Genomic DNA, 57671 nt, shown 5'->3' with positions numbered 1-57671 from the left:
CGCGATGGTCGGGCAGCTTGTCGACCGAGACGCCCTGGACCTGCCCGTCGCGGGCGCGTGCTCCGATCGCCAGCCGCAGCGACGCCGCGTCGAGCTGGGTGCGGACCTGCGACAGCGCCGCCGCGACCGCCGTCCGGGGCGCTCCGGTGGTCAGCCCGGCCGCGGCCTCGTAGTTGCCGACCTGCCAGGCGATGAGGAAGTCGCGGACGGTCGGCATCGCCGACGGGTCGGTGCACGCCGACAGCCCGCCCATGAGCAGGGCGCCCCCGACGGCGCCCGCGGTCAGCCGGCGCAGCCGTGCTCGCCTGTTCCCCGACACCCTGTCATCGTCTCCTGAACCGGGCCGCCGCAGCCTTGGCCATCTCGCGGTCGGCCTCCCGCTTGGCGATCGCCTGGCGTTTGTCGTAGGACTTCTTACCACGGCCCAAGCCGATCTCGACCTTGGCTTTGCCGTCCTTGAAGTACAGGGCGAGCGGCACCAGCGTCCAGCCCGGCTCGGACGACTTGGCGATGATCTTCTGGATCTCCTTGCGGTGCAGCAGGAGCTTGCGGCGGCGGCGCGGCGCGTGGTTGGTCCAGGTCCCCTGCGTGTACTCGGGGATGTGGACGGCCTCCAGCCACACCTCGCCGTCCATGACGTGGGCGTACCCGTCGGAGAGGGTCGCGCGGCCCGCGCGCAGCGCCTTCACCTCGGTGCCCATGAGCACCAGGCCCGCCTCCCAGGTCTCGTCGATCTGGTAGTCGAAGCGGGCACGCTTGTTCTGGGCGATGAGCTTGCGCCCTGTCTCACGTGACACGGAAATTCAGCCTCGGTCCTTCTTCGGCAGCGTGACGAGCAGGCCGCGCAGCACGGTGCGGGCGCGCTGCTCGGCCTCGGTCGGCGGTCGGTCGGCGGAGACGGTCACGTCGGGTTCGATGCCCGTCCCGTCGAGGTTACGGCCGCTCGGGGTCCGGTAGCGACCGACGGTCAGCTCGATCGCCGAGCTGTCCGACAGGCGGTACGCCTCCTGGACCGACCCCTTTCCATAGGTACGCGATCCTACGATCACCGCGCGGTCCCGGTCGCGCAGGGCTCCGGCGACGATCTCGGCGGCGGACGCGGTGCCGGAGTCGACCAGGACCACGAGCGGGGTGCGCGCGTCGCCGGGTTCGGTCACCGTGAGCGGCCGGGGCGGACGGTCGCGCTGCTCGAAGGTGACGACGAGCCCGCCCGGCAGGAACGCCGACGCGGTCGCGACGGCCTCGGCGAGCAGCCCGCCGGGGTCGCCGCGCAGGTCCAGGACGATCCCGCCGCGCACGGCCGCCGGGTCGCCGGTGACGGCGGCGCGGACGTCGCGTCCCACGCCCCGGGTGAACGCCCCGACGCGGATCATCCGGACGTGGTCCGGCAGGTCGGTCACGGTGACGTCGCCGTCGCGCAGGGCCGTCCGGACGAGCCGGAAGTCCAGCCGCCGTCCTTCGCGCTCCACGGTCAACGCCACGGCTCCGCCGGGTGTTCCGCGCAGCGCGGCGGCGACGGCGGCGAGGTCCCCCGCGGGCGCGCCGCCGGCCGCGACGACGACGTCGCCCGCCCGGACCCCGGCGCGGGCGGCGGCCGAGCCGGGCTGGACGCTCGCGATCCGGACCCGCGCGCCGCCGGCGGCGCCGAGCCAGACGCCGACGCCGCTGTACCGGCCGTCCAGGCGGCCCGTGACGTCGTCGAACTGGCGGGCGGTGTAGTGCCGCGCCCAGCGGTCGTCCAGGGTGCGGAGCATGGCGGCGACGGCGGCGTCGGTCAGCTCGGCGCGGGTGACGCGGTCGGCGGAGCGCTCGGCGATCGACGCGGCGGCCTCGTCCAGCGGGGAGCGCGACGCCGCCTGGCCCGCCGCGCGGTCGCCGTCCCCGGCGGTGGCGAGCCCGGCGCCGTAGGCGCACACCAGGGCCGCCGCGACGGCGCCGGCGCGCAGCGCACGACCGGGGTACCGCGACATGACGGTCAGTCTAGTTCGCCCGGACGGGCCCGCCGTTCCGCCGCTAGATGCGGAGGTAGCGGCGCAGGGTGAGGAAGGACGCGACCGCGCACAGCAGGACGCCGAAGCAGATGGAGACGATGATCACCATGATCACCTGCATCCAGTCGAGCTGGGCGGTGAACGACATCTGTTTGGCCAGCCGGTCCAGCAGCAGCGTCTTGCTGAAGACCAGCAGGATCGCGGCGAACACGCCGCCGATCGCTCCCGCGATGGCGCCCTCCAGGATGAAGGGCATCTGGATATAGGTGTTCGACGCGCCGACGAGCCGCATGATGCCCGTCTCCCGGCGCCGGTTGAACGCCGACAGCCGGACGGTGTTGCCGACGAGCAGGACGGCCGCGACGACCTGGAACAGCGCGATGAGCAGCGCGGCCCACTGGAGCCCGTTGAGGATCTTGAAGAACTTCTTCAGGATCTCCTGCTCGTTGATCACCTGGTCCACGCCGCCCTTGCCGAGCAGGGCCTGGACGACGGCCTTGTACTCCTGCGGGTTCTTCAGCCGGATCCGGTAGGAGTCGGGGATGTCGCCCGCGCGGGTGCTGTTCACGAACGCCGGGTTGGACGCGAACCGGTCCTTGAACCGCGCCCACGCCTGGTCGCGGTTCTCGTACTCGACCTTCGACACCTGCGGCATCTTGGTCAGCTCGGTCTTGATCTCGTCCTTCTGCTGCTGGGTGGCGTCCTTCTTCCCGCAGGCGGGGTTGGAGGAGGTCTTCGCGCACAGGAAGACCGAGACCTCGATCTTGTCGTACCAGTAGTCCTTGGACGCGTTGACCTGCCCGCGGATGAGCAGGCCGGTGCCGAACAGAGCCATTGCGATGGCGACGGTGATGACGAGGGAGATGGTCATCGTGAGGTTCCGGCGGAGACCGATCCAGATCTCCTGGAGAACGAACTGTGCGCGCATTCCTCGCTGTCCTTGATCGCCTGTGCCCCGCGGGGAGCTGGGTTCCCGGGGCGGTGCTCACCGCGTCCGGATGGTGACTGTGCTTCGGCTCAGTACGCCTGGCCGTAGACGCCGCGCGACTGGTCGCGGACGACCCGGCCGTCCTCCAGCTCGACGACGCGCTTGCGGAAGGCGTCGACGATCGCGGCGTCGTGGGTGGCCATGACGACCGTGGTGCCGGTCCGGTTGATGCGGTCGAGCACCTTCATGATGCCGATCGAGGTCGCCGGGTCGATGTTCCCGGTGGGCTCGTCGGCCAGCAGGATCATCGGCCGGTTGACGAACGCGCGGGCGATGGCCACGCGCTGCTGCTCGCCGCCCGACAGCTCGTGCGGCATGCGGTGCTGCTTGCCCTCCAGGCCGACCAGGTCGACGACCTCGGGGACGACCTTGTTGATGAACCGGCGGGGCTTGCCGATGACCTCCAGCGCGAACGCGACGTTCTCGAAGACGTTCTTGTTCGGCAGGAGGCGGAAGTCCTGGAAGACGCAGCCGATGCGGCGGCGCAGGTGCGGGACCTTCCAGTTGCTGATCCGGCTGAGGTCCTTGCCGGCGACGTGGACGTGCCCCTGGGACGGCCGCTCCTCCTTCAGGACGAGGCGCAGGAAGGTCGACTTGCCCGAGCCCGACGGACCGACGAGGAACAGGAACTCGCCCTTCTCGATGGCGACGTTCACATGCGCGAGGGCGGGCCGGTTCTGGGTCTTGTAGACCTTGGTGACGTTGTCGAAGTGGATCACGGCTGCATCACGGCGGTTTCAGCACCATTCTTGCGAAGGACCCGCGGGGGCTCGTGCGGGAGGAGACGCGTCTTCGGTCGGTCGTCGCGCGGCGCTGACGCGCGCGCGCCCTGGTCGGCCCGGACCGCCGCTGCGGCGGGCGGGACGTCGGTTCGGCGGGCGGCCCGGGGCGGCCGCTCGGCCGCCGGGCGGTCCCGTCGAGGTGTCCGGGGCGGAATCATACCGCCGGCGCGGGAGCCGATAGGTCACCTCCGGTGCGATTGAGCTGCGGCTTCCGGGGCCGCGCCGGTCACGGACGGCCCGACTCTAGGGGACTTGAGGCCCCGCCGGCGGCGACCGGCGTCGAGACGAGCATCACCGGCAGGTCACCGGCAGGGCTCCGGCGCGTCTCGGTTCGGTAACCGGGACGCACGGAGCAGTGTACGGGCGGACGCCGACCGTCCCGGCCACTCGCACCCCCCGGCGCTCCCGCAGGACTTTACCGCCGACTCATGCGGAATGGCGCGAATCGGAGTCTAAAGTTCATGGGGACAGGAACTTCCCGTCGAGAGGGGCCGCCGGATGAGCTGCGATCACCTGATCTGCGCATACTGCTCGCACCCGGTGAGCGAAGGGCGCTGTCCGACGTGCCGCGCGGCGCGCTCGGAACTCCACGGGAACGGGCCGTCGGTGCCGCCGGTGCTCGTCCTCGCGGGCCTGCTGACGCTGCTGTTCGCGGCGCTGGTCCTCCAGCGCTGCGCGGCCTAGTCCTTCAGGGGCGGCGTGCTGGCCTTGACGGGCGCGCCGCTGACGGCGATGACGTCCGCCTTGGGCTGGTCGTGGCCCTTCTTCGCCTTGGCCGGGTCGGCCGCCGCGTACTGGTAGGCCTCGGTCTCGTCGATCTCGACGCCCTCGACCGTCCCGTCGAGCAGGTGGGCGATCTCGCCGGGGATGGGCGGCTTGACGGGCTTGGGGACGTCCAGGTTCTTCGTCTTGGTCATGCTGGTGCGCAGCAGCGAGTACAGGACGAGCCCGGCGCCGTGCTCCGTCCGCAGCGCGAAGTAGGGATAGGGCGTCGCGACGAACACGACCTGCCGGACGAAGCCCTTCCCCCGCGCCTTCTTGATCTCGCGCCGGGCCTGCCGGTAGTAGCCGGTCGTGACGTCCCCGGCCGTCATCACCTTGGCCGCCACGCTGTCGGGGCCCTCGGACGCCATCGTCGCCTGGATCCCGGGGACCTCGCGGGGGCGGATGAGGACCGACTCGTCCGTCGTGGCGAGCGGGACGGCGTACCCCTCGGCGTCGGTGACGACCTTCGGCGGCTTGGCCTTCGGGCGCAGCTCGGTGGCGAAGCTGAGCGTCCAGTCGAACCCGGCGCCGCGCCGCATGAACGCCATCAGCGCCGGCTTGGTGGACTTCGGCTGCCCGGCGACGGTGCGCGGCACGGACGCGATGAACCACTGGGGATAGACGTCCGGTTTGAGCTTGGGCACCCACAGCTTCGGGGCGCCGTAGGTGTAGCGGCGCACCGGGTCGCCGTCGAACGCGGCGCGGCGGAACTCGGCGGCGGTGAGGACGGCCTGGCCGTCCGACACCCAGGACAGGGCGAGCCGCTCGTCCCCGGCGGCGCGGGCGACGTCGTCGTTGGCGACGTAGGCGCGGAACGCGGTCGCCGCGACCTGCTGCGTCAGCGGCTCGGGCGTCGGCGTCGGGACCTTCGGCAGCGGCGACGGCGCCACCCGCGGGCGCTCCCCGCCGCCGCACGCGGACAGGCCGGACAGCGCGACGGGGACGGCGAGCAGCATCGCCGGCAGCTTCCGCGAAGTCCTGAACACGCCACGTCCCCCGGGCCGGGGCGGCGGCCCTCGCGCCGACCCGATCGGACATTCTGCCATCCCGGCCGGGCCGAGCGGCCGCTCGGGCAGTGGCGGGACGGCGATAAGCTCGGACGCGTGGCAGGCATCGACGTTAAAGATCAGCTCAAGGAGCTCGACTCGACCCTCACGGGCATCGAGCAGGTGCTCGACCTCGACGCCATGCGCCGTGACATCGCCGAGCTGCGCGAGCAGTCCGCCGACCCGGCGCTGTGGAACGACCAGGAGCACGCCCAGTCGGTCACGCGCCGGCTGTCGTACCTGGAGAGCGAGCTGAACCGCGTCGAGGGGCTGCGCCAGCGCCTGGAGGACGTCGCCACGCTCTATGAGATGGCCGACGAGATGGACGACGACGACACCCGCCGCGAGGCCGACGACGAGCTGTCGGGGCTGCACAAGTCCGTCCAGCAGCTCGAGGTGCGGACGCTGATGTCGGGCGAGCACGACGCCCGCGAGGCGCTCGTCACGATCAACGCGCAGGCCGGCGGCGTGGACGCGGCGGACTGGGCCGAGCAGCTCCAGCGGATGTACCTGCGCTGGGCCGAGCGGCACGGCTACCCGACGGAGGTCTACGACACGTCCTACGCCGAAGAGGCCGGGATCAAGTCGACGACGTTCGCCGTCAAGGCCCCCTACGCCTACGGGACGCTGCGCGGCGAGCACGGCACCCACCGGCTCGTCCGGATCTCCCCGTTCGACAGCCAGGCGCGGCGGCAGACGTCGTTCGCCGGGCTGGACGTCGTGCCGGTGGTGGAGCAGAGCGACCACGTCGACATCGACGAGTCGGAACTGCGCATCGACGTGTACCGCTCGTCCGGGCCCGGCGGCCAGGGCGTCAACACGACCGACTCGGCCGTCCGGATCACTCACCTGCCGTCCGGGATCGTCGTGTCCTGCCAGAACGAGCGCAGCCAGTTGCAGAACAAGGCGACGGCGATGGGCGTGCTGCAGGCCAAGCTGCTGGAGCGCAAGCGGCAGGAGGAGGCGGAGAAGATGTCCGCCCTGCGCGGCGAGGGCACGAGCAGCTGGGGCACGCAGATCCGCAACTACGTCCTGCACCCCTACCAGGTCGTGAAGGACCTGCGGACGGGCGTCGAGGTGGGCAACCCGACGTCGGTGCTGGACGGCGACCTGGACGAGTTCATCGAGGCGGAGATCCGCTGGCTCCGCCAGCGCGAGGCCGAGTAACCCTAGGGCGGGTTTCGGAATCGCTGTGTGACCGGGTCGTCACGCTGCGATGATGGGGCGAACCGGTTCCGCCTCACCCCCGGGGGCTCCATGTCCACGCGTCGGCACGTCCTGCGCAGCGCCGCCGCGCTGGCGCCGCTGCTGGCGGTCGCCTGCGCCGCCGGGCCGGGCTCCCCGACCGATCCGGCGCTGACCCGCGCGCAGGCCGAGCGGGTCATGGCGCGGTACGCCGCGATCGCGGGCCACGCGGTCGCGACGCTGGACGGCGCGGGCCTGTCCGTCGTGGAGACCGGGGCGCAGCTCACGATGGACCACGCCGCGATCCGGCTGGCCCGGACCACGCGGCGGATCGCCCCGCCGCCCGCGTCCGGCGGCGCCCGGTACTACATCCCCCGGATGAACGACCATCCGCGCTGGTTCGCGGTGGACGCGGACGGCGGCGCGGGGCGGCGGCACGCGCTGCTGTTCGTCCAGGACCGGCCGGACGGCCCGTGGCTGCTCGCCGCCGACCCCGCCCCCGGCGCCGACGTGCTCGGACGGGTCGCGCTGGACGCGCACGGCTACGCGACGGCGGTGCGTCCCGCCGCGACCGGCTACGGCGTCGCCCCGGCGCGGATGGGCGCGCTGCACGCCGACCTGCTCACGCGGGGGGCCGGGGCGCCCGGCGCGACCGGGCTCGCCGCCGGGCCGAGCACCACCCGCGCCTACGCCGACCTGCGGACCGGGGAGGCGGCGCTGCGGCGGCGCGGCGTCCGGCGCACGACGTCGTTCACGCCCGAGGGCCCGGCGTTCGGGCTGCGCACGTCCGACGGCGGCGCGCTGGTCTGGTACGCGATGCGGCAACGGGAGGCGTACCGGACGGCCAAGCCCGGACGGCTGGACGTCCCCGCCGACCTGGTCGGGCTGACCGGGCGCCGCCGGTTCCGCGCGCGGATGATCTCGGTCGCCCTGATCCAGTACCTCGCGGTCCTCCCCCAGACCGGGCCGGCGACCGTCGCGGGCGAGTCCCGCCGGGCCGTCGCGGCGGCGGGCATGTGACCCGCGTCCCTTGACCCCGCCGGACGCCGGTGCGGACGCTCTTCCTGACCGCTGCAGCGCACCTCACCGACGTCCGGCGGCCGACGCTCAGGCGTGGCCGGGGATCTGCAGGGCCTTGGCGTCGCGCTTGACGTTCAGCCACGTCGAGCCCGAGCAGATGCCGCAGTCCTTGCCGAAGAACAGCGAGCGGGCCTGCTCGTCGCCCATCAACTGGAAGCGGAACCAGGCCGTCGTGATGCCCCGGAAGCCGCCCGCGTCGCCGACCGTGGTGAAGTGCGTCGCGCCCGCCAGCTCGGCGTAGACGGCCGGGACCTGCGCGGAGTTGTCGTAGAACGCCTGGACGAGCGCGGGGGGCACGATCGTGTCGTTCTGCCCGGCGAGGTAGAGCGTCGGGCCGTGCAGGTAGCTCGACAGCGCGAGCGGGCCGGGCTGGATGGGGACGGTCGTCTTGATGCGCGGGTCCAGCGTCGCGTTGATGGCGCCCGCACCGCCCTGCGAGTGCCCCGCCGCGCCGATGTTGGCGAGGTCGATCCGGTTCTGGAACGGGCTGCCCGCCTTGGCGTTCTCCTTGGCGAGCAAATCGATCCCGGCGCGCATCTCCAGGCCGGTGTTGGAGAACGCGGTGTTCGCGGCGGCGACGACGAAGCCCTGGCTCGCCCAGTGCCGCAGCAGGCCGTCGTAGACCTGCGGCCACGCGAACGTCCCGTTCCCCCAGACGATCACGGGGTGCTTGTCGGCGCTCGCGGCGATGTCGGCCGGGTAGTACAGGGTCGTGTCGCCCTGCGTCTTCGACGTGACGCGGTACGGACCGGGCTTGTCCCAGCTCCCGCCCGGCGCCGCCGCCCGCGCGGGCGCGGTGGACGGGACGAGCAGGGCGAGCGCGGCGGCGAGCGCCGTCAGCAGCGGGAGCAGCCGTCTGCCGGCGATGGATTGCATGGGGTCTCCTCGGGGGGCGGGCCTTTGGGCGTTCGCACATCCTGGTGCAGCCGGCGGCGCCTGTCTGTCGGCTTTCGCGCCAATGTTTGACCCCGCATCTTGGGTAATGTCACGATCACGGGGTGCCGACTGCGCGAACGTCCCTGCGCGCCCGGATCGCCGCCCGGCTCCCCGAGCTGACCGACGCCGTCCTGGACCGCTGCGCCGCCGAGATCCCCTTCTACCGGCAGCTCCCGGCCGACCAGCTCGCCGGGGACGTCCGGGACTCGATCGCGCGGACCCTCGACCTCGTCCTGCGGACCCAGCGCGAGGACCGGGGGCCCGACGCCGCCGAACTCGCCGAGATCATCGACGTGTCGGGCCGCCGCGCCGCCGACGGCGTCCCGCTGGAGGCCGTCCTCGCCGCGTACCACGTCGCGGCCGAGACGTGCTGGCGGCTGCTCGCCGCCGAGGCCGGGCCGGAGGAGATGGACGACTTCTGCGCCATCGGCACCCACATGCTCCGCTACCTGCGCGACGTCGTCCCGGCCGTCGCGGGCGCGCACCTGCACGAACGGCAGCAGGCGCACAGCCAGGAACGCGAGGCGCGGCGGGCGCTGGTCGCGGCACTGCTGGCCGGTGAGCCGGCGGCGCCGCTCGCCGACGACGCCGGGGTCGTGCTCGCCCCCGCCTACGCCGTCCTCGTGGTGCGGCTCGCCCCCGACACCGACGACACGGCGGCGCGGCGCACCGCGCGGCGCCTGCAGTCGGCGCTCGGCGCGCACCGGCCGGACGCGCTGAGCGCGCTCACCGGCGAGGGCGGCGTGATCCTGTTCCCCGCCGCGTCCGGCGCGCTCGACACGGTGACCGCCGACCTGCCCGGCCTGGTCGCGCGGATCGGCGCGTCGCTGGCCCGGCCGGTGACCGGCGCCGTCGCCCGCGCGGCCGACGTCGCCGCCGTCCCGGCCGCGCACCGCGAGGCGGCCGAGATCGCCGACCTGGCGCAGCGGCTCGGCCTGCCGCCCGGCTGCCACGCGCTGGAGGACGTCCTGCTGGAGTACCAGCTCGCCCGTCCGGGCCGGGGCCTGGCCGGGCTCGCCGCCAAGCTGCGTCCGCTGGACGACCACCCGGTGCTGCTGGAGACCGTCCGGACGCTCGTCCGGCACGGGAACAACCGCACCCGCGCGGCCGCGCACCTGCACGTCCACCGCAACACGCTCGACTACCGCCTCGGCCGCGTCGCCGCGCTCACCGGCCTGGACGCCGGCGACCCGCGCGACCTGCGCGTCCTGCACGCCGCCGTGACCGCCCGCGCGCTCGCCGGGGCCTAGCGGAGCCGGGCGAGCGCCGCTTCGATCTCCGCCTCGAAACGGTTGTCCGGCGGGACGGTGCCCGCGAGCGCCACGCGGAGGGCGGCGCCCGTCGGATCCTCCCGGTCGTCCCCGCTCACCGAGGTCAGTCGCGCCGCGCGGAGGGCGGCGCCCGTCGGATCCTCCCGGTCGTTCCCGGCCACCGAGGTCAGTCGATGCTGCTGGTGGTGGCGAGGGTGCGGACGGCGCCGAGCGCGACCGAGAGGGTGGCGAGGTCGAAGCTGTCGCTCTCCCAGATCTCCAGGAGCGTCTGCTGGGCGCGGGCGATCGGGGCGCTGTTGCGCTCGCTCCACCGCGCGATGCTCTCGTCCGCCGACGTCCCCGGCTCGCTCAGGCCGAGGACGGCGCGGGTGAGCTGGGCGTGGGCCTGGTAGAGGTCGTCGCGGAGCGCGGCGCGGGCCATCGAACGCCACCGGTCGTCGCGGGGCAGCGCGATGATCGGCTCGCGGAGCCGGGCGAGCTGGAGCTTGTTGGCCAGCGTGAAGTAGACCTCGGCGACCTCGGTGACCGGACGGTCGATGTCCCGCGCGATCGACACCAGGTCGAACGTGCTGTAGGCCGGGACGAGCACCCCCGCGCGGTCGGCCAGGTCCGCCGGGACGCCCATCGCCAGGTAGGCGTCGCGGCGCTCCTCGTAGGCGGTGCTGTCCAGCCCGGTCAGCACCTTCGGGATGTGCGCGGCGAGCGTGACCGCGTCCTCCAGGAAGAAGTCGACGGTCGCGCGGATGTCGAACGGCGGGCGCCGGTGGTGCAGCAGCCAGCGCGAGCCGCGCTCGGTGAGCTTGCGGGCCTCCAGCAGCAGGGCGATCTGCGTGGACTCCTCGACCTGGTGCGACAGGCCGTCCACCGCCGACCAGAACCGCGGCATGTCGAACACCTCGCGGGCGACGAGGTAGGCGCGGGCGATGTCGGACGGCGACGCGCCCGTCTCCTCGTGGACGCGGAACGCGAACGTCGTCCCGGAGTTGTTGACCAGGTCGTTCACCACCGCCGTCGTGATGATCTCCCGGCGCAGCGGGTGCCGGTCCATCTCCGGCCGGAACCGCTCGCGCAGCGGCGTCGGGAAGTAGTCGACCAGCCAGGACTCCAGGTACGGGTCGTCGGGCAGGTCGGAGGCGATGAGGTCGTCGTCCAGCGAGAGCTTGGCGTAGGCGAGCAGCACCGAGAACTCGGGGCCGGTGAGGCCGCGGCCCGCCTGGCGGCGCTCGGCGAGGGCCTTGTCGTCGGGCAGGGACTCCAGCCGCCGCTTGAGCAGCCCGTCGCGCTCCAGCGCCCGCATCATCCGGGTGTGGACGTGCAGCATCGACCCGGCCTGGGCGCGCGCGGCGGCGAGGACGACGTTCTGCGCGCAGTTGTCGCGCAGAACCAGGTCGCCGACCTCGTCGGTCATCCCGTAGAGCAGGTCGTCGCGCTGCTTGCGCTCCAGTCGGCCGTCCCGGACGACCTGGTCCAGCAGGATCTTGATGTTGACCTCGTGGTCGGAGGTGTCCACCCCGGCCGAGTTGTCGATGAAGTCGGTGTTGACCAGGCCGCCCTTGCGGGCGAACTCGATCCGGCCGAGCTGGGTCAGGCCGAGGTTGCCGCCCTCGCCGACGACGCGGCAGCGCAGGTCCGCGCCGTCCACCCGGACGAGGTCGTTGGCCTTGTCCCCCACCTCGGCGTTGTTCTCCGTGGACGCCTTGACGTACGTCCCGATGCCGCCGTTCCACAGCAGGTCCACCGGGGCGAGCAGCGCGGCGCGGATCAGCTCGTAGGGGGTGAGCGCGTTGACGCCCTCGGGGATGCCGAGCGCCGCGCGGATCTCCGGGCTCAGCCGGATCGACTTGGCGGTGCGCGGGAACACCCCGCCGCCCTGCGAGATCAGCGACGTGTCGTAGTCGGCCCAGGTGCTGCGCGGCATCTCGAACAGCCGCCTGCGCTCGGCGAACGACCGCTCCGGGTCCGGGTCGGGGTCGAGGAAGACGTGCCGGTGGTCGAACGCGGCGACGAGCTTGATGTGCTCCGACAGCAGCATCCCGTTGCCGAACACGTCCCCGGACATGTCGCCGACGCCGACGACGGTGAAGTCGTCCTTCTCCACGTCCAGGTTGAGGACGCGGAAGTGGTACTTCACCGACTCCCACGCGCCGCGCGCGGTGATGCCCATCGCCTTGTGGTCGTAGCCGACCGACCCGCCGGACGCGAACGCGTCGCCCAGCCAGAAGCCGTATTCGGCGGCGAGGCCGTTGGCGATGTCGGAGAACGTCGCGGTGCCCTTGTCGGCGGCGACCACCAGGTAGGTGTCGTCGCCGTCGTGCCGGACGACCTTCTCCGGCGGGACGACCTTGCCGTCCACCAGGTTGTCGGTGACGTCCAGCAGGCCGGAGATGAAGTCTTTGTAGCAGTCGATCCCGGCCTTCATCCACGCCTCGCGGTCGGACGGGTCGGGGAGCTGCTTGCCGACGAACCCGCCCTTGGCGCCCGCCGGGACGATCACGGTGTTCTTCACCGCCTGCGCCTTGACCAGCCCGAGGATCTCGGTGCGGAAGTCCTCCCGGCGGTCGGACCAGCGCAGCCCGCCGCGCGCGACCGACCCGAACCGCAGGTGGACGCCCTCGACCTTCGGCGAGTACACGAAGATCTCGAACTTGGGGCGCGGCAGCGGCAGGTCCGGGATGCCCTCGGGGTCGAACTTCAGCGACAGGTACGGCTTGCCCTGGTAGTGGTTCGTCCGCAGCGTCGCCTGGATCATCGCGAGGTAGGCGCGCAGGATGCGGTCCTCGTCGAGGCTCTGGACGTCTTCGAGACGTCCCTCCAGCTCCTCGAAGATGCCGAGGCTGCGCTCGATCTCGCCGCCCGCGAGCTGCGGGTCCAGCCGGCTCTCCCACAGCCGGACGAGCAGCCGCGTGATGCCGGGGTTGTTGAGCAGCACCTGCTCGATGTAGCGCTTGGAGAACGACGTCCCGGTCTGCCGCAGGTACAGGGCGTAGGCGCGCAGGATCATCGTCTGCCGCCAGTCCAGGCCGACGCGCAGGACGAGCGCGTTGAACCCGTCGTTCTCGATCCGCCCTTCCCACAGGGCGAGGAACGCCTCCTGGAACAGTTCCTTGACGGCGTCCTGCGGGACGCCGGGCGTCGGCGTGTAGCGCAGGCCGAGATCGTAGATCCAGGCGCGCGGCCCGCCCTGCGGCATGATCTCGTACGGCCGCTCGTCGATCACCTCGACGCCCATGTTCTGGAGCAGCGGCAGCATGTTGGACAAGATGATCGGCTCGCCGCGCCGGTAGATCTTCAGCCGCCGCGCGCCCGCGTCGGCGCCCGCGGGCTCCCACAGGTCGATGGAAGTGTCGCCGTCGGCGCCGAGCCCGTCCAGGCGGCGCAGGTCGGACACGGCGGTGGTCGCGGTGAAGTCGGCCTTGTAGCCCTCGGGGAACGCGTCGCCGTACCGGGCCGTCAGCTCGGGTGCCCGCTGGTCGCCGCACTCGCGGCGGATCGCGTCGGCGAGGAAGTCGGTCCACGAGCGGGTCGCGTTGGCCAGCCGCCGCTCCAGCGCCTCGGCGTCCACGTCGGGCAGCCGGTGCCCGCGCTCGCCGCGCACCACGACGTGCAGCCGCGCGAGGACGGACTCGGTCACGTTGGCGCTGTAGTCCACCGAGACGCCCTCGAACGCGCTGCGCAGGATCTCCTGGATCCGCAGCCGCACCTTCGTCGTGTACCGGTCGCGCGGCAGGTAGACCATGCACGACATGAACCGGCCGTAGGGGTCTTTCCGCAGGAACAGCTTGAGCTGGCGGCGCTCGCGCAGCCGCAGCACGCCGACCGCGATCGGCAGCAGCTCGTCCGGGGAGATCTGGAACAGCTCGTCGCGCGGGTAGCTCTCCAGGATCTCGATGAGTTCCTGGCCGTCGTAGCTGTCGGGGGTGAAGCCGGTGCGGTCGAGGACCTCGTCCACCTTGCGCTTCAGGACGGGCACGTGCGCGATCGACTCGCTGTAGGCGACGTGCGCGAACAGGCCGAGGAAGCGCCGCTCGCCGACGACGGCGCCGTGGTCGTCGAACTTCTTGACGCCGATGTAGTCGAGGTAGACGGCCCGGTTGACGGTCGACCTGCTGTTGGCCTTGGTGATGACGAGCAGGTGCCGTTCGGTGGCGCGGCGGCGGACCTCGGGCGGCAGCGCCGCGAAGCTCCCCGACTCGGACGTGTCGGTGCGCAGGATGCCGAGCCCGGTGCCGGTGACGGGCCGCAGCGCCGACCCGTCGTCGGCGAGCGCGTAGTCCCGGTAGCCGAGGAAGGTGAAGTGGCCGCCCGCGAGCCAGTCCAGCAGCTCGACCGCCTCGTCGGCCTCGTCCCCGCGCAGCGGCGGGTTGTCGGCGATCTCCCGGGCGAGCGCGACGGCGCGCTCGCGCATCTTCTCCTGGTCCTCATAGGCGACGCGGACGTCGTTGAGGACGCGCAGCAGGTCGTTCTCCAGCTCGGCCAGCGCGGCGGGGTCGGACACGCGGCCGATCTCGACGTGGATCCAGGACTCGTCCAGGTCGTGGTCGCTGTCGCGCTTGCCGCGGAACGTGCGCAGGCGGCCCGCGACGTCGCGGTCGACGCCGAGCAGCGGGTGGACGGTCAGGAACGTGGTGAGCTTGTGCCGGCTCACCTCCATCGACACCGAGTCCACGAGGAACGGCATGTCGTCGGTGACGACCTGGACGACGGTGCGGCCCTGCTCCTCCCACCCGTCGGACTCCTCGGACGGGTTGAAGACGCGCACTTTGGCCCGTCCCTGCGGCCGTTCCGCGCCGAGCCGGCGGTGCGCCATCGCGGGGCCGTACACCTCGGCGGGCGGACGTCCGATCAGGTCCTCGGGGGCGACATGGCGGTAGTAGAGACGGAGGTAACCGTCGGTCTCCGCGATGTCCCCGTGCTCGCCGAGCGCGGCGGCGTACTGTTCCGCCGCGGTCCGGAGCAGGTCGTACTTCGCCTGATCGAGCTCGCCGCTCATGCCTGTGCCAACTCCCCTGGGAACCGCCCGCCACGTCGTTGTGACGAACGCTCACGCCGCCAGCGTAACGATCTTCGGCTCCGCGCTCGACCGCCGGGGTCGCGCGTGGAACATGCCGGTTCCTACCCTGCCACTCCCGTCCGGGGAAACCGCCGCGAATCACGTAACCCTGCCCCCGGCGCGCAGCGATATCGCGCGGCCGGGGCAGGTGTCACTGTCCGGTGCCGGCTTTGTTGCCGTCAGGTGGCGGGGACTCCGGCGGGTCGGGCGACTCGGGCGGCGTCGGGGTCGGCGTCGTCGGCGGGGGCGAGTGGGTGACGGTCGGCGTCGGGGTCGGCGTCGTCGGGTCCGGCGTCGGCGAGTCCGACGGGGTCGGCGAGTCCGACGGGGCCGGGCTGCTGTCCTGCGGGACCGGGACGGGCGCGTGGCGGCGCGGGACGTCCACGATCTGGTGCGCGGGCGCGCTCGTCGCGGACGCCGGGGCGCTCGGGTCGCTGACCTTGGTGGAGGAGTTGCCCACCTTGGGCCGCGTCAGGGCCAGGACGGCCGAGACCACGACGACCGCCGCGACCAGCGCGACCCCGGCGGCGGCGAGGCCGACGCGTCCGTGCGGCCGGGCCAGCAGGGCGGCTACCGGCGGGCGCAGCCGCGCCAGGACGGTGCCGCGCGCGGGCGCGGGCACCGGCGAGACGCCCGGGAACGCGACCCGGGTCGCCGTGGGGTCGGCGTCGTCCCCGGCGGCGAGGACGCTGCCCGCCGCGAGCATGGCCGTCGCGTCGCCGAGGTCGGGCGCGGCCGGGACGTCCGTGCCGAGCAGGCGCAGCAGCAGCGTCCGGGACGGCGGGCGCCGCTCGGGCTCCTTGGCCAGGCACTCCAGGACGAGCACGCGCAGCGAGCCCTCCATCGCGCCGACGTCGGGGTCCTCGTGCAGCACCCGGTTGATCACGGCGTGGATGGAGTCCTGCCCGAACGGGGGCTCGCCGGTCGCCGCGTAGACGAGCGTCGCGGCCCAGCAGAACACGTCGGCGGGCGTGCCGGTGTCCTCGCCGCGGATCTGCTCGGGCGCCATGTAGGAAGGCGTGCCGATGACGCGGCTGGTCAGCGTGGTGGCACCGGTGACGGCGCGGGCGACGCCGAAGTCGATGACGCGCGGGCCGTCCGGTCCGACGAGGACGTTGTGCGGCTTGAAGTCGCGGTGGACGACCTGCGCCTCGTGGATCGCGGCGAGCGCGGTGGCGGTGCCGACGGCGAGCCGGTCCAGCGCGGCGCCGTCCAGCGGCCCCTCGTCGCGGACGAGTTGGTTCAGCGACGGCCCGGGGACGTACTCGCTGACGATGTAGGGACGGTCGCCGTCGACGTCGGCGTCCAGGACCTGCGCGGTGCAGAACGGCGCGACGCGCTTGGCGACGTCGAGTTCGCGCAGGAAGCGGGAGCGGGCCTTGGCGTCGTCGATGAGGTCGGCGTGCAGCAGCTTGATCGCGACGCGGGGTTCGGCGTCGCCGGGCTCCCCGCCGTCGGGCGCGGCGGCGCCGAGGAAGACGGCGCCCTGGCCGCCCTCGCCGATCCGGCCGAGGAGCGCGTAGGGGCCGAGCCGGTCCGGGTCTCCGGAGCGCAGCGCCCCGAGCTTCATGGAAACGGGCACCGTCCCTTCGGGGTGGAGTGGGGCCGGGAGGCTCTCCGCGGAACCTTACCGGGCCGGGGCGACGGGGCGTGGGGGGCCGGGACGTGGTTCGTCCGGGTTCGTCCGGGCCGTGCGGGCCGGACGAATTCCGCCCTGAAGAGGACGCGCGAGCCCCCGCCGCCGTTGTCCCGACGTCCGCTTTACGACATCACAGACATGTCGTACCGACATTTTCCCCGGTCGTGGGTGTTTCCCAGCGAAGTCTGGAAGGCCCGACCGGCCGGGCCGGGTAGACCCTCTCGCGGATGATCATGTAGGGAGGTTCCACGGCCATGTCCATCCCCATGAAGGCCGCGTGCGGCGCCGCGACGGTGACGCTCGCTCTCACGACCGGACCGGTGGCGCTCGCCGACGACGCGCCGCCGACCGTGCGCCGCGCGATCGCGGCGTCCACCGCCGAACAGAGCACGTCGCGGACGCAGTCCCGTGCCGTGCTGCGCGCCCGCAGGCTAGCGCTGCTCCAGCGAGCCGTCCGGAAGAAACGGGCGGCGATGACGGCGAAGTGGGACACGCGCGCCCGCCGAGCCGTCGCCTACGCCCTCAAACAGCGCGGACGCCCGTACGTCTGGGGCGGGAACGGGGCCACCGGGTTCGACTGCTCGGGGCTCGTCCAGCAGGCGTGGCGGCGCGCCGGGGTCTCGATCCCCCGCGTCACCTACGCGCAGTACCGCAGGATCCGGTCGCACGTCCGGACGCGCGGCCTGCGCGCCGGCGACCTCGTGTTCTTCCACCGTCTCGGGCACGTCGGGATGTACCTGGGGAACGGACGCTTCATCCACGCGCCGCACACCGGCGCCACCGTCACCGTCTCGCGGCTGACGGGCTACTACCAGCGGACGTACGTCGGCGCGGTGCGTCCGGCCTGGGTGCGGCTGCCCAGGGTCCCGACGGCCCTGGAGGGCTGAGCCGCCTCCGTCGGCGATGATGGCGGGATGCAGACCCCGCCCCGCGTCTACACGCGCGCCGACCTCATGGACGCCCACGGCCTCGGGCGCAGCACCCTGGAGAAGTGGTACCGGGAGCGCGCGGCCAACGGGCATCCGGAGGCGGCGGGGACGTCCGGAGGCCGCCTGGTCTGGGACGCCGGGGAGTGGGACCGCTGGTACGCGGCCCGTTCCACCGGCGTCCCGGACGGCCTGGCGACGCGCGACGACCTCGCGGCGCGCCACGGGATCAGTAAGCACCGACTGAAGCAGTTGTGGGCCGAGCGGGAGGCCAACGGGCATCCCGAGCCCGTCCGGCGGCACGGCAAGGCCCTGTTCTGGGACGAGGCCGCCTTCCTGTCCTGGTATGCGGGACTCGGGGCTCCTTCCGCCCCGGACGACCTGATCACGCTCGCGGAGGCGGGCCGGATGCTGGGCCTGGCCCCGGGCAGCGTGACGGTGTACGCGTCCCGTCCGCCGCGCGGCTGGCCCGAGCCCGTCCGCGTGGAGACCCTCGCCGGGGGCCGCGTCCGGCGCCTGTACCGCCGCGCCGACGTCGCGGCCTACGGGGCGTCCCGCTAGCGCGCTCCACAAGATCATTTCTTCACTCTACGCAGTCGCGGCGCCACGGGAATGACGGGCCCCGGGGTCCTGTTGTACGGGGTCCTCGCCACGACCGGCGGGGAGGGTCACGGGAATGCCAACACCGTCCCAGGTGTTCTACCCCGTATCCGCCGCGATGTCGGCAGGACCCCATGGGAATGGCAACGCGGTCCTCCGCGTTCTCCCATGTACGCGCCGCGAGAGCAGCGCACACCACGGGAATGTCAACCCCGGGCCAGGTGTTCTACGTAGGACCGCCGTTCATCCGGCGAAACCCACGGGAATGCAAGCATCTCGTCCGGTGTTGTAGCCCGTGACCGTCGCGGAAGCGGCGGACACCACGGGAATGCAAACACCACGTCAGGTGTTCTCTCCCGTACGAGCAGGCCGTACCGCGTTCTCCCGAGCGGAGCGCATCACGCGAGGCCTGAACCACGCGCCCCACCGTTCTTCCGGGGCCGTGCGCGAAGACCGCGCCACTGCCGCGCATCTTCCGCTCCGTGCCGTTTCTTCGGCCGGAGAACGTCCATCGACCGCCGGGCGCCTTCCGCGCGCCCCACGCCGAGTCCGCATCTCTGCGGAGCCGGGGACCCAAGGTTCCATCACGGGGTGAATCGGTTCGAGCACGAACCGTAGGGCGTCTTCCACGCCCGAACCCGTCAGCTAACCCGGTAGGCGTCATGGAAGCTGAGGAGCAATCCTTCATGATCGGTAAGCTTCGCACCGCCACGACCCGTACCCTCGCCCTGCGCGCCGCCGGCACCCTCGCCGCCGGGGCCGTGCTCGCCGGGACCGGCGCCGCCGCCGCGCAGGCCGCCGTCCCGACGCCGGGCAAGGACGTCCCGACCGGTGTCGTGTCCGCCGCGGACGCCGCGCAGCAGCGCGCCGCCGACGCCAAGCCCAACTCCACCGCGCCGGCCGCCCCGAAGCAGGCCGCGCCGAAGCAGGCCGCGCATGCCCCGACCGCGCAGGACGCCGTCCGGCTCGCCGAGTCGCAGGTCGGCCAGCGCGAGCAGGGCGCGGGCGCGACCAAGTTCTCCAAGTGGTACATGGCCACCGACCGGGCCAAGGAGACCGTCAAGCGCGACGGCGGCTCGCTCGGGTCCTACAAGAACGCCTCCTGGTGCAGCATGTTCGTGTCCTGGGTCGGCAACAAGCTCCAGTTCTCCGACCAGATGGGCGAGGACGCCTGGACCGTCCAGCACGCCAAGTGGTTCGAGGACAACGGTCGCTGGGGCCACACGCCCAAGCCCGGCGCGGTCGTCTTCTTCTCCTGGGACGGCGGCAAGTCGGCCGACGACATCGAGCACGTCGGGATGGTCGTGAAGGACAACCACGACGGCACGATCAAGACCGTCGAGGGCAACACCGGCAACGCCGTGAAGATCAAGACCCGTCCGGTCGACTCGGTCGTCGGCTTCGGGTACCCGAAGTACGCCAAGTGATCCACCCCGCCCGGAGCCCCGTGCCCGGCGCCGCCCCCGGCGGCCCGGCGCGGGGCTCCGCGCATTCGCGGGGTCAGGCCGGGGCGGCCCAGTCGACGCGGTAGGAGTGGATCCATTCGAGGGAGTCCTCGATGGACGCGTCGGTCAGCTTGGCGGCCGACGCGCGGGCGCCCAGCGCCACGATGTCCTGGACGCGGCCCCGGCGCAGTTCCTCGTAGCGCGCCGCCGCGTCGTGCCAGGACGGGCGGTCGCGCAGGCACTTGGCGAGGACGACCGCGTCCTCCAGTGCCATCGACGCGCCCTGGCCGGACGTCGGGGTGGTCGCGTGGGCCGCGTCGCCGAGCAGGATCGTCCTTCCCCGGCGCCAGACCGGGACGGCGGGCAGGTCGTGGGTCGGCACCGCGTACAGGCCCGGTCCGGTGCGTTCGATGACGTCGCGGACGAACGGCGGAGTGTCGTTCAGCGCGTCCAGCAGGAGCTTGGTCAGGTCGTCCCTTGTCATCGCGGCCAGTTCGGAGCGGGTGGGTTCGGTCGGCCAGGGCAGGTTCGCGAACCACCAGACCTCGTCGCGGCCGGCGGCGGTCGTATAGCCGAAGAAGCCTCCGCCGCCCCGCACGAACTGGAGCCGCGCCGGTTCGCCCGGCGCCCGCGCGCTTTCGGCGAAGCCGCCGATGTTCAGCAGCGGGATGTAGCGCGGCGACGGGGCGCCGGGGTCGATGACCGAGCGGGTGCGCGAGTGGACGCCGTCGCAGCCGATGATGACGTCGGCCGTCACGGTCGAGCCGTCGGCGAAGGTCGCGGTGCCGGTGTCGTCGGCTTCCACCAGCTTCTTGTCGTAGCGGAGGACGGCGCCGCGCTCCTGCGCCGCGCGCCGCAGGATCCGGTAGAGGTCGGCGCGTCGGACGGGCGCGAAGCCGGACCGTCCGGCCGTCCCGGTCCGCGGGTCGACCAGCGAGGCGGCCAGCGTCGTGGCGCGCAGGCCGAGGACGTCCAGCGCGCTCAGGCCGTTGGACGCGACGCCGAGCCACAGCCCGGCGTCCAGGTCGGCGGCCGATCGCGCCTCGCAGACGGTGACGTCCGCGCCGATCGAGCGCAGCGCTACGGCGGTGGCGGAACCGGCGATACCGCCGCCGATGACGAGGGCATGCACGCTGGATCCTCCTCGGACGAAAACCGTTCTTCGGACGCTTTCCCAGCGAAACACGACCCGCCGTAAATCGTCAATCATCCGCCGGAACACCACAATTCATTCGCCCGAACGAATTCCTTCGTTCGCGCGGCTGACTTACGGGCCAGAAAAGAGGACCCGGACGGCGACAACCCCCTGGACTCAGCGGACGGCCATCGGACCGACCGGCCAGGCTGGCCTTCCGTCCCGATCGGAGGATCGCCATGCACCTGTCCCGTGGTCTCGCCGTCGTCCTGGCGGCGGCCGGCATGACCGTCCTCGCCCCGCACGCGGCGTCCGCCGCCCCACCCCGCGAAACGCGCTGGACGCCGTGCACCTCCCTCTCCCTGGAGATCAACTGGGTGTGCCGCGAGACGTTCGGCGGCGACTGGCACGCCACCGGCCGCACCGACATGACCGGCTGCGGCGTCTCCCAGCGAATCGAATGCGCCCGCTGACCCACCCACAACGACCGCGCCAACACAGACCGAGCACAAGCACCACGCGTCAGCGGCCGAAGCCCCGCCCGCACGAACGTCGCCGACGTGCGCGGCAACGCACGGACAAACGCACGCTGAGCCGTCGGCGACCGGCAAGGCGCGGCGCGCAGCATCGCGGAACCTGGCAGCGAACTCGGCGACGCGCGGCGCGGACCGAACGCGCTGAACCGCCAGCGACCAGCGAGGGCGCGGGCCGCCCTTCCAGACGCTGGCCGCGAACTCGGCAACGCGTGCGGGCGAGCGCACGCTGAGCCGTCAGCGGCCGGTTCCGATACGCGGTCGACAGCGCGTGCACCGTCCGTGCGGGGCGCGGTGGCGTGGGGCGGGCTGAGTTGTCAGCGGCCGGTCAGGGTCAGGAGGCGGCGGGCGGCGCTCTGGGCGCCGTTCGTGCGGACGTTGCGGGCGAACGCGGCGGCCTGGGGTGCGCGGGTGAGGGCGTGGGCGAGGGCTTCGGTCAGGTCGTCCGGCGTCGCGGTGACGCCGATCCCCAGGTCTTCCACGCGGCGCGCGAAGTAGTGCTGGTCGTAGTGCTGCGGGACGACGACCTGCGGCGTTCCGGCGCGTGCCGCCGCCGTCGTGGTGCCTGCGCCGCCGTGGTGCACGACGGCGGCGACGCGGCGGAACAGGGCCTGCTGGTTGACCTCGCCGAGGGACAGGCAGTCCGGCCCGTCGTCCGGCGAGGCCAGGTCCGTCCAGCCGCGCAGCACGACGGCGCGGCGGCCGTGCGCGCGGGCCGCCGCCACCATCGCGGCGGCCAGGCCGTCGGGCGCGCGGACGCTGCCGAACCCGAAGTAGACGGGCGGATCGCCCGCCGCGAGGAACCGTTCCAGTTCGGGCGGCAGCGGACGCTCGTCCGGGAGGATCCAGGCGCCGGTCTGGACGACGTCCCCGCCGCCGGGCCAGGGCGCGAGCGCCGGGTCGGCGGCGAGCCACGGGGCGCCGGTGAAGATGTGGCCGCGCACGTCGGCGACCGGCGGCAGCCCGGCGGACGCCCGCTGCGCGTTGAGCGCGACGCCCCACGAGGCGTTCCAGCGGCGCGCGTCGGCCGTCCACAAGTCCTCGGGAGTGCCGTCGTTCCCGGCGTCCCCGCGCCACGCGGGCGGCGCGTGGTGCGCGGACGGCAGTGTGACCGGGCAGTACGCCGCGTAGACGTACGGGATCCCGCGCAGTTCGGCCACCGAGCGCAGGGCGATCTGGAGCGCGCCGCCGCCCACGAGCGCGGCGCAGCCCTCCGCCGCGTCGGGCAGGACGGCGAACTGCGCTGCGACGGTCGCCGCAGCGATCTGGAGCATCTGCTCCGGTGTCGGTTTCGCGGTCGGACGGGCTTTCGCCGTGCCGCGCACTTCGGGCCCCAGTGGGATGAACGGGATATCGAGACTTTCCAGCCAGTCGCGGAAATCGGGCGGCGCGCAGACGCGGACGTCCGTCCCGAGTTCTTTCAGGCTCAGCGCCAGCGCGGCGATCGGCTGGACGTCGCCGCGCGATCCGATGGTCGAGAGAAGAATGGCCCCCGCAGTGTTCATGACGGGCGATTCTGAACCCTGACGGGGGTCTTGCCGCAAGCCCCCTTCTCGGCTATACATTGAAAATGGGGCCACTCACCCGCTGTGACAGGCCGGTGACCCGCTCTCATCTTCGTCTTATCGCCGGTTCCTACCGTCCGGCCCATGACGAGACTTCACGGAAGACGGCGCTGGGCCCTGGCGGCGGCCGCGTGCCTCGCGATGGCGATCCTGGCGGCCCTGGTGGGCGTGGCGGCCGGGACGATGGAGCGGCCCAGCGGGACCGCGACCGTGGCCGGGCTGCCCTGGCCGCGCGGCGCGCGCGGGGCGCTGCAGGTCGAGGGCGCGGCGGATCCCGTCGTGTACGGGTCGCGCAAGCCGGTGCCGATCGCCAGCGTCGCCAAGCTCATGACCGCCTACGTCTTCCTGCGGAGCCGTCCGCTCGAGCCCGGCCGTTCCGGACCGGTCTTCACGATCTCCGCCGCCGAGGCCGGACGGTACGGCGAGCGGCTGGCCCGGCAGGAGTCGGTCGTGCCGGTGCGCGCCGGCCAGGAGTACACCGAGCGGGAGGCGCTGGAGGGGCTGCTGACCGTCTCGGCGAACAACCTGGCGCACGAGATCGCCCGCTGGGACGCGGGCGGCGAGCGGGCGTTCGTCGCGAAGATGAACGCGGCGGCCCGTGCGCTGGGGATGCGCGACACCCGCTACACCGATCCGAGCGGGTTCGACTCCGGGACGGTCAGTACCGCGTCCGACCAGCTTCTGCTGCTGCGCGCGGTGTCGCGGCTGCCGGGCTTCCTGGCGGTGGCGTCGCAGCCGTGGTTCGAGGCGCCGGGGACGGTCGGGCGCATCCCGACGACCGACCCCGTCCTCGGGACGGGCGGCGTGCTCGCCGGCAAGACCGGCTACACGAGCGCGGCGGGCGGGAACTTCGCGTTCGTCGCCCTGACGAGACGGAACAATGTTCCGGTTCTGGTGCGGGGTGTGATCCTCGGCCATCACGACGTGCCGAACGCGGCGGCGACCTGCCGGTTCGTCCCGGCGCTCGTCAGTGCGGCGGTCGCCGGGCCGCTGCGCCGGACCGCCGAGGCCGACCGCGTCCAGGCATGGGCGGATGACCCGGCCTAGCCGGGAATCCGCAACCGGATCAATGTTCCGCCTCCGGGCGCGTTCGCCGCGTCGAGGGACGCGCCGTGCGCGACCGCGATCTGCCGGGCCATCGCCAGCCCCAGCCCCGAGCCGGGCAGCGCGCGGGCGCTGCGGGCCCGGTAGAAGTGGTCGAAGATGTGCGGCAGGTCCTCGGCGGCGATCCCCGGGCCGTGGTCGCGGACGGTCAGCTCCCCCGGCACGACCCGGACCTCGACCGTCCCGCCGTCCGGGCTGAACTTCGCCGCGTTGTCCAGCACGGTCGACACCAGCCGCGCCAGCCGCGCGGGCACCCCGGACACGACCGTCGGCGCGGTGTCGGCCGTGAACACCACGTCCGGCCAGTGGTCGCGCGCCGTCTCGACGGCGGCGCGCGCCAGCTCGTCCAGCCGGACGTCCTCCAGCAGCGCGGGCGGCTCCTTCCCGCGCGCCAGCTCGACCAGGTCGTTGACCAGGTCGGTGATCGAGCGGAGCTGTCCGTCCAGCGCCGCGACGGCCCGGTCGCGCTGCGTCGGGGTGAGCCGGTCGCCGTAGCCGAGGATGTCGATGTTGGTGCGCAGCGCCGTCAGCGGCGTGCGCAGCTCGTGCGACGCGTCGGCGACGAGCTGGCGGCGCGCGGCCAGGGAGCGTTCCAGCACGTCCAGCATGGTGTCGAAGGCCCCGGCGAGGCGCGCCACCTCGTCGCGGCCCGGCTCCCCCGCCACCGGCAGCTCAGCCCGGCGGTGCGGATCCCCGGTCGCGGCGATCAGCTCGGCGGTCTCGGTGAGCCGGCCGACGCGCGAGAGCCCTCCGCGGGCGACCAGCCAGGCCCCGGCGGCGGCCATCATGATCCCGGCCGCGCCGAGCCCGGCGAGCAGCACCCGCAGCCGCACCACCGAGTTGGCGTACGTCTGCGCCTGGACCGCGATCTGGACGGCGCCGCCCGCGATCGGGACCGTCAGCGCCCGTCCGGGCGCACCGTACACGACGACGTCGGAATAGGTGTCCCGGGCCCGGTGCGCCGCGACCCGCGCGGCGTCCGCGGAGACCGGCATGCCCGAGCCGCCGACCGTCCCGGCCGGGGTCCCGGCGGGGATCATCTGGATGCACGCGGTCGTGCCGCGCAGCGCGCAGGACGAGGACGACGTCCAGGGCTCGTCGGCCGTGCGCCCGCTCCCCTCCGGGCTCGCCAGCCACGCCTCCATCTGCCGCCGCAACGTCAGGTTGAGCTGCCAGTCGAACTCGTGCAGGACCGCGACGTACACGCCCGCCGTCAGCGCCGCGACGATCAGCGCCATCACCCCGGCCGTCGTCACGGCGAGCCGCGTCCGCAACCGCGACCGCCGCCAGCGCGCCCCCCGACCCGTCACCCAGCCCATCATCGCCCGCCCAGCCGAAACCAGCACGAGCACGCCGCCCCGCCCGTCACGCGGCCCACCATCCGGCCGTCGGCGCGGCCCGTCATCGCTCTCCTAGCCCGACCGGCACCAGCGCGCCGCCCGGCCCGCCGGACGACCCGTTGCCCAGTCCGGCGTCCGACCCGTTACTCAGCGCGCTGCCCCGGTCCGGCGTTCGGTCCGAGGAACCGCCCTCCGCCCAGCCCGTCACCCGGCCCGCCGCGCGGTATGACGCGCCGATCGCCGCCCGGCCTGTCGTTCGGCCCAGCGATCGGCCCAGCGCCCGGCTCGGAGCCCGGTTCAGCACCCGGTTCAGCGCGTGGAGCGGCGCGTGGAGCGGCGCGTGGAGCGGCGCGTGGAGCGGCGCGTGGAGCGGCGCGTGGAGCGGCGCGTGGAGCGGCGCGTGGAGCGGCGCGTGGAGCGGCGCGTGGAGCGGCGCGTGGAGCGGCGCGTGGAGCGGCGCGTGGAGCGGCGCGTGGAGCGGCGCGTGGAGCGGCGCGTGGGGTGGTGTTCGGGGTGTCATCGTTCGGCGAGGCGGTAGCCGAGGCCGCGTACGGTGTGGACGAGTCGCGTCTCGCCGTCCGCTTCGAGCTTGCGGCGCAGGTAGCCGATGTAGACCTCCAGGGAGTTGGACGACGGGCCGAAGTCCAGCCCCCAGACGCGCTCCCCGATCTGGCTTTTGCTCAGAATTTGCCCGGGGTGCTCCAGGAGCACTTCCAGGACGCTCCACTCCGTCAGCGTGAACTCGATCCGGCGGGCGCCGCGCCGGCCCGTCCGGGACTCGGGGTCGACGGTCAGGTCGGCGAACGCCAGTGCCGGGCCGGGGCGGGAGCGGCGCAGCAGGGCCCGGACGCGGGCGACGAGTTCCCCGAGGTGGAAGGGCTTGCTCAGGTAGTCGTCGGCGCCCGCGTCCAGGCCCTCGATCCGGTCGCTGACGGCGTCGAGCGCGGTCAGCACGAGCACCGGGGTGCGGTCGCCGCGCGCCCGCAGCGCGCGGCAGACGGCGAGGCCGTCGGTGCCCGGCATCATCACGTCGACGATCATGACGTCGGGCCGCCAGGCCGCGACCGCGCGCAGGGCCGCGTCGCCGTCGGCCTCGGCGCGGACGGTGTACCCGGCGACGCGCAGCCCGTCGGCGAGCGCGTCGCGCACTTCGGCCTGGTCGTCCACGACGAGGACGCCGGCGTCGTCGGTCTTCACGTCACGGCAACGGACGGGCGGCCCGCGATGATTCCCCGGTCACTTTCCGGCGAGCGCCTTGCCCGCCGTGTAAGCCGCGTCCAGGGCCTTGCCGTGCAGTTCGGCGGCCAGCGGGCGCAGCGGCTCCAGTTGCGGGTTGGTCGCGGCGAGGGTCAGTTCGCGTTCGATGACCGTCAGGTCGGCGCCCCACATGTCGGCGAGGACGCGCCGCAGGTAGGGGGTGGAGTGGTCCCAGCCCTCGCGCGGGGTGCCGGGGCCGTAGCCGCCGCCCTTGGTGGTGACGAGGACGGTCGGGACGTCCTTCAGCACGGGATCGGTCGGCCCGGCGGCGGTGATCACCAGGTCCGTCCAGGTCTTGAAGTGCTGGGACACGCCGTAGTTGTACAGCGGGACGGCCAGGACGACGGCGTCGGCGCCCTTCAGCTCGTCCGCCAGCGAGGCGGCCAGGGCGAGGGCCTCGCGCTGGGCGGGGGTGCGGTCGGCCTCGGGCGTGGCGGCGCCGACGGTGGCGTCGGCCCAGGCCTCGGCCGGGAGCGGCGCGGTGCCGAGATGACGGCGGACGACGGTCTCGCCGGGATGGGCCTCGATCCAGCGGTCCGACACGATGTCGGCGATCTCGGCGCCGGCGGACGTGGCGGGGAAGATGCTCGCGTCCAGACGGAACAGGGTCATGGTCGTCTCCTTCGGAGGGGGTCGGAGCGTTCACCGTGTTAAGCGGACTTTACCCCGCTTACATTCCCGGCGGTAGGTTGGAGGGGTGGATGGTCCTCTGGTGTCCTTCGGCCGTCCGCGCGGCGAGCGCGCCGACGCGGCGCGCAATCGCGAACGGTTGCTGCAGGTCGCGCGGGAGATGATCGCCGAGGACGGCACCGACCGCGTGACGATGGACGGCCTCGCCGAACGCGCCGGACTCGGAAAGGGAACCGTGTTCCGCCGGTTCGGCTCCCGCGCGGGAATCTTCGTCGCCCTGCTGGACGACGACGAACGCGCCCTCCAGCAACGCGTCCTCAGCGGCCCGCCGCCGCTCGGGCCGGGCGCCGACCCCGTCCAGCGGCTGGTCGCCTTCGGCCGGGAGCGGATCGCGTTCCTGTTCGACCACCACGCGGTCGCGCGCGCGGCGCTGGACACCGGGCAGCCCGTCCCGGCCCGCGACCGCACGCTCTCCGGCCTCCACATCCACATGCTGCTGCGCGAGGCCCGCCGGGCCGGACGGCTCGACGCCGCCGACCTCGACAGCCTCGCGCTCCAGCTCACGGCCGCCCTCGAAGGCCCCCTGCTGCTCTACGTCACCACCGCCGAGCCGGGCCGCGGCGCCGCGAGGACGCCCGAACCGCTCGCCGAAAGCTGGCAGATGCTCGTCGAACGGGTCTGCTCGCCCGCCGCCTCGACGACGCGATAACGCAGACACGTCACACCCCTGACGCTTGGACGACGCGGTAACCCAGATGCGTCACGCCCCCGGCGCCCGGACGACGCAGTGACGCAGACACGTCACGCCCTGACGCCCGGACGACGCGGTAACGCAGACACGTCATACCCCTGGCGCCCGGACGACGGGGTAACGCAGATGCGTCACGCCCTCGCTCTCGCGCACGACGGGCGTGCCGAGTCGCACGGGGGCGTCGGCGAGGTCTCCGATGAGTCGCGTCCCGCCGCCGAGCAGCACCGGGACGAGATCGACGCGAATCTCGTCCAGCAGCCCCGCGTCGAGCGCCTGCCGCGCCATCTCCCCCGCCGCCACGCCGACGGCGCGATCCCCAGCGACCGCCCGCGCCCGCCGCACGGCGCTCTCCAGCCCGTCGGTGACGAAGGTCAGCGGCGCGTCCGGATGCGCCCAGTCGTCCGGGGCCTTGTGGGTCACGACGAAGATGGGGACCCCGAACGGATGACTGCCGTCCCACCCGCCCGTCAGATCGAACAGCCGCCGTCCCACCACCAGCGCGCCGAACTCCGCGAGTTGTCCGCGGACGTGCTCGGCGCTGGCGGCCGTCAACCGGAACGACCACCGCGGATCGGCGGACGGAACCTCGATGTCACCGTTGTTGTGCCAGGCGAACAGCAGCTCGAACCCGCTTTCGGCTGGCCCGGCGATGTAGCCGTCCAGCGACATCGACGCCGACGTCACGACAGAGGCCATGTCCACTCCCAAGGTCCGGGACGCGCTCAGCGTCCGAACGGAAGACCGTCCGCGCCCGCCGAAATCATCGGCCCGGAACGCCGGGCTCTCGGAACGCCGTCGATGACCAGCGCGCGCCCGCCAGTGAAGACCACCGGCGGGCACGGCCGCAGCGCCGCCGGCGCAGGACACCCCGCACGTGCCAGCCCGGGCCGCCAGCGCGGGACGCCGCGCGAAGGGGCACGCGCGAAGGGGCTGGATGCCGTGCGGAGGGGCTGGACGCCGCGCAGAAGCGCAGGACGCCGCGCAGAAGGGCGAGGCGCCGCGCGGAGGGGGTGTCAGATGCCGCCGCCGGGGCCGTTGATGCGGGCGGGGCCGCGGAAGACCTGGCGGGTGTGCCAGTCGATGTTGCGGCGGTCGGGCGGGGGGAAGCCCGCGGCGGGCGCGACGGCGCGGCGGCCGGTCAGGGCGAGGACCTGGTCGCGGGCGGTGTCGGTCAGCCCGACGAAGTGCCGCGACACCATGATCGTCCCGCTCTGGCCCAGACCGAGGACGCCCTTGTCGAACAACCGCTGGTGCAGCGTGCACAGGCACAGCGAGTTCTCCAGCGCGTCGTGCCCGTCGAACGCGGCCCAGCGCAGCCGCACCCTTTCCAGGCCGACGACGGTGTTGCCCATCCAGCCCTCGAACCCGCAGAACGCGCACCGGCAGTCGTAGGCGACGAGCACCTTCTGCCGCAGCATCGGGTCGCGGCGGGCGCGCGGCAGGGCACCGTCGACGTAGGGGGCGAGCAGCGCCGCCTCGGCGACCTCGGGCATCAGCCCGACGGCCGCGCAGAGGTCGCCGTGCAGGCTCGGCTCGAAGTTGGTGTCCAGCAGGATCCGGCAGACCTGGACGAACATCCCCGGATCGGCCAGCAGCTCCTTAGCGAACAGCGGCACCAGGCGGCCGACCGCGTCCACATGGCGCAGCAGGGCGGGGTCCGCGCCGGGGCTCGCCCCGCCACCGGGCGTCCCGACCTCCCACAGGCCGTCGCCGGCCAGCGTGTGGAACGGGTAGCCGGGACTCGCGGGCTTGGGCGGCCCGAACTCGATCAGCAGCGCGCCGAGGGGCTCCTCGACGTCGCGGAACCGCAACGGCGCATGGCCCTCGCGCTGGAGACGGCCCAGCGCGAACAGGAGGAGCAGCGCCTTGTTGGGGTCGCGCTCCCCGCCCCGTGTGAACCGCCGCATCCGGGCGACCCGCTCTGGCCAGACCACACTAGGAAGAATATGCGCTCCCGCCTGGGATTACCTCTCCGTCCACGACCACGCTCGGGACCTGGGGTTATCACCCGTCCCACACCGTCAGCCGAACACCCCGCTGCTGATCATGGACAGGATGCCCGGGCCGATCACGATGATGAACAGCGCGGGCAGAATGCACACCACGACCGGGAAGGTGATCTTGACCGACACCTTCTGCGCCCGCTCCTCCGCCGTCTGCCGCCGCTTGATGCGCAGTTCGCTCGCCTGCTCGCGCAGGATGTCGCCGACCGGGATGCCGAGGGCCGCCGCCTGGACGAGCGCCGCCGTGAAGGTCTGCAGCTCGTCCACCGACGTCCGGTCGGCGAGCGACTTCAGTGCCTCCTCGCGGGACGCGCCGAGCCGCATCTCCTGGAGCAGCCGCGCCATCTCGCGGCCGAGCGGCCCCTCGATCGACAGCGCCACCCGGGTCAGCGCGGCGTCGAAGCCGAGGCCCGCCTGGACGCTGATGCCGAGCAGGTCGAGCAGGTCGGGCAGCGACTGGCTGATCTGGTCCTGGCGCTTGATCCCGGCGTTGTAGAGCAGGATGTCGGGCAGGAAGAACCCGAACGCGGCCAGCCCGACGACGAAGACGAACCCGAGCCCCACGCCCGCGCTCAGCCCGAACAGCACGCCGACGAGCGCGCCGCCGACCAGGCCGACGCCCTTGAACGACAGCATCCGGTCGGGCGTCCACGGCTCGGGGTTGCCCGCGACGTCCAGCCGGGCGCGCAGCCGGTCCACCTTGTCGGCGCGGGACAGGCGCAGCGCGAGCCGCGCGAAGACGGGCAGGAACGCCTCGTCCGGCGCGGCCACGTCGGCGGCGCCCGCGACGCGCGGCGCGTAGGACCGTTCGATGGCCTGGACGCCGCCCGCCGCCGTCCGCGCGTTGGAACGGCGTCCGCCGAACGTCCCGAGGACGAGCAGGGCGGCCAGGGCGAGCAGCACCATGCCGAGCAGGAGCAGCATCAGGCGACCACCTTCACCAGTCGGGTCATCCAGACCCACCCGCCGCAGACGAGGCCGATCGCGAGGACCAGCAGGAAGACTCCGAACGGCGTCTTGTACAGCGGTTCCAGGTAGTCCGGACGGATGAGCGCCATGGCGAAGCCCACGACGATCGGCAGCGCGATCAGAACGTATGCGGACATGCGCCCCTCCGCGCTGAGCGCCCGCACGTGCCGCCGCAGATGGGTGCGCTCGCGCATCGTCTGGACGGTCTGCTCGATCACGTCGGCGAGGTTGCCGCCGACCTCCCGCTGGATGCGGATCGCCATGACGACCCAGCGCAGGTCGCGGCAGGACATGCGCTCGGCGACGTCCTCCAGCGCCTCGTCCACCGAGACGCCGAGCCGGGTCTGCGCGACCGCCCGGGAGATCTCGCCGCTCAGCGGGTCGAGTTCCTGCTCGGCGAGCCGGTCCATCGACTGGGCGACGGTGAAGCCCGAGCGCAGCGACCCGGCGATGAGCTGGAGCGCGTCGGGGAGCTGGTCGGCGAACGCGTTGAGGCGCTTGGCGGTCCGCGACGACAGGTACATCCGCGTGCCGAACCAGGCGAGCGCGGCGCCGAGCGGCACCCCGAGCAGGACGTTCCCGGTGATCAGCGCCAGCACGAGCGCGACCAGCAGGCCGAGGCCGACGCGCACGAGCAGCCACTCGTTCGGCTGGAGCGCCAGGCCCGCGCGGCGCAGGTCGCGGGTCATCCGCTCGGCGCGGTCGCCGGTGCCGACGGCCCGTTCGCTCAGCCCGAGCGCGCGGCGCAGGACGGGACTGGACGCGTCGTCGCCGGTCTCGGGCGCGTCGGACGCCCGGTAGCGCTGGATCCGGCCCGCGACGCCGACGTCCGCGCGCTTGGCGAGGACGGTCGGCACGACGAGCACCGCCGCCACGATCGCGAGGAACACGAGGCTCAGCATCGGCAGCAGCAGCGCGCCGGACGTGACGGCGGTCGCGGCGGCCGGGGTGGTGGCCGCCGCCGGGGCGGTCGCGGCCGGACGCGCGGCGATCCGCACCTTTCCGGTCGCGCGCAGCGTCGCCGTCCCGGCCCGCGCCGTCGCGGCGAGGTCCAGGGCCCGGCCCGCGCGCCCGGACGGCAGCCGCACCGTGACCCACATGCTCTGCCGGTAGCTGCCCGCGGCGGTCGCGAAGGCCTGGACGAGGCTGCCGGCGTCGGCGGACTTCAGCAGCCGTCCGCCGGTCGCGCCGGTCAGGACGCGCAGCGCGGCGTCGTCGGCCTCGGCGGTGCGGAACGCCACCGCGTCGAGGGTGACCCGCGCGGCGGTGAGACGGTCGCGGACGGCCCGCAGGGACGTCGCGCTGCCGGTGTCCGCGCCGTCCGACAGCACGACGACGCGCCGGTCGACGCCCGTCAGCACGGCCGCCGCCTCGGCGATGCCGTCGTACAGGTCGGTCTCTCCGGTGGGCCGCAGCGTGCGCATCGCCCGGGCGGGCGCCGCGCGGTCGGTGGTGGGCCGCACCACGACCTGGGCGCCCGGCCGCGTACCGGCGAGGGCGAGCCCGGCCGCGACGTCGCTCGGGAGCCGGTCGAGGAACCGCTGCGCGCCCTGCCGGGCCGCCGCGAGCCCGGCGGCGCCCATCGAGCCGCTGGTGTCCAGGACGATCATGACCGATCGCCCCGGGGCCGTCCCGCCGGGCCGGGCGGCGCCGGGCGGCTCGGCCTGCGCGGACGCGGCCCGGCCGTCGAGCGTCACCCGCAGCGAGGACGGGTCGAGTTCGGCGTCCGGCGGCAGCCCGGCCCCCGCGAACAGGAACCGCGCGCGGTCGCCGGAGATCGTCAGCGCGTCCACGCGCGCGACCGGCGCCGCCGCGTGCGCGCTCACCGGGACGAGCGCGCCGAGCACCGCCAGCAGGCCCGCGAGGAGGAACCGCCGCGTCACCACGGGGACGGCCCGTGGCCGAACACGTCGCCCGGAACGTCGATCCCCCGGTCCCGCAGCCGGTCGAGGAAGCGCGGGCGCAGGCCGGTGGGACGCAGCGCGCCGACCCGTCCCTCGGAGTCCGCGATGCGCGGGTCGAACAGGAACAGGTCCTGGAGGGTGACGACGTCGCCCTCCAGCCCGGTGACCTCGGTGACATGGGTGATGCGCCGCGAGCCGTCCTTGAACCGCGTCTGGTGGACGACGAGATCGATCGCCGAGCCGACCTGTTCCCGGACGACCCGGATCGGCAGCTCCATCCCCGCCATCAGCACCATCGTCTCCACCCGCGACATCGCCTCGCGCGGCGCGTTCGCGTGGACGGTCGTCAGCGAGCCGTCATGGCCGGTGTTCATGGCCTGGAGCATGTCGAGGGCGGCGCCGTCGCGGACCTCCCCGACGATGATCCGGTCCGGCCGCATCCGCAGGCTGTTGCGGACGAGGTCGCGGATCGTGATCTCGCCCCGGTCCTCCACGTTCGGCGGCCGGGCCTCCATGCGCAGGACGTGCTCCTGGCGGAGCTGGAGTTCGGCGGCGTCCTCGATCGTGACGATCCGCTCGTCGGGCGGGATGAACGACGACATGACGTTCAGGGTCGTCGTCTTGCCCGACCCGGTGCCGCCGCTGATCAGGATGTTCATCCGTCCGCGCACGCAGGCGATGAGCAGCTCGGCGACCTGCGCCGTCAGCGTCCCGAACCCGATGAGGTCCTGGATCGTCAGCGGGTCGACGGCGAACTTCCGGATCGTGAGCAGCGCGCCGTCCATCGCGACCGGCGGCACCACCGCGTTGACGCGGCTGCCGTCGGGCAGGCGGGCGTCGACCATCGGGCTGGACTCGTCGATGCGGCGCCCCACCTTCGCGACGATCTTCTCGATCGTCCGGCGCAGGCTGGCCTCGCCCGCGAACGCGCCGCCGACCAGCGTCAGCCGTCCGCCGCGCTCCACGTAGATCTGCCCCGGCCCGTTCACCATGATCTCGGTGACCTCGGGGTCGTTCAGGTAGGGCTCCAGCGGGCCGAGGCCGAGGATCTCGTCGGCGACGTCCTGCTCGACCCGGTCGCGGTCAGCGGCGGTGAGCGGCGTCTCCTCGCGCGCCAGCATCTCCTGGAGCGTGGACCGGACGCGCTGCTCCAGCTCCCCCGGGCTCAGGTCGCTCTCGTGGATGCGCGGGCCGAGCGCGTCGACCAGCGCCTGGTGGACGCGGCGCTTCAGCCCCGCGTACGGGTCCACGGGACGCGACGAACGGCGTCCCGACGTCTGCACGAGCTGGGAGGACACGCCCGCGGCCGGCGGCGCCGTGCCGTCCTGAAGCCGTGCGAGCCGCTCCCCGAGCGTGCTCATGAGCGCGCCCGGGAGCGGCGCCGCATCCGGCGCGGCGGCTCGGGTTCGGCGGCGGCCTGCCCGGCGGCGACCGTGCGGGCGATCAGCCCGTCGATCGCCCGGCTGACCGGGTGTCGCGGATCGCTCATCGTGAGGGGCACCCCCCGGTTGATCGAGACCGGAACGTCGGGATGGTTCGGGATCTCGGCGGCGACGGCCATGCCGACCACCCGGTCGATGTCGGACCGCGAGAGCCCCGCGCGGGCGTCGGCCCGGTTGAGGACGACCGCGCGGGCGTCCCGGGCGTAGCCGAGCGTGTCCAGCATGTCGAGCGTGACCCGCAGCCCCTTCAGCGCGGTGACCTCGGGGCTCGCCACGAGGACGTGCGTGTCGGCGACGTCGAACGCCGCCAGCACCTGCTCGCTGAACTGCGGCGGGCTGTCGACCACGACGACCTCGAACATCTGCCGCAGCACGGCCAGCAGTTCGGTGACGAGCCGTCCGGACACCTTCTCGGCGTCGCCGGGCGCGATGGGCGCGAGGACGCTCTGCAGGCCGGACTCGTGCGGCGTCAGGATCGAGTGCGCGCCGGTGCGGTCCATGTGGCCGACCATCGGGACGGCGTCCACGACCGTCCGCTGCGGGTCGACGCGGAGCATGATGCCGACGTCGCCGAACCCGAGGTCGAGGTCCACCAGACAGACCCGGCGGCCCTGGCGCGCCAGCGCGACGCCGAGATTGGTCGACACCATCGACTTGCCGCAGCCGCCCTTCCCGGCGAACACGACGACGACCTGGCCGGCCGGCGGCTCGGCCGCGACCTGCCGGAACGCGCCGGACTCGGCGGACCGCAGCCGCGAGGAGATCTCCCAGACGCGCTTGCACGCGTCCAGCAGGGCGGGGAAGTCGCGGTCGGGGACGACCTCGCGGACGCCCGCGCGCATCGCCTCGGCCAGCACGTCCACGTCGAGCCGGTCGCGGACGAGCACGACGCCGAGCGCGGGCTGCTCCTCGCGCAGCAGCGCCGTCAGACGCACCGCCGAGCGCAGGTCGACGCCGGGGCCGAGCACGACGACCAGTTCCTGGGGCAGCTCGTCCAGCGCGGCCCGCAGGGCCTTGAGGTCGAGCGCCACGTGGCCGTCCTCGCGGAACGGGGCCGCGAGGCGGCGGGCGGTCTGGTCGTTCGGTTCGCAGATGATGGGCATGGTCTTCGCTCCGTCCGCGCTATCGGAAGAGCCCGAAGCTGGACACGCCGGGGCTGTTCGGATCGAGTTCGGAGGCGTCCGTCTGGAGGCCCAGGTACAGCGCGTTGTCGACCTTGCCGCCCTGGGTGCCCCACACGATCTTCTCGGCCTCCTGCTGGGTGACCGCGAGGGTGACGAGGGTGGTGGCCTCGTCGTCCTTCTTGTCCTTGTTGCCGGACAGTCCCACCGAGAGTACGTCGATGTCGGACATGAGCAGGCGCGCACCGCCAGCCTCGCCGCGCGGGGCGCCCTTGGCGTCGAGCAGCTTGTACGCGGCGAACACCGCGACCTTCGAGCCGGCCTTGACGTACCCCGCGACGCGCTGGGCGTCGCTCAGCGCGATCGTCATGGCCAGCTTGCCCTTGGGGACGGTGAAGTACTGCGACGCGCTCGGCGTCACCAGCAGCGGACGGCGGATCAGCTCGCCCGCCTTCAGCGCGGACGACAGCACCAGGCTCGCCTCGGCGGGACCGACCGAGCGCAGGATGTCGTCCGGGACGGACTGCGCGGGCATCCGGACGGACTTGGCGTAGCCGTCCGCGACGAGCCGGCTGCCGAGAACGCCCGGCGGGATGGCCTTGGTCGCGACCAGGACGTCCACGCCCTGCTTGCCCTCGACCGCGCGCCGGTCGGCGCCCTTCACGTACATCAGCACCAGCGCCGTGCCCAGCACGGCGAGCACGAGTGCCGCCGCGACGGTGACGAAACGACGGTTCAACACTTCCCCCAGGGTGGTGAGCTAGCCGTTTATCCGGCCAGTGAGATGGCAGCGGCACCGAAGTCCTGACCGCCGCTCGTGGGACCGGGCGCCAGGGACCGGGTGAAAAACCCCTGCAGGCACACGGCGAAGGGGTTCAGTCCGCCACAGTTGGGGACCGGCGGAACGCGGACGCCCGACAGTCCGAGGGCCAACGAGGTCAGCCGGATGGGAGCGAAGCCGACCACGTGGTAGCGGTAAACGAGGCCCGACTTCGTCACCGAGTCGAACACCGGAAGATAAACGACCGGGGGGAGTGACAGGGTCAACGCCGAGAGGAGCCACGTGAACCAGGTGTCGACGTTGCAGCCCCCGATCCACTTCCAGACTCCGGCGAGCAGGGAAGTGCCCTCGGCCGCCTCGACCACCGAGTCGAGATCCACCGACGCCTGGCAGGCGGCGTTGGCCCAACGGAGCTGGGCGAGGTGACCGTACTGGCCCACGTCACCCGCCACACCCGAGGGGCAGGCCGTGTTGTCGTTGGTGAGCGTGCGCAGCAGCGACCAGTCCAGGCTCAGGAGCGACTTCGCGGCGGGGTCGGCGTAGACGGTGCCGTTGCTCGTCGCCCAATTCCATAGGCACTTGGAGATCAAGAGCGGAAACGCCTTGGGGATCTTCTGGGGGGAACCCCAACGCGCACGGGCGCAGGCGCCGACCGTGGTGCCCTTCTTCGGTGCGCCGGGGATGAGCTGCGTGATCGTCGGCGGGATCACGGTTCGTCCGTCCTTGTAGACGGTCGACGTGCGGACTTCCACGTAGTTGCCGGACGCGGGCCGGTCGCCCACGCACTTGGTGCGGTTGGTCGCGTCCGGGCCACAGGGGCCGAGCGCACCGGGCGACGGCAGGGTCTTGCGCCCACACGTCACCGTGGCGGCGGCCTTGCCGTCGGACGCGTTGGACTTGGCCTGCTGCCCGATCACAGTCCCGAGATCGGATACCTGGCACAGTGTCGGGTCGGTCGCGCACCGCCGGGCGGCGGCGAGCGCGGCGGCGTCCGCGCCGTTCTGCAGCTCGCCGCGCTCGATGTAAAGACGGCCGAGGTCGACGGCGACCCCGCCGACCCCGATCAGCATGCCGCCGGCCATGAGCACCGCGATGAGCGGGGCCATCGCGCCCCGGTCACCGGGATAGCGGCGCCGACGCCGACGGACGGCGTCCAGCGCGCGGGTCAGTGCCGTGGCCGGGGTCATCACGACGGCTCCGGGACGCAGGGCGTGGCGGCCGACGCGGACAGATCCCGGTCCGCGATCCCCGACCACGCGGGGTTGCCCTTGAAAGCGCAGGTCACGGTCACCTTCATGATCGCTTCGGCGCTCGTGCACTTGTTGGTGAGCGTGAACCGGAGGCCGGTAGGCGAGACCGCTTGGACCGCCGCCTGGGCCGCGTCCTGCGGACTACGACCGGCGCCGACGGCGAGGGCGGCCGCTCGCGCGGCCTGCCCCGCCGCCTCGGAGAGTTCCATCTTCTGGAACACCATCCGGCCGAGGTCGAACGTGCCGAGGATGACGATCAGGAGGATGGGGATGAGCAGGCCGAACTCGACCGCGACCGATCCCCGGTCGCCGTTCTCACGTGCCCGCATGATCCCCGCCTCGCCTCTCGCCGTCACTCCCCGCCGCGACCGATCGCCGCGGTTACGGCGCCACCTTGCCGACCTCGGTGCTGAGCCGGTCGAACATGTCCGACAGGCTTGTGCCGAAGGCGGTGATCGCGGTGACGATCGCCAGCGAGACCAGGCCGACGATCAGGCCGTACTCGACGGCGGTGGCGCCGCGGTCTTCGCGCTCGGTAACGCGGGTCTGGAAGCCGACGATCATCCGAAGCAGCACGTTGTTGATCACTGGGGTCCTCTCGGGTCGCGGAGTTGGCCCGTCCGCCCCCGCCGATCGGTGGGTGGGCCGTCGCTATGAGGCATAACCATCGGATTGTGTGAACGGCGCGTTAACCGGCCTATCGGGCGGAAAAAACTGCCTGAACAGACGACATGTCACCCGAACGGACGACACGGCGTCCCCCGAACTTGTCACCCGGCTACGGCTTCCGAACGCCCTTCGTCGCACGGTGCAACGCCCGGTTGTCGTTTGACTGAGCATCCATCACCCGCATGTACTGTGTGCCGGGAGCGTTGATGCAGGTCACGGGCTGTGACAACAGTCGGAAGTTCGCCGCTTCCTCTGGAGACGGCCACTCGGCGTCGGCTACGGTGCGTCAGCCGGACCCGCTCCCACCGGACCGTCGACCCGCAATCGCCGACTTCGCGTCGGCCGCTCGGTTGGGAGGGCGTATGACGATCCGAGTCGTCGTCGTGGACGGGCACACGCTGTGCCGCCTGGGTCTGGCCCACGTGGTCAGGGCCCACCCCGACATTGAGCTGGCCGGCGAGGCCGACAGCCTCGCCGAGGGCCGCCTCTGGCTGGAGTCCGGCGATCCCACGGTCGTGGTGATCGCGCGGCGCCTCCCCGACGGCGACGGCCTCACGCTGGCCTCCGCCCTGCGCACCGTCCGCCCCGACGTAGGCATCGTCGTGATGGCACCCCGGGACGGCGACGACGCCCTGTTCCGCGCGATGGACCTACGAGCCTCAGCCTTCGTGGACGAGGCCGCCCCGGTAGCCGAACTCCTGGCCGCAATCCGCCACGCCGCAGTAGCCCCCCTGTCCTTCACCGCGTCCGACCTGGTAGGCGCCCTGCGCCGCCGCCGAGGCGGCGACCTGCTCAGCGCCCGCGAACGCGAGGTCCTGGCCCTGCTGACGAACGGCCTCTCCATCGCCGAGATCGCCCGCACGATGCACCTCAGCCACTCGACGGCCAAGACCTACACGGCCCGCCTCTACGAGAAGCTGGGCGCCACGAACCGCGCCCAGGCCCTCATGGCCGCCCTCCGCCAGGGCCTGATCCGCCCCGAAGAGATGCACGCGACCGACCACCCAAAAGCCGCCATGACCGCCCGCTGATCCAACCCCACCCCGACGACCCCCTCACCTGACCCGTTGGAATCACCGGGCACGCGGCCGCCGACCGTCAGTCCCGGATGTCGAAGCGGCAGCGCTCGAAGACGGCGTCGCTCAGGACGACCCGCTGGATGTTCAGGCCCATGAGACGACAGCCAGTGAAGACACAGCGGTCGATTTCGCCGTCGGTGAGACGGGCGTAGGCAAGTCGCCGTCCTCGAAGGTCGCATTCGTCAGCCAAGCGTGTTGGAGGACGGCGTCACTGAGAGAGGTCTCGGTGAACCGACAACCGGTGATGGCCCGGTCGGTGAGCTGGAGGCGGGACCAGTCGGTATCGGTCACCGCGAGACCGTTGGCGTCGCCGAAACCGATGCCTCGTCGGGCCGGCTCAGCTCGTCACCGCCGGACGGCGGCGACCGGACGGAGCCGACTTACGTGCGGCTGATCGCGATCCTGGGCGAGCCGCCGTTTGCCTGGGACTAAGGAACCGAGGGCAGCCTGCCGCCGCCCGCGCTCCTCGATGGCCTCGTCCGCCGACTCTCGCGTCGCGCCATGCCGGCCAGGGATCAAAATTCGGTTAGAACTGTGGACGGAAAGCGCCCCAGTCAACCTTCAAGCAAGCATATCGAGCACGGGGATTTGAGCAATCCCCTAGCTGCGGTACTGGCTCTTTACACGATCCGGCCGGTGGCATTCACGTTTGGTCGATCCAGTCCGCAGTTGCAGCACCGTACGCCCGTGACACGCTTCTCACTTGCATCTACATGGGCGGCATGACTAAGGATGAACGGCGGCCTGGGAGGTCGACAGCATTGGCAATCGTGTTGTCACCATACGCTTCCACGTGCCGTCCTGAACCATCTTCTGCAAAACCGAGTCAACCTTGTGCTTTACACGCGGATCCTTGGCCGGAAGGTAGATGCTGTAGCTCGTTGCCGTCCCGTTGGGCCCTAGCAGCTTGAAGCGACCGGGGTTCTGCTGTGCGTATCCGGCGAGAACGGCATCCTTTCCGAAAGCGCCGACGACCTTGCCGCGGAGTAGGGCGAGAAGGCATTCGCTGATGCTCTTCGTCGGCATCGCTTTGGCCTTGAGACCGGCCGGGATAACGCTACCTGGAAGCACGCAGAGCTTCTTGCCCACAACGTCGCGCGACTGCCGCATCTTCTTGTTGGTGGACAGCACCATAACGTCGTCATGCATGGTCAGATACGGGTCGGACAGAGCGACCCCACCACGCTTCTCCTCCTGAACCGGCGAAGCCGCGATGACGAGTTGAGCCTTGCCGTTGGCCAGTGCGACGGCCCGGTCCGCGCCGGTCACGGGCACGAACGTGATGCCGGCCGCGGGTACGCCGAGCTGCTTGGCGATATACGTCGCAACATCGACGTCGAGCCCCGCATAGGTCTTTTCTCCGACCCGCTGGCCCAGGCCGGGCTGGTCGGGGAGCACTCCGATGGTGAGCTTCTTGGTCTTCTTGGCCGTGTCCACGAGGGACGGCGCTTCTTTGTTTCCTGACCAGAACGCCACTGTCGCGGCGACTACCGCGAGAACGGCCACGGCGAGTACTGCGGTCAAGCGGCGACGGGTCACAGAAGCTCCAGCGGTTCGATGTGCCGGATGACCTTATGTGGAGCTGACTGGCTCGTCCACACCAAGAAACTCGAGCCGAACGGGTGACACCTGTCGTCCGAACGGCCGACACGCCACAAGCGAATAGGGCACTGACCTGGGCGTATGCCAGCCATCACGGTCGATTCCCTCTCGAAGTCCGGACGCCCTGCCGCGGCGCCGACGATCATGTGATCTGTATCACTCTCGACTTGTTTACTGCTGCTGTGTAAGAAACGTTTCGGTAGTTCGCGGGCCCGGATTTTCTGTTGCACGCAGTAATTATCGGGTAACGTTTCGGGGCCTAAAAAAGGGTGGGCGCTGCATGTGGACCGGTCGGGGCTTGTGGTGGCGGCGGTCGGCGCGGACGCTCGTTCCAGTCGTCTTGCTCGGGTCGCTGGTCGTCCCTGGCGGTTCTGCTGTCGCTGAGCCGGGCACGCCGGTTGCTCGTGTCACCCCTCCGCCTACCGCCGGGAAATCGCGCACGTCCGGTTCGGCCGTCCGCGACGGCCAGTTCGTTCCCCTGCGGGATCGTCCGCTCGGAAGCGTGACTGTTCCCGCGAAGGCGAGTGTCTCCGTACTACTCGCCGGTCAGGCCGGCATTCCCCGGAAGTCCATCGAAGCGGTCGCGGCCCAGTTGACTGTGTCGGGCCAGAGCACAGGCGACCTTCTCGCCTACCCGAACGGCGAGCTCCACCGGGACACGAAGACCGCCCGCACGCTTTCCTACGTGCCCGGTACAGCGGTCCGTGGTTTCTCTCTGCTCCGGCTCGGCAGTGATGGCCGATTGCTTCTGGCCAATCGCGGGGCGGGCCCGGTGAAGGTCGACATCACGGTCGAGGGCTACCTGCTCGATCGACCAGGGAGCAGACCCGCGGGCGGGTTCACCGCGCGCGGATACGAGCAGATCGGCCAGGTGGACGGGCTCGCGCCGGGAACATCCCGGCGCCTGCGTCTGCCGGCGGGACTCGCTCTCCCCGACCGGACCGACGCCGTCATGCTTCAGGCCGTCGCCCGGGCCCCACAGGGCTCGAAAGCGGGTGCAGTCAGTCTTACGCCTGCCGGGCAGGATCCGCCCGCGTCTCCGCAAGTGACTTATGCCCCTGGCCGGGTCACGTCCAACACGCTGGTGACGACGTCACCGGATGGCGGCTATGTGGTCCGCAACCAAGGGTCCGCAGCCGTGGACATCTCCGTCGCCCTGATCGGTGTCTTCGCCGATACCGGTGGCTCGTCTTCTCCCGGCCAGCGCTTCGTCCCCGTCGCGCAACTGCCTCTGGCATTCGACAAGGTCACGATCGAACCCCGGGGCACTACGACCATCGACCTTGACGGTCAACACGGCGTTCCCCGCGTCGGGACCGCATTGACCGCCGCAGCGCTCGCGGTGACGGCGAACAGCTCGGGAGACGGCGTTCTTCGCGTTCGCGCGGAACGCTCTTCCGGCAAGTCCGGACCCGCGGTGCTGCCCTACAGTGCCCGCTCACCGGCGACCGGCACGGCGGTCATCGGATTTCCCAAATCGGGCCGCCGCACGATGGTCATCGAGAATGACGGAGACTCACCGGTGACCGTAGCCGTTGATCTTCAAGGGTACGCGCGTACTCTCGCGGCTCCGAAGATTCCCACCGCGGTCACGGCGACTGCCGGAGAGTCCCAGGCCACAGTCGTGTGGACGCCCCCGATCGACGACGGCGGCGCGTCGATCACCGGGTACACCGTCAAGGCGTCGCCCGGTGGAAGAACCGCGCGCGTCACCGGCGCCGCGACAAGAGCCACCGTGACGGGCCTGCACAACGCCAAGGCGTACACGTTCACCGTCACGGCCACCAACGCCGTCGGGACTTCCGGCGCGTCCGCGCGTTCCACCGCGGTGACACCGCTGGGCACTCCGGGCGCGCCTGCGCTCGTGTCCGTTTCGGCGGGGAACGGCTCGGCCACTCTGGCATGGAAAAAGCCCGCCGACGACGGCGGACGTCCGATCACCGCCTACGCCGTCCGGGCGATGCCGGGAGGCAAGACGGTCGTCGTCGCCGGAGACAAGAGAACAGCGACCGTGACCGGCCTGACGAACGGACGGCCGTACACCCTGACCGTGACAGCGGCCAACGCCACAGGTACCGGGGACACGTCCGCGCCGTCCCGCGCGGTGACGCCCGCGGGTCTCGCGGCGGCACCGACCGCCGTCACGGCGACCGCCGATGACGGCCGCGCGGTCGTCACCTGGGCAGCGCCTCGTACCACGGGCGGCACGCCGATCACCGGCTACGCGATCACCACAGCACCCGGCGGGAAGATCGTCCGGGTAAGCCGCGGTCAGCGCCGAGCCAGCGTCACCGGGTTGGTGAACGGCACGGCCTACACCTTCATGGTCACCGCGCAGACGGCTTCCGGTCCAGGCGCGCGCTCTGCCGCCTCACGGCCCGTCGTGCCAACCGGAAAGCCCAGTGCGCCCACCCAGGTGACCGCCACGCCCGGTGACCGCTGGGCGACCGTGACCTGGGCTCCGCCCCGGGTGGACGGGGGCGTCCCCGTTTCCGGTTACACCGTGTCGGTCGTGCCCGGCGGCAAGACGATACGGACTGACCGCACGTCGCTGACGATTTCCGGGCTGAGCAACGACACGACGTACACGTTCGTCGTCCGTGCGAGTAACGCGCGCGGTACCGGCACGGGGTCAGAGGCGTCCGCGCCGGTGACTCCGTCCCGAACCTTCGCCGCGACGACGACCGGTGCGCCCGGTGCGCCCACCCAGGTGTCGGCGGTCGCCGGCGATCGGCAGGCTGCCATCTCCTGGTCTCCGCCCGCTGACGACGGCGGTTCCCCGATCACCGGTTACACCGTCACGTCGTCGCCGGGCGGTCTCACCGCGACAGCTCCCGCCGGATCCACGACCGCGACCGTCACCGGCCTTACCAACGGCACGGTTTATACCTTTACCGTCAAGGCCACGAACGCTTTGGGCGTCAGCGTGGCGTCAGCGCCGTCGAACTCCGTGACTCCGCCTGGTTTCATCAGCCTCAACACCCAGATCGGCGGTCCGAAGGTCACTCTGACCACGACCATCGCGCTTCAAGACGGTCGTGTTCGTTTTTCGGGTGTTGCCGGCCAGCGGGTGAGTGTTGCGTTTTCTGGGTCGTCGTTCTCGTACGGCAAGGTCGCGGTGTCGTTGGTGGGTCCGGGCGGGACCGTCGTGGCACCGAACAGTTCCTGGTCCGGCTCGTATTTGCTGGGGCCGGTGAATCTGCCCTCAAGCGGCGAGTACACGGTCCTGGTGGACCCGGTGGGGGATGTGACGGGTTCGGTCGGTCTGCAGGTTTTTGAGGTTGCTGATCAGATTTTGGCGGCGACGGTTGGTGGGGCGTCTGTTCAGGTGGCGACGACCGTTCCAGGCCAGGATGGTCGTGTTCGTTTTTCGGGTACTGTCGGCCAGCGGGTGAGTGTTGCGTTTTCTGGGTCGTCGTTCTCGTACGGCAAGGTCGCGGTGTCGTTGGTGGGTCCGGGCGGGACCGTCGTGGCACCGAACAGTTCCTGGTCCGGCTCGTATTTGCTGGGGCCGGTGAATCTGCCCTCAAGCGGCGAGTACACGGTCCTGGTGGACCCGGTCGGCGACGCGACCGGATCGGTCAGCGTGCAAGTCTCCGAAGTGGCCGACCAAATGCTCGCGGCCACGGTCAACGGACCTGCCGTTCAAGTGTCCACACCTGTGCCCGGACAGGACAGCCGGGTTCAGTTCGCTGGAACTGCCGGCCAGCAGGTGACCTTCTGGCTTTCCGGGTCCACCTATGCCACGGGCCAGGCCGTTCCGTCTTTGCTGAAGCCTAACGGCACGGTCGCGTCCACGGGCTCGGAGTACTGGACCAGTGGCGCGTACAAATTCGGGCCCCTGACGCTCACCGATACGGGCACCTACACCTTCCTCATCAATCCGAAATCGATCTCCGTCGGCGGCGTGACCGTGCAGATCACCGACCAGACGGCGAGCGTTCCCGGTGCACCCGACGCACCCACCGCGCAGCCCGGCGACCGGCAGGCGACCATCTCATGGGCACCGCCGCCCGTGACCGGCGGCTTGCTAATCACCGGTTACACCGTGACGGCGAGCCCGGGCGGCCGCACCGTGACGGCAGCGGGATCCGCGACGTCGGCGACGCTCACGGGACTGACCAACGGCACGGCCTACACGTTCAAAGTTCGCGCGACCAACAGAATCGGCAACGGCCCCGACTCCACCGCGTCCGCTCCGGTCACCCCGTTCGCCCCGCCAAGCGCTCCACAGGAAGTCTCAGCCACTGCGGGCGACGCGTCCGCGACCGTGACCTGGACGGCGCCGTCCAGCGACGGCGGCAGTGCCGTCACCGGCTACACCGTCACAGCCTCACCAGGCGGTCAGCAGGTGACGACAACGGCCACCTCCGCAACGGTGAACAGCCTCACGAATGGAACCGCCTACACGTTCACCGTCACGGCCAGCAACGCGGGCGGCCCCGGTGCCGCATCCGCCCCGTCGGACCCGGTGACGCCACGAGCCGCGATCAAGCCGGACCCGCCGACACAGGTGAGCGCGGTGCCCGGCGACCAGAAGGCCGTGGTCAGCTGGACCGCACCCGCACAGGAAGTCGCAAGCTATACCGTCACGGCTGATCCCGGCGGCCGTCAGATCACAACGTCCGACACGACCGCCACGATCACGGGCCTGACGAACGGCACCTCGTACACGTTCACGGTCACCGCGACGTCTTCGACGGACACGGTTTCCGACCCTTCACAGCCGTCGAGCCCAGTGACGCCGACGACTGTTCCGGACGGCCCGGGATATGTGTCCGCCGAACCGCATGACCGTGCGGCCGATGTCACCTGGCTCGCCCCCGCGGACAACGGCGGGTCCCCGATCACCTCATACCGCCTGACCGTGAGTCCCGGCGGCACGGTCGTCACGACCAGTGGGACTGAAACCACCGCGCACGTCGCCGGGCTGACGAACGGCACGCTTTACAAGTTCACGGTGGTCGCCGTGAACGCCTTGGGCGTGAGCCCTTCGGTGACCAGCGGTTCCGTTGTCCCACAACCGCCGCCGGGGCAGCCCGACCAGGTCACGGCAATTCCCGGCGATGGCCAGGTCCGCGTGATGTGGGAGGAACCTGCATCGGTCAGTCCCATCACTTCCTACGAAGTGACGGCATCGCCTGGAGGGCAGAAGGTCACCGTTGAAGGCACCGAGCAGGAGGCCCTCTTCACGGGGCTGACCAATGACACGGCGTACACCTTCACCGTCGTCGCCATCAATGAGATGGGCGCCGGTGCGCCCTCGGAGCCGTCGACACCAGTCACTCCGACGGCCCTCGCGCCCGCACCGACCGGCGTGACGGCCGTCGCGGGAGACCGGCAGACCACCGTGAGCTGGACCGCGCCGTCCGACAACGGCTCGGGGTCCGTGCTCTCGTACACGGTCACGGGCAACGGACGAAGCTGGAGCTTCCCCGGCGATCAGACTTCCGGAGTCGTCACCGGACTGACCAACGGCGTCCCGTACACGTTCGTCGTGACCGCCGTGACGAACGCCGGACCCGGTGCTTCCTCGGCACCATCACCGGTCGTCACCCCCAACACCCGGCCGGGCTCCCCCACGGACGTGACCGCGGTTCCGGGCGCGACCGACGCCACAGTGACGTGGTCCCCGCCAGAAGACACGGGCGGGCTTCCGATCACCGGCTACACCGTCACCGTTTCGCCGGGCGGCCGCACCCTGTCCATCCCGGGCGACGATCCGGCAACCGACGTCACCGACCTGACGCGCGGCACCACCTACACGTTCACGGTCACCGCGACCACGGCCGGCGGAACGTCGGATCCGTCTGCGGCGTCCACGCCGATCACCCTCGCAGACCTCCCCGGCGTCCCTACCGGCGTCACCGCGACGCCCGGTGACGGCACCGCCCACATCACCTGGACGGCCCCCGCCGACGACGGCGGCGCGGCGCTGAACTCGTACACGGTCATCGCCCACCCCGGTGGGCGCACGGCCGTGGTCGACGCGGCCTCCACCACCGCCGACGTCACCGGGCTGACGAACGGCACCGCCTACACGTTCACCGTCACCGCGACGAGCGAAGCCGGCACGGGGACCGAGTCCGCGGAATCGGCGCCCGTGACTCCCACGGGCCCGCCGGATCCGCCGCGCGACGTCACGGCGGTCCCTGGCGACGGCCAGGCGACGATCCACTGGACGGCTCCGCTTTCGGGCGGCTCGCCCATCACCGGTTACACCGTGATCGCCGCGCCGGGCGGCGCCACCGTGACGAGCACCGACACCACCGCCACGATGCCCGGCTTGACCAACGGCACCGCGTACACGTTCACCGTCACCGCGGCCAGCGCACTAGGCGTCAGCCGGTCTTCCAGCGCGTCGGAACCGGTCACGCCCGGTGCCACGCCTGCCGCTCCCACCGGCGTCACCGCCGTCGCAGGAAACGGACAGGCGCAGATCACCTGGTCGGCGCCCACCGGCACCGGCGGCGCACCGCTCACCGGCTTCACGGTGACCGCGAGTCCCGGCGGCAGGACGGCGACCGTCGGCGGCAACGTCACCACGGCCACCGTCACCGGGCTGACCAACGGCACGTCCTACACCTTCACCGTCACCGCGACGAACGGTGCCGCAGAGAGCCCTGCGTCCGACCCGAGCGGGGCCGTGACGCCGACCGGCGCGGCCGGTGCACCCGGCGGAGTCACGGCCGTGTCCCGCGACTCGGGAGCCCACGTCACGTGGCAGCCGCCCGCCTCGAACGGCGGTTCACCGATCACGTCGTACGGGATCGCCATCTCACCCGGCGGCATCACCGCCACCGCAGCGGGGACGAGCACGTCCGCCGACGTGACCGGCTTGACGAACGGCGTCACCTACACCGTGACCGTCACCGCCCTGAACGCCGGAGGGTCCAGTGAACCGAGCGCTTCGACGACGGTGATCCCGGCCCGACTGCCGGGCGCGCCCACCCAGGTCTCCGCCACCGCCCTCGACTCACGTGCCACCGTCACCTGGACGGCGCCGGCGGACACCGGCGGAGCGCCGATCACGTCGTACAAGGTCACCGCGAGCCCCGGCGGGACGTCCGTGGTCGTCACGGGCACCACGGCGACGATGAGCGGCCTGGTCGACAACACGGCCTACACGTTCACCGTCACCGCCACCAACCCGGCCGGCGAGGGACCGGCTTCGGGTCCCTCGACTCCGGTCACGCCGGTCGCGGCGCCCGGAGCGCCCGGCAACGTCGCGGCGCAGCCCGGCGACGGCAAGGCCGACGTCACATGGGACGCGCCCGGTGACCCCGGCGGCGCGCCGATCACCGCCTATGTGGTGACCGCGTCGCCCGGAGAGATCACCACGACCGTCAGCGGTACCTCGGCCACGCTCTCCGGTCTCACCAACGGGACGCGCTACACGATCACGGTCACCGCGGTGAACGCGGGCGGCTCCGGCCCGGCCTCGCCGTGGACGAGAGTGACCCCCGTCGCCGTTCCCGGGACGCCGCTGAACGTCCAGATCGGAGCCGGCGCCGACTACGCCCAGCTCTACTGGAGCGCGCCCTCGTCCGACGGCGGCTCGCAGATCACGTCCTACACCGCGACGGCAGTGCCTTCCGGCGTTTCGTGCGCCACGGGGACGTGCCCCACCGTCACGGTCAACGGCTACGCGTCCACCGCGCGGCTGACCGGCCTGACGTCCGGTGCCTCCTACGAGTTCCGGCTGCACGCGACCAACGCCGTCGGCGACGGCGCCGATTGGGTGACGACGGCCGATCTCACGCCGGGGTCCGTGCCGGGCCGGGTTCAGGACGTCCAGGCGATACCGAAGGAGGGCGAGGCGCTCCTGCGCTGGAGCCAGCCCGAGTTCACCGGTGACTCGCCCATCACCTCCTACACGGTCACGGTGTCGCCCGGCGGCAGGACCATCAGTGTCCCGGCGACGACCGCCGCCGTCTATCAGGTCACGGTTCCCGACCTCACCGACAACTCGCCCTACACCTTCACCATCGCGGCCGTGAACTCCTATGGGAGCGGGCTGCTCTCCGCGCCCACCGCCGAGATCGTCCCCGGCCGGGTCCCCGGCCCGCCCGTTCGCGTGGTCGCGGCCGGCGGCGACGGTGTCGCGGAGGTCAGCTGGGCGTCCCCGGCCGACCAGGGCACCAGTCCCGTTGATCGGTACGTGGTCTACAACATGGTCACAGGCCAGTCGTTCGACGCTTTGCCGGGAATGAACAGCGCGGCCATTCCCGGGGTGGCCAACGGGACCAAATACGCGTTCCAGGTGACCGCCGCCAACCGCACCGGAACGTCGCTGCGCTCGGCGAGGTCCAACCCGGTCACGCCCCAACAGACTCCTCCGCCGGGCCGGCCGCTCGTCACGAGCCAGATCGCGGGCGACCGGCAGACGACCGTGACCTGGAGCCCGCCGGACACGGGCGCCGCCTCCGTGACGCGTTACGACGTCACCGCGTCGCCGGGAGGCGCCACCGCGCACACCGACGGATCACAGCGCCAGGCCACACTGACGGGCCTGGACAACGGCACGGCTTACACCTTCACCGTGACCGCGACGAACTCCGTAGGAACGGGCGAGCCATCACCGATCTCCCAGCCCGTCACGCCCAAGGCCCCCGATGTGCCACAGCCACCGGACTTGCTGACCGTGACACCGGGTGACGGGACGATCGACGTTCGCTGGACACCCGCAGACGGAGACGGTGCACCGATCACCTCCTACACGCTCACGGCGAAGCCGGGCGACGCTCGCGTCGAGGTGAACGGGACGACGACGCACGCACAACTGACGGGCCTGACGAACGGCACGTCCTACACGGTCGCGTTGACCGCGACCAGTGAGGCAGGGACCAGCCTTCCTTCCGTGAAGTCGGACCTTCGGCCCCAAGCTCACCGCGCACCGGTTCCGCCTTCCGACCTGACCGCCACCATTCCCGCCGACGGCTCGATCCGGATCGGCTGGTCGCCGCCCGCCGATTCCGGGACGTCGCCGACGACGACCTACACGGTCACCGTCCAGCCGGGCGGGCAGACGATGAGCGTTACGGATTGCGCATCCGATGCCGCCACGTGCGCCGTGACGTGGCCGGGACTCGACCAGTCGACGCCGTACTCCTTCTCCGTAACGGCGTCGAGCGCGGACGGGACCAGCCTGTCCAGCGCGTCCACCGCGCCTGTCACTCCCAAGCTCGCCTTCCGCCACCCGGTCAAGGCATTGTCGGCGGCAGCCGCGTCCACGCTCACCGCGATCCACGCCGACGGCACCCTCGTTTTCGACGGCCCGCCTCCGGAAGTCGCCGCGCTGACGCCGGGCCAGTACGTGACCGTCCCCTCGACGAACGTCGAGCCCCGCGGCTATCTCGCCAAGGTCGTGTCGGTGGCGAACAAGGATCAGCAGGTCGCGGTCGCGACCGAGAAAGCCGGTCTGCCCGACATCCTCAGCGAGGGATCGTTCGCCGGCAGCGCGACGCTCAATGCCGGCAACGTCTTGAAGGCTTCCCCCGGGAGCCCCGGCGTGGAGATCCTCAACGGACCCGGTGCGCAGGGAAGAATGTCCTCAAGGGGCGCACCGAGTGGTGGCCCGGGCCCGCTCGACCCGATCATCCTCCGGGTCAATCTCAACCTGGGCCGCGGAGCCTTCGCCAAGGGCACCCTTGCGGTCACTCCTGTGGTCAATTGGGAGCTCCATTCACGGTCCGCCACTATCGCGGCGAAGGCCGTCGTGACCGGATCACTTCAGCTCCATACGTCTGGGGCATGGGGACCGAAGGGGCCGGAGATCTCCCTCGGTCACTACATCGTCTTCGCACAGACGGTCTGGATCGGTGACGTCCCGGTCGAGATCACCGTGGACGTGACCCCCACCGCGAAGATCAAAGCACGGGCGACCGGTGCCATCGACCTCAGAGCGATGACGAGTTTCGAAGCAGGCGCGCAGGTGTCGGGCAGCTTCTTCAAGAAGCCCACCTTCCGTAGTATCTACGCCAACCACACGCGAGCGGTGAACCCGGTGGTGCGGGCTCAGGCCTACGCGGAGGTCGCAGTTCAGGTCGATACCGAGGTTTCCATCTACGAGTCCGTGTCGGTGGGAATCGAGTCCACGCCCTACGTGCGCCTGGAATCCGACATCAACGCCAACCCCTGGTGGAGAGTCAGGGCGGGTGCGAGATACCAAGCCTGTGCGGAACTGTTGGGCGGCTGGATCAAAAAATGTACGCCCCCGAGCTGGCTTGACCTCGGTGTCACAATCGCCCACGCCGACGGACCGTTCACCGGGCTCGCAATCGTGCCCAGCCAGGCGAGAACCGTGGCCGGGCAACCCTTCCAGTTCATTGAGCAACCAATAAACACCACGGATGGGCCAGTGAGCTGGAGGGTGACCTACGGTCCTGGACATATCGACTCGGACGGCCTGTACCAGTCCGCCGATCCGGGCACGGCCGTGGTCGAAGTGCATCGTCAGAACAATGACGTGGTCCTGCGTGACGCCCAGGCCGTCATCGAGGTCGGCGCCGCACCTCCGGGCCCGCCGGCAGGCGTCCAAGTGACACCAGGTCCGCTTTCTGCGCTGGTCAGCTGGCAGCCTCCGGCGGAGCAACTGGAAGGGATCATCGGATACGCCGTCGTGGCGTCGCCGGATGTTCCGACCGTGTTCGCCGAGGCCTCCGATCGCAGCGTTCGTCTCACCGGACTCGCCGCTGATCAGCTCTACACGGTCCAGGTCTACGCACTCAGCCTCAACGGAATGTCACAGGCGTCGAACATTGTATCCTTCACCCCTTCGAAAGGCATCACCGAGAATGGTGATGCAGTGAACATCGCCGTCGATTCGCAAGGGAATCCCGATGACACTGGAATTGCCGGAATGGCAGCACCGGCAATCCTTTCCGGTGATGGAAACTACGCATTTTTGATAACTGCGGCGGATAGTAATCTGGTACCACCAAGCGCCCGGCAGGCCGGAAGCAGCTTGCCATTCATGCTCCGTAAGAACCTACGCACGGGAGAGATCGATCTTGCTTCGGTCGCCGCTGACGGACATACGCCGATTGCGGTCATGCTCACATCGGTCGGAGTGCCTGACTCAGGAGCACTGGCGAGCGCTGATGGAACTAAAATCGCCTACCTCGGCATTGAGGGCTGCGATATAGAGGGTCTGTGCCTCGATGCCCTGAGTATGCACGTTCTCGTACACGATATGTCCGATGGTTCAATCTGGAATATCGGATCCACACGAGAATCCGCCGATGGGTCCGGTTCAATCAAAGGCCCGTTCCGGCCGATCGCCATCAGCGGGGACGGTGAAACACTCCTTTACAATTTCATCGATGGGGACCTGAGTACCAACAGTGGGTTCGCTAGCTACTACTGGCAGAGGCGCGGCGGTTCGCCCCGGGTCGTGGCCAAATCCACGACCACGGGCGGAATTGCCTTGTGGGGCGCAGATATGTCCGCCGACGGGAACACTGTGGTCTACGCGCGAGCCGACTTCCCGCCGGGGGAGACCAACGATCCCGCCCTCTGGCAGGCTCAACTGTGGGCCTACCGTGCGAGCGATGAGTCCGCAGAGGTCGCCGTCTCGGGCGGATGCTCGTGCATCTCGCCGAACATTTCTCCAGATGGCTCGACCGTAACGTACGCGTCCCCCAACGGATCGGGCGTTGGACTGTTCACCAGGAAGCTGAATGCCCCTCCGGACGCGAGTGGCGTCGGAGTGGCGGATGTCTGGGGAACGACGACAGCGATGGATATGCGCGGTCGCTACATCGCCTACTTCACGGATGGCTCCTCGTTCACAAGCGGGATTTACGATTCCTACGGCGCCTACACGTCCATCTCCGCTCGGAACATCACGGGCATGAGCTACGACGCGTCAAGAACCCTGGGGGTGACTGGAGAAGACGCCGGAGTCTGGCTGCAGGCGTACGATGTACCCACCGACCAGTCCGACCTCTCCGAATGCAACCAGCCGGATTACGGCTCGATCGGCCAGCACGGGCGGCGAACTGGAATTCGCGTCAAGCTCTGCGGAGATGGCCTGGGGCAAGGAGGCCCAGCAGCTCCATATATCCGGCCACCCGGCTGGCCCTCTTCCACTTCTCCGCCCGGTTGGCCGACCCGTAACTCGCCAGTCATTAATCCCGATGGAAAAAGATTCTGGCTGTTCAACCGTGGGCACCTGCTGGCCAACGTGCTCGGTGGCTCCGGGACCGACAGTCGCAATCTTGTGACAGAGTTTGCTTACGCGAACCAAATGCTACAAAAATCACTTGAGTTGCCTGTCGCGCAAAAGCTCAGCTCAGATCCGAGCGAAGAGATTTTCTATTACGCCATACCGGTATATTCTGATCTACCGCGCACTGCACCACTCGACGTTACCCACGTCGGGTGGAACGATAGCCGAGAAGCTTACCCAAGCCTGGACGACCCCATGCCCAACAAGATACATATCGTCGCCCAGGGCACGCAGGGGTACCATCTTGACGCATGCATTCCCAACACACAGGATTACGCTGGGTATATCGAATATGACGCTCCCTGCATCGCTTGAAGACTTCATCGGGCCACCCATCGCGCCTCCAACACCTGTCGACTGGTCGGAGGTGGCACACGTTCTCGGTACCGACTTGCCAGGCGACTACAAGGAGCTCGCAGATAAATATCCAACGCTATTCATCGCGCAATGGCTTCCCGTAAGTCATCCCGCGACTCCAGAGCCGCCCCATAATCCATATAGCTTGCCCAGTCTTCAGTGGGAGGCAATTACTCAGAGTCGTTTTATCATCCAGGCCCGTCCCGGGGCATTGGAGGCATACGACCCGCGAGACCGGCGGACCAGGCGAAGCAAACTGCCAATGCGCCATCTACCTTTTCCGGCATACCCCGAGCCCGGTGGCATGATGCAATGGGGATTGACCGAGAATAACACCATGTGCTGCTGGCTCACTGAGGGAGATCCCGACGAATGGACGATCATAATTGTTGACGATGTCATTGCATGGCAATATCTAGGAAACATCACCGAGTTCCTTTCCGACCTTGTCACCAGGCGCGTGATATGTCCAAATTTCCCGGAAGGTTTTCCGAATGAAGGAATGGAGACATTGCAATTTTTGGACTGAGACTTGATTGGATCGTCAGGCGGGGGTCGGCAAAGTCGATCATGAGGCTTGGAGCAGGATGATCGCGTGCCCGGGGTCGCGGACGTGGTATCCGTTGGCGGCGGCGATGTTCGTTTCGCTGTCGATGAGTAGCAGGCTGATGGCGGTGCGGCGTTGGATGGCCATGACGCGCGATAATTTTCGGTTCTGACCCGGGGTTTGTCTTATTGGTAGGTGACGTCGCGGACCCGCGCAGCTTGTTTCGATGCGTCAGTGGCCGCGGCTCCAGGACATCGGGGTCGCGCAGGTCGGCGTCTGCGGCGTCGCGCTGGTGATGAGGTAGACGACCTCGACGGTCTTCTTCCCGTTCTTGGTAAGCAGGGTGACGTCATAGTTTGAGCGGCGTGGCATCGTGACATGAGACCAGCGACTCGCGGGTGCGGGAGTCGGGTTGGTGGCGAACGTGCTGGACGCCCGCTTTCAATGGGGGTGCTGCGGGGCTTCGGAATTTCGGGGTTGGGTGCTTTCGAAAAGTGCCCTTCAGGTCAGATGGACCGGGGGCCTTGCCCAGGTGGATCGCTGCTGCAACACCGCCGCCCAGGTCTGCCGCTGAGATTGTGCCCGATAGCGCTGGACGGCAAGACGGTGAAGAGCGCCCGCCGCTACGGAGCTGGGGTTCGATGAAGAAGGCGCGTTGAAGGCGCTCACTCCAGGCTTTGCGGGCATGGGCGGCTTCGGAACGCGAAGCAGGCAGTCAAAGCTTGCCTGGGGCAATTCATTCGCTCGCGGCGTCTTCGGCCTCCCAGCGCAGCAGGTCGCCCGGTTGGCATTTGAGTGCCTCGCAGAGGGCGGCGAGGGTCGTGAAGCGTACGGCCTTGGCGCGGCCGTTCTTGAGTACCGCCAGGTTGGCGGGCGTGATCCCTACGCGGTCCGCGAGCTCGCCTACGGACATCTTCCGTCTGGCCAGCATCACGTCGATGTCGACGACGATCGGCATCAGATCACCTCGTCCAGCTCGGCCTGCATCTGTGCCGCTTCGATGTCGCGCGCTACGGCCTGGGCGAGGAGCATTCGCAGCACGAGCACGATGAGCGCGACGCCTAGGATGGCCACGCCGATTCCGGCCATGATGACGGTGACGCCCGGGTCGTCCCGCTGGCCCGGCGCGTTGAAGGCCGTGACCGCGAACCACACGAGGGCAGCCGCCACGATCGCGCCGATGATGACGTCCACGTAGCGGAAAGCTGCGTGGGAGAACACGGTTCCGCGTCGCACCATCGCCACCAGGCGCCATACGCATGTCACGGCGACCTGAATCGTCCCGATACCCAGGATCGTGAGCACGCGCAGCGGGGTCAGCGGGAGTGATCCGTCCTCCGGGTCGTTCCCGCTGACCAGTGTCCACACCATCAATGCCTGCACGAACACGGTGCCGGCGAGCACCACCGCGAGCACGGCGCGCAGCGCGCGCACTGTCAGCTTTCCCATGACCCATCCTCCGATCGACCCACAACGGAAATCTATCGACTTTCGATAGGTTGAGCAAGGCTTGGGGTGGACTGCGGACTGCCTCTCGGCCGATCGGCGCCCTCTGCCGTCGCAGGACTCACCGCACGCCTCCCGCGAAAGAACTCCCTTCGGAGCCGTGACCTCATCTGGGGACTCGGCTGTCGCGCCGGGAGGCGCGCCGGGGCTTGGGCGCGCGGGCCGCCAAGGAGCCTCCTGCGCCGGAAGATGATTCGCCGACGATGGGCGGGCTGCCGTGGCCGGGGCGTCGGGGGTCGCCCTTGAGTTCCTTCAGTCCGTCCCGTGTGGCGGGTACAGGACGGGCCGGAGCTTCGACCGTCGCGCGTCCGGCAGCCACGTGACCGCTCAGCGCTCTGCCCTTGGGCTCCGACGTGCTCGCTTGATCCCTTCGGGCGGCGTCTGGAGCGACACTGCTGCATGGCGATCAGTCCGGCACGGGCCGCAGGCCTCCACCTGCATGTCTTCGATCCGAGTAACAAAACGTCGTACGGCCGTCAACCGTCCAGCACTCGGCAACGTCAAGGAGGCCCGTCCGGCACAAGGCCACGTCCGGGTCCGGCCTGCGGGCGCTGGCGAGGCCCTAGGGCGTCGTCCGTGACTACTGCGGTTTTGTGTTGGGCTCGTCGTTGAAGGATGTGTAGTGGGTCAGGACTTCTGGGTTGGCGAGGGAGTCCTTGTTGGCCGCTTCTTCTACTGGCGTGCCCTGGAGGATTTTGCGGACGGGAACTTCCAGTTTTTTGCCGGACAGGGTTCTCGGGACGCCGGGGACGGTGATGATCTCGTCGGGGACGTGGCGGGGCGAGAGCGCCGTGCGGAGTTCGTTGCACAGGCGGGTTTTCAGGTCCTCGGTCAGGTCCGTTCCGGGAGCTAGCTGGATGTAGAGGAGCAGGCGGCCTTCCGTGCCCAACCGGCCCGTGTCGATGACCAGGCTGTCGGCCACCTCGGGGAATGCCTCCACCACTCGGTAGAAGTCGGAGGTGCCCATGCGGACGCCGCCTCGGTTCAAGGTCGAATCCGAGCGGCCGTAGATGATGCAGGAGCCGTCGGGACGGATTTTGATCCAGTCGCCGTGGCGCCAGACGCCGGGGAACATGTCGAAGTAGGCGTCCCGGTAGCGCGTTCCCTGCGGATCGCTCCAGAAGGAGACGGGCATGGACGGCATCGGCTCGGTCAGGACGAGTTCGCCCACCTCGTCCGCCAGTGAGGCCCCGTCGGGGGCGAACGCCTCGACCTTTGCGCCCAGGCCCCGACATTGGATCGCGCCCCCTTCCAGTGGGAGCAGCGGGCTTGGGCCGACGATGCAGGTGCACAGGTCTGTTCCGCCGGACATGGAGCCGAGCAGGAGATCTCGGCCCACGGCCTCGTAGACCCAGGTGAAGCCCTCGGGCGGGAGGGGGGAGCCTGTTGAGCCGATTCCTCGGAGGCGGGAGAGGTCGTGGGTCTCGGCTGGGCGGGTGCCTTCTTTGCGGCACGCCAGGAGATAGGGAGCTCCTACGCCCAGGTAGGTGACGCCTTCCTCCGCCGCCAGGGACCACAGGTCCCGTGGGGCGCCGTCGTAGAGGACGATCGTCGCCCCCACCAGCAGCCCGCCGACCAGGTAGTTCCACATCATCCAGCCGGTCGTCGTGTACCAGCAGAACACGTCGCCCGGACCGAGGTCCTGGTGGAAGGACAGCGCCTTCAGGTGTTCCAGGACGATCCCGCCGTGGCCGTGGACGATCGGTTTCGGCAGGCCCGTCGTCCCGGACGAGTACACCACCCACAGCGGATGGTCGAACGGCACCTGCGCGAACTCCAGCGGGTGGCCCGGACGCGGCAGGTCGGCGTACCGCATTCCCGTCCGCAGGCCGTCGGGTGTGGAGGCCGGGTCCAGGTACGGGACGAGCACCGTGGCGCGCAGCGACGGGAGCGCGGCCTCGATGTCGCGGACGGTGTCGCGCCGGTCGTAGCGCTTGCCGTTGTAGGCGTAGCCGTCCACCGCGATCAGCACCGACGGCTCGATCTGGGCGAACCGGTCGATGACGGACGACGAGCCGAAGTCCGGTGAGCACGATGTCCAGATCGCGCCCAGCGAGGCCGTCGCCAGGAAGCAGATCAGCGCCTCGGGGATGTTCGGCAGGTACGCCGCCACCCGGTCGCCCGCGCCGATGCCCAGCGCCGCCAGTCCCGCCCGCACCTCCGCCACGTGCAGCGCCAGGGCCCGCCAGG

Annotated in this window: 46 protein-coding genes, 1 pseudogene and 1 riboswitch (2 of these 48 running past the window's edge); of the genes and pseudogenes, 14 read left to right on the top strand and 33 right to left on the bottom strand. The window is 71.0% G+C overall.

The window, feature by feature from the left end:
• From BTM25_RS07345 to ftsE, 5 genes are all read right to left on the bottom strand, one after another.
• On the bottom strand, window positions 1-319 hold the 5' portion of the coding sequence (locus BTM25_RS07345) for a penicillin-binding transpeptidase domain-containing protein (RefSeq protein ID WP_235828280.1). The gene continues 1655 nt to the left of window position 1, outside the view; 319 of the gene's 1974 nt are visible here — the first part of the coding sequence; it begins with the start codon at window positions 317-319; the stop codon falls past the left edge of the window.
• Between the two features lie 4 nt (window positions 320-323).
• On the bottom strand, window positions 324-797 hold the full coding sequence (gene smpB / locus BTM25_RS07340; protein ID WP_103561943.1) for an SsrA-binding protein SmpB: 474 nt from the start codon (window positions 795-797) through the stop codon (window positions 324-326).
• 6 nt (window positions 798-803) lie between these two features.
• Complete coding sequence (locus BTM25_RS07335) at window positions 804-1970, bottom strand: S41 family peptidase (protein WP_103561942.1); 1167 nt, start codon at window positions 1968-1970, stop codon at window positions 804-806.
• A gap of 43 nt (window positions 1971-2013) precedes the next feature.
• Window positions 2014-2919, bottom strand: coding sequence for a permease-like cell division protein FtsX (gene ftsX / locus BTM25_RS07330; protein WP_103561941.1), 906 nt, complete (start codon window positions 2917-2919; stop codon window positions 2014-2016).
• A gap of 89 nt (window positions 2920-3008) precedes the next feature.
• Complete coding sequence (gene ftsE / locus BTM25_RS07325; RefSeq protein ID WP_103561940.1) at window positions 3009-3698, bottom strand: cell division ATP-binding protein FtsE; 690 nt, start codon at window positions 3696-3698, stop codon at window positions 3009-3011.
• Between the two features lie 561 nt (window positions 3699-4259).
• On the opposite strand from ftsE, the gene BTM25_RS07320 reads away from it, so the two are divergent.
• Entirely contained in the window at window positions 4260-4445 is a 186-nt protein-coding gene (locus BTM25_RS07320; protein ID WP_103561939.1) for a hypothetical protein, read from the top strand.
• Here the strand turns inward: BTM25_RS07320 and BTM25_RS07315 are convergent.
• On the bottom strand, window positions 4442-5512 hold the full coding sequence (locus tag BTM25_RS07315; protein WP_103561938.1) for a hypothetical protein: 1071 nt from the start codon (window positions 5510-5512) through the stop codon (window positions 4442-4444). The genes BTM25_RS07320 and BTM25_RS07315 overlap by 4 nt on opposite strands.
• Window positions 5513-5629: 117 nt before the next feature.
• Here BTM25_RS07315 and prfB point away from each other — a divergent pair, with 117 nt between their 5' ends.
• Together prfB and BTM25_RS07305 are read left to right on the top strand one after the other, a co-directional pair.
• Window positions 5630-6739, top strand: a complete 1110-nt coding sequence (gene prfB / locus BTM25_RS07310; RefSeq protein WP_103561937.1) for a peptide chain release factor 2 — start codon at window positions 5630-5632, stop codon at window positions 6737-6739.
• 90 nt (window positions 6740-6829) lie between these two features.
• Entirely contained in the window at window positions 6830-7777 is a 948-nt protein-coding gene (locus tag BTM25_RS07305) for a hypothetical protein (RefSeq protein WP_103561936.1), read from the top strand.
• Between the two features lie 87 nt (window positions 7778-7864).
• On the opposite strand, the gene BTM25_RS07300 is transcribed toward BTM25_RS07305, so the two are convergent.
• The gene (locus BTM25_RS07300) at window positions 7865-8713 is read right to left on the bottom strand and encodes an alpha/beta hydrolase family protein (protein WP_103561935.1); all 849 of its coding nucleotides are present in this window, start codon (window positions 8711-8713) and stop codon (window positions 7865-7867) included.
• Window positions 8714-8835: 122 nt separating this feature from the next.
• Here BTM25_RS07300 and BTM25_RS07295 point away from each other — a divergent pair, with 122 nt between their 5' ends.
• A complete protein-coding gene (locus BTM25_RS07295) occupies window positions 8836-10023 on the top strand; it encodes a PucR family transcriptional regulator (protein WP_235828279.1) in 1188 nt (395 codons plus the stop codon).
• Here the strand turns inward: BTM25_RS07295 and BTM25_RS07290 are convergent.
• The 3 genes from BTM25_RS07290 to BTM25_RS07280 form a co-directional block, all read right to left on the bottom strand.
• The gene (locus BTM25_RS07290; RefSeq protein WP_103561934.1) at window positions 10020-10205 is read right to left on the bottom strand and encodes a hypothetical protein; all 186 of its coding nucleotides are present in this window, start codon (window positions 10203-10205) and stop codon (window positions 10020-10022) included. The genes BTM25_RS07295 and BTM25_RS07290 overlap by 4 nt on opposite strands.
• Before the next feature lie 5 nt (window positions 10206-10210).
• Window positions 10211-15034 carry an NAD-glutamate dehydrogenase gene (locus BTM25_RS07285; protein WP_103561933.1) on the bottom strand — a complete coding sequence of 1608 codons (4824 nt, stop codon included), beginning with the start codon at window positions 15032-15034 and terminating at the stop codon, window positions 10211-10213.
• A 211-nt stretch (window positions 15035-15245) separates the two neighbouring features.
• On the bottom strand, window positions 15246-16664 hold the full coding sequence (locus BTM25_RS07280) for a serine/threonine-protein kinase (RefSeq protein ID WP_103561932.1): 1419 nt from the start codon (window positions 16662-16664) through the stop codon (window positions 15246-15248).
• A gap of 323 nt (window positions 16665-16987) precedes the next feature.
• Between BTM25_RS07280 and BTM25_RS07275 the strand changes: the two genes are divergently transcribed.
• The 3 genes from BTM25_RS07275 to BTM25_RS07265 all read left to right on the top strand — a co-directional run bounded on the left by BTM25_RS07275 (window position 16988) and on the right by BTM25_RS07265 (window position 19686).
• Window positions 16988-17620, top strand: coding sequence for a C40 family peptidase (locus tag BTM25_RS07275; RefSeq protein WP_168212041.1), 633 nt, complete (start codon window positions 16988-16990; stop codon window positions 17618-17620).
• 27 nt (window positions 17621-17647) lie between these two features.
• Complete coding sequence (locus tag BTM25_RS07270; protein ID WP_103561931.1) at window positions 17648-18220, top strand: hypothetical protein; 573 nt, start codon at window positions 17648-17650, stop codon at window positions 18218-18220.
• A gap of 570 nt (window positions 18221-18790) precedes the next feature.
• A riboswitch (cyclic di-AMP (ydaO/yuaA leader) is annotated at window positions 18791-18933 on the top strand.
• Between the two features lie 12 nt (window positions 18934-18945).
• Window positions 18946-19686: a CHAP domain-containing protein gene (locus BTM25_RS07265; RefSeq protein ID WP_103561930.1), complete on the top strand. Its 741-nt coding sequence runs from the start codon at window positions 18946-18948 to the stop codon at window positions 19684-19686.
• Between the two features lie 73 nt (window positions 19687-19759).
• Here BTM25_RS07265 and BTM25_RS07260 read toward each other — a convergent pair whose 3' ends face one another.
• Window positions 19760-20836, bottom strand: a complete 1077-nt coding sequence (locus BTM25_RS07260) for an FAD-dependent monooxygenase (protein ID WP_168212040.1) — start codon at window positions 20834-20836, stop codon at window positions 19760-19762.
• 242 nt (window positions 20837-21078) lie between these two features.
• Between BTM25_RS07260 and BTM25_RS07255 the strand changes: the two genes are divergently transcribed.
• Entirely contained in the window at window positions 21079-21312 is a 234-nt protein-coding gene (locus tag BTM25_RS07255) for a hypothetical protein (protein ID WP_103561928.1), read from the top strand.
• 377 nt (window positions 21313-21689) lie between these two features.
• On the opposite strand, the gene BTM25_RS07250 is transcribed toward BTM25_RS07255, so the two are convergent.
• Window positions 21690-22877, bottom strand: coding sequence for a glycosyltransferase (locus BTM25_RS07250; RefSeq protein ID WP_103561927.1), 1188 nt, complete (start codon window positions 22875-22877; stop codon window positions 21690-21692).
• Window positions 22878-23021: 144 nt separating this feature from the next.
• On the opposite strand from BTM25_RS07250, the gene BTM25_RS07245 reads away from it, so the two are divergent.
• Complete coding sequence (locus tag BTM25_RS07245) at window positions 23022-23984, top strand: D-alanyl-D-alanine carboxypeptidase family protein (RefSeq protein ID WP_146058997.1); 963 nt, start codon at window positions 23022-23024, stop codon at window positions 23982-23984.
• On the opposite strand, the gene BTM25_RS07240 is transcribed toward BTM25_RS07245, so the two are convergent.
• On the bottom strand, window positions 23981-25351 hold the full coding sequence (locus BTM25_RS07240; RefSeq protein ID WP_205647983.1) for a sensor histidine kinase: 1371 nt from the start codon (window positions 25349-25351) through the stop codon (window positions 23981-23983). The two genes, BTM25_RS07245 and BTM25_RS07240, sit on opposite strands and share 4 nt — an antisense overlap.
• A 358-nt stretch (window positions 25352-25709) precedes the next feature.
• Between BTM25_RS07240 and BTM25_RS29110 the strand changes: the two genes are divergently transcribed.
• Window positions 25710-25919 (top strand): hypothetical protein, encoded by a 210-nt coding sequence (locus BTM25_RS29110; protein WP_146058996.1) that lies wholly within the window; start codon window positions 25710-25712, stop codon window positions 25917-25919.
• On the opposite strand, the gene BTM25_RS07230 is transcribed toward BTM25_RS29110, so the two are convergent.
• On the bottom strand, window positions 25898-26578 hold the full coding sequence (locus BTM25_RS07230) for a response regulator transcription factor (RefSeq protein WP_103561923.1): 681 nt from the start codon (window positions 26576-26578) through the stop codon (window positions 25898-25900). The two genes, BTM25_RS29110 and BTM25_RS07230, sit on opposite strands and share 22 nt — an antisense overlap.
• Before the next feature lie 39 nt (window positions 26579-26617).
• Window positions 26618-27250, bottom strand: coding sequence for an FMN-dependent NADH-azoreductase (locus tag BTM25_RS07225; RefSeq protein ID WP_103561922.1), 633 nt, complete (start codon window positions 27248-27250; stop codon window positions 26618-26620).
• An 85-nt stretch (window positions 27251-27335) separates the two neighbouring features.
• Between BTM25_RS07225 and BTM25_RS07220 the strand changes: the two genes are divergently transcribed.
• Complete coding sequence (locus BTM25_RS07220) at window positions 27336-27977, top strand: TetR/AcrR family transcriptional regulator (protein WP_103561921.1); 642 nt, start codon at window positions 27336-27338, stop codon at window positions 27975-27977.
• Between the two features lie 132 nt (window positions 27978-28109).
• Here BTM25_RS07220 and BTM25_RS07215 read toward each other — a convergent pair whose 3' ends face one another.
• The 10 genes from BTM25_RS07215 to BTM25_RS07170 all read right to left on the bottom strand — a co-directional run bounded on the left by BTM25_RS07215 (window position 28110) and on the right by BTM25_RS07170 (window position 38077).
• Window positions 28110-28715: a dihydrofolate reductase family protein gene (locus tag BTM25_RS07215; RefSeq protein ID WP_103561920.1), complete on the bottom strand. Its 606-nt coding sequence runs from the start codon at window positions 28713-28715 to the stop codon at window positions 28110-28112.
• Window positions 28716-29032: 317 nt separating this feature from the next.
• Entirely contained in the window at window positions 29033-29953 is a 921-nt protein-coding gene (locus BTM25_RS07210) for a phosphorothioated DNA-binding restriction endonuclease (RefSeq protein WP_103561919.1), read from the bottom strand.
• A gap of 87 nt (window positions 29954-30040) precedes the next feature.
• A complete protein-coding gene (locus BTM25_RS07205) occupies window positions 30041-30946 on the bottom strand; it encodes a type II secretion system F family protein (RefSeq protein ID WP_103561918.1) in 906 nt (301 codons plus the stop codon).
• Window positions 30946-32877: a type II secretion system F family protein gene (locus tag BTM25_RS07200; protein WP_103561917.1), complete on the bottom strand. Its 1932-nt coding sequence runs from the start codon at window positions 32875-32877 to the stop codon at window positions 30946-30948. Before BTM25_RS07200 ends, BTM25_RS07205 begins: the two co-directional genes overlap by 1 nt.
• Window positions 32871-34256 (bottom strand): CpaF family protein, encoded by a 1386-nt coding sequence (locus tag BTM25_RS07195; RefSeq protein WP_103561916.1) that lies wholly within the window; start codon window positions 34254-34256, stop codon window positions 32871-32873. The genes BTM25_RS07200 and BTM25_RS07195 overlap by 7 nt, the downstream gene beginning before the upstream one ends.
• Window positions 34253-35440 (bottom strand): AAA family ATPase, encoded by a 1188-nt coding sequence (locus BTM25_RS07190; RefSeq protein WP_103561915.1) that lies wholly within the window; start codon window positions 35438-35440, stop codon window positions 34253-34255. Before BTM25_RS07190 ends, BTM25_RS07195 begins: the two co-directional genes overlap by 4 nt.
• A gap of 19 nt (window positions 35441-35459) precedes the next feature.
• Entirely contained in the window at window positions 35460-36200 is a 741-nt protein-coding gene (gene cpaB / locus BTM25_RS07185) for a Flp pilus assembly protein CpaB (RefSeq protein WP_168212039.1), read from the bottom strand.
• Between the two features lie 26 nt (window positions 36201-36226).
• The gene (locus BTM25_RS07180; protein WP_103561913.1) at window positions 36227-37426 is read right to left on the bottom strand and encodes a pilus assembly protein TadG-related protein; all 1200 of its coding nucleotides are present in this window, start codon (window positions 37424-37426) and stop codon (window positions 36227-36229) included.
• Complete coding sequence (locus BTM25_RS07175) at window positions 37426-37818, bottom strand: TadE/TadG family type IV pilus assembly protein (protein WP_103561912.1); 393 nt, start codon at window positions 37816-37818, stop codon at window positions 37426-37428. The genes BTM25_RS07180 and BTM25_RS07175 overlap by 1 nt, the downstream gene beginning before the upstream one ends.
• Window positions 37819-37870: 52 nt before the next feature.
• Window positions 37871-38077 (bottom strand): Flp family type IVb pilin, encoded by a 207-nt coding sequence (locus BTM25_RS07170; protein WP_205647982.1) that lies wholly within the window; start codon window positions 38075-38077, stop codon window positions 37871-37873.
• Window positions 38078-38520: 443 nt separating this feature from the next.
• On the opposite strand from BTM25_RS07170, the gene BTM25_RS07165 reads away from it, so the two are divergent.
• A complete protein-coding gene (locus BTM25_RS07165; RefSeq protein ID WP_103561911.1) occupies window positions 38521-39189 on the top strand; it encodes a response regulator transcription factor in 669 nt (222 codons plus the stop codon).
• A gap of 67 nt (window positions 39190-39256) precedes the next feature.
• On the opposite strand, the gene BTM25_RS30890 is transcribed toward BTM25_RS07165, so the two are convergent.
• The 3 genes and pseudogenes from BTM25_RS30890 to BTM25_RS07155 all read right to left on the bottom strand — a co-directional run bounded on the left by BTM25_RS30890 (window position 39257) and on the right by BTM25_RS07155 (window position 40743).
• Window positions 39257-39427 (bottom strand): pentapeptide repeat-containing protein, encoded by a 171-nt coding sequence (locus BTM25_RS30890; RefSeq protein ID WP_146058992.1) that lies wholly within the window; start codon window positions 39425-39427, stop codon window positions 39257-39259.
• 11 nt (window positions 39428-39438) lie between these two features.
• Window positions 39439-39528: pseudogene (locus BTM25_RS30885) on the bottom strand (hypothetical protein); the annotation flags it as partial.
• Between the two features lie 435 nt (window positions 39529-39963).
• Entirely contained in the window at window positions 39964-40743 is a 780-nt protein-coding gene (locus tag BTM25_RS07155; protein WP_168212037.1) for a transporter substrate-binding domain-containing protein, read from the bottom strand.
• Between the two features lie 598 nt (window positions 40744-41341).
• Here BTM25_RS07155 and BTM25_RS07150 point away from each other — a divergent pair.
• Both BTM25_RS07150 and BTM25_RS29100 read left to right on the top strand, forming a co-directional pair.
• Window positions 41342-53386, top strand: a complete 12045-nt coding sequence (locus BTM25_RS07150) for a fibronectin type III domain-containing protein (RefSeq protein ID WP_168212036.1) — start codon at window positions 41342-41344, stop codon at window positions 53384-53386.
• A complete protein-coding gene (locus BTM25_RS29100; RefSeq protein WP_146058991.1) occupies window positions 53364-53957 on the top strand; it encodes a hypothetical protein in 594 nt (197 codons plus the stop codon). Before BTM25_RS07150 ends, BTM25_RS29100 begins: the two co-directional genes overlap by 23 nt.
• Window positions 53958-53996: 39 nt before the next feature.
• Here BTM25_RS29100 and BTM25_RS30655 read toward each other — a convergent pair whose 3' ends face one another.
• From BTM25_RS30655 to BTM25_RS07135, 5 genes are all read right to left on the bottom strand, one after another.
• Window positions 53997-54122, bottom strand: coding sequence for a hypothetical protein (locus BTM25_RS30655; RefSeq protein ID WP_268877640.1), 126 nt, complete (start codon window positions 54120-54122; stop codon window positions 53997-53999).
• A gap of 84 nt (window positions 54123-54206) precedes the next feature.
• The gene (locus tag BTM25_RS29535) at window positions 54207-54347 is read right to left on the bottom strand and encodes a hypothetical protein (RefSeq protein WP_168212035.1); all 141 of its coding nucleotides are present in this window, start codon (window positions 54345-54347) and stop codon (window positions 54207-54209) included.
• Window positions 54348-54711: 364 nt separating this feature from the next.
• Complete coding sequence (locus BTM25_RS07145; RefSeq protein WP_103561907.1) at window positions 54712-54933, bottom strand: helix-turn-helix domain-containing protein; 222 nt, start codon at window positions 54931-54933, stop codon at window positions 54712-54714.
• On the bottom strand, window positions 54933-55424 hold the full coding sequence (locus tag BTM25_RS07140) for a DUF2975 domain-containing protein (RefSeq protein WP_103561906.1): 492 nt from the start codon (window positions 55422-55424) through the stop codon (window positions 54933-54935). Before BTM25_RS07140 ends, BTM25_RS07145 begins: the two co-directional genes overlap by 1 nt.
• A gap of 637 nt (window positions 55425-56061) precedes the next feature.
• Window positions 56062-57671: the 3' portion of an acetoacetate--CoA ligase gene (locus BTM25_RS07135; protein ID WP_103561905.1), read on the bottom strand. The gene runs 364 nt beyond the window's last position; 1610 of the gene's 1974 nt are visible here — the last part of the coding sequence; the start codon falls outside the window, past its right edge; it ends in the stop codon at window positions 56062-56064.

The sequence above is a fragment of the Actinomadura rubteroloni genome (assembly GCF_002911665.1).
Classification (GTDB): domain Bacteria; phylum Actinomycetota; class Actinomycetes; order Streptosporangiales; family Streptosporangiaceae; genus Spirillospora; species Spirillospora rubteroloni.
This window is presented reverse-complemented; position numbering and strand designations above follow the sequence as displayed.

Excerpts from the sequence above, each read along its gene's own strand:
- BTM25_RS07335 (WP_103561942.1), bottom strand. The coding sequence starts at position 1,970 with ATGTCGCGGTACCCCGGTCGTGCGCTGCGCGCCGGCGCCGTCGCGGCG.
- ftsX (WP_103561941.1), bottom strand. The coding sequence starts at position 2,919 with ATGCGCGCACAGTTCGTTCTCCAGGAGATCTGGATCGGTCTCCGCCGG.
- BTM25_RS07320 (WP_103561939.1), top strand. The coding sequence starts at position 4,260 with ATGAGCTGCGATCACCTGATCTGCGCATACTGCTCGCACCCGGTGAGC.
- BTM25_RS07305 (WP_103561936.1), top strand. The coding sequence starts at position 6,830 with ATGTCCACGCGTCGGCACGTCCTGCGCAGCGCCGCCGCGCTGGCGCCG.
- BTM25_RS07300 (WP_103561935.1), bottom strand. The coding sequence starts at position 8,713 with ATGCAATCCATCGCCGGCAGACGGCTGCTCCCGCTGCTGACGGCGCTC.
- BTM25_RS07285 (WP_103561933.1), bottom strand. The coding sequence starts at position 15,034 with ATGAGCGGCGAGCTCGATCAGGCGAAGTACGACCTGCTCCGGACCGCG.
- BTM25_RS07280 (WP_103561932.1), bottom strand. The coding sequence starts at position 16,664 with ATGAAGCTCGGGGCGCTGCGCTCCGGAGACCCGGACCGGCTCGGCCCC.
- BTM25_RS07275 (WP_168212041.1), top strand. The coding sequence starts at position 16,988 with ATGTCCATCCCCATGAAGGCCGCGTGCGGCGCCGCGACGGTGACGCTC.
- BTM25_RS07270 (WP_103561931.1), top strand. The coding sequence starts at position 17,648 with ATGCAGACCCCGCCCCGCGTCTACACGCGCGCCGACCTCATGGACGCC.
- BTM25_RS07265 (WP_103561930.1), top strand. The coding sequence starts at position 18,946 with ATGATCGGTAAGCTTCGCACCGCCACGACCCGTACCCTCGCCCTGCGC.
- BTM25_RS07255 (WP_103561928.1), top strand. The coding sequence starts at position 21,079 with ATGCACCTGTCCCGTGGTCTCGCCGTCGTCCTGGCGGCGGCCGGCATG.
- BTM25_RS07250 (WP_103561927.1), bottom strand. The coding sequence starts at position 22,877 with ATGAACACTGCGGGGGCCATTCTTCTCTCGACCATCGGATCGCGCGGC.
- BTM25_RS07245 (WP_146058997.1), top strand. The coding sequence starts at position 23,022 with ATGACGAGACTTCACGGAAGACGGCGCTGGGCCCTGGCGGCGGCCGCG.
- BTM25_RS07225 (WP_103561922.1), bottom strand. The coding sequence starts at position 27,250 with ATGACCCTGTTCCGTCTGGACGCGAGCATCTTCCCCGCCACGTCCGCC.
- BTM25_RS07215 (WP_103561920.1), bottom strand. The coding sequence starts at position 28,715 with ATGGCCTCTGTCGTGACGTCGGCGTCGATGTCGCTGGACGGCTACATC.
- BTM25_RS07205 (WP_103561918.1), bottom strand. The coding sequence starts at position 30,946 with ATGCTGCTCCTGCTCGGCATGGTGCTGCTCGCCCTGGCCGCCCTGCTC.
- BTM25_RS07195 (WP_103561916.1), bottom strand. The coding sequence starts at position 34,256 with ATGAGCACGCTCGGGGAGCGGCTCGCACGGCTTCAGGACGGCACGGCG.
- BTM25_RS07190 (WP_103561915.1), bottom strand. The coding sequence starts at position 35,440 with ATGCCCATCATCTGCGAACCGAACGACCAGACCGCCCGCCGCCTCGCG.
- BTM25_RS07180 (WP_103561913.1), bottom strand. The coding sequence starts at position 37,426 with ATGACCCCGGCCACGGCACTGACCCGCGCGCTGGACGCCGTCCGTCGG.
- BTM25_RS07175 (WP_103561912.1), bottom strand. The coding sequence starts at position 37,818 with ATGCGGGCACGTGAGAACGGCGACCGGGGATCGGTCGCGGTCGAGTTC.
- BTM25_RS07165 (WP_103561911.1), top strand. The coding sequence starts at position 38,521 with ATGACGATCCGAGTCGTCGTCGTGGACGGGCACACGCTGTGCCGCCTG.
- BTM25_RS29100 (WP_146058991.1), top strand. The coding sequence starts at position 53,364 with ATGACGCTCCCTGCATCGCTTGAAGACTTCATCGGGCCACCCATCGCG.
- BTM25_RS30655 (WP_268877640.1), bottom strand. The coding sequence starts at position 54,122 with ATGGCCATCCAACGCCGCACCGCCATCAGCCTGCTACTCATCGACAGC.
- BTM25_RS29535 (WP_168212035.1), bottom strand. The coding sequence starts at position 54,347 with ATGCCACGCCGCTCAAACTATGACGTCACCCTGCTTACCAAGAACGGG.
- BTM25_RS07145 (WP_103561907.1), bottom strand. The coding sequence starts at position 54,933 with ATGCCGATCGTCGTCGACATCGACGTGATGCTGGCCAGACGGAAGATG.
- BTM25_RS07140 (WP_103561906.1), bottom strand. The coding sequence starts at position 55,424 with ATGGGAAAGCTGACAGTGCGCGCGCTGCGCGCCGTGCTCGCGGTGGTG.